Raw genomic sequence first — 56706 nt, 5'->3', positions numbered from 1 at the left:
CCGGAAAATCCGGTGCTTGGCCAGGTGATAGGCCGGCAGACCACTGTAGCGGTCCATGTGGTCTTCGCTGATGTTGAGTACGGTCGCCACTTCGGCGTTGAGTTGATCGGTGGTTTCCAGCTGGAAACTCGACAGTTCCATCACGTACAACTCAACGTCATCGCTGAGTAAATCCAGCGCCGGCGTGCCGAGATTGCCACCAACGGCGACACGCTTGCCCGCCGCTGCCGCCATCTCACCAACCAGGGTGGTAACGGTGCTTTTGGCGTTGGAACCGCTGATGGCGACAATCGGCGCCTTCGCGTTACGCGCGAACAGCTCGATGTCGCCGGACAATTTCACGCCACGGGCGGCGGCAGCCTGCAGGGCCGGGGTCGCCAGCGCCAGGCCGGGGCTCACGTAGAGCTCGTCGGCACGGCACAGGAACTCGACGTCCAGCTCGCCACAACGCACTTCCACGTGCGGATAGTCACGCTTGAGCGTGGCCAGTTCCGGTGGATTTTCCCGCGTATCGGCGACAGCAAACGACACGCCCCGGTTCGCCAGGAAGCGAACCAGGGACATGCCGCTCTTGCCGAGGCCGACAACGATGCGGAAGTGGTCAGAAGCGATCAGAGACACTCGTTCTACCTCAGCTTCAGGGTGGCAAGGCCGATCAACACGAGAATCACGGTGATGATCCAGAAACGGACGATCACGCGTGGCTCGGGCCAGCCCTTGAGTTCAAAGTGGTGGTGAATCGGTGCCATGCGGAACACACGGCGACCGGTCAGCTTAAAGGAGGCAACCTGAATGACCACTGACAGGGTTTCCATCACGAACACGCCGCCCATGATGAACAGGACGATTTCCTGGCGGACGATCACCGCAATGGTGCCCAGGGCCGCGCCCAGCGCCAGTGCGCCGACGTCGCCCATGAAAACCTGTGCCGGATAGGTGTTGAACCAGAGGAAACCCAGGCCCGCGCCGATCAAAGCACCGCAGAACACGATCAACTCACCCGCACCTGGCACGTAAGGAATCAGCAGGTACTCGGCGAATTTCACGTTACCCGACAGGTAGCAGAAGATCCCCAAGCCACCGCCGACCATCACCGTGGGCATGATCGCCAGGCCGTCGAGGCCGTCGGTCAGGTTGACCGCGTTGCTCGAGCCGACAATCACGAAATAGGTCAGGACAATGAAACCTGCGCCCAACGGAATGCTGTAGTCCTTGAGCATTGGCAGGATCAGGGTGGTTTCCACCGGCGTCGCTGCGGTCATATAAAGGAAGATCGCCGCGCCCAGGCCGAACACCGACTGCCAGAAATACTTCCAGCGGCTAGGCAGGCCGCGAGAGTTTTTCTCGATGACTTTACGGTAGTCGTCGACCCAGCCGATGGCACCGAACAGCAGGGTCACCAACAACACGACCCAGACGTAACGATTGGCCAGGTCAGCCCAGAGCAAGGTGCTGACACCGATGGACGAAAGAATCAGCGCGCCGCCCATGGTCGGGGTGCCCGACTTGGACAGGTGCGATTGCGGGCCGTCGTTACGAACGGATTGACCGATCTGACGGTTCTGCAAAGTGCGGATCATCCACGGGCCATAGCACAGCGACAAGACCAGCGCGGTCAGCACACCGAGGATCCCGCGCAGGGTCAGGTACTGAAAGACCGCGAAGCCTTTGTAGAACTGTTGCAGATACTCCGCTAGCAGCAGCAGCATTAATGTTTCTCCAGACTGGTCCCGCACAAAGCGGCAACGATGTTTTCCATCGCAGCGCTGCGCGAGCCCTTGATCAAAATGGTGGTGTTTGTGTCCTGCTCGGCTTCCAGGGCCTTGATCAGTTCAGCCTGTGTGCTGAAGTGAAAGGCCTGCTCGCCGAAAGCGTTCACGGCGTGAGCCATCATTGGCCCGACGGCGTAAAGCGCGGAAACCTTGCCGCGGGCGTACTCGCCCACATCGCGGTGCCCCTGCTCTGCCCACGCGCCCAACTCGCCGATATCTCCGAGCACCAAAACGGTGCGACCAGAAAAGCCGGCGAGTATATCAACGGCGGCGCACATGGAGGTGGGGTTCGCGTTGTATGTGTCATCGATCACGCGCATGCCGTTAGTCGCCAATTGCGCCACGGCACGCCCCTTGACCGGTTGCACCGCATTGAGCCCCGAAGCGATATGCGACAAGGACACGCCCAGGGCGTGAGCGGCAGCGGCGGCGGCGACTGCGTTGGTAACGTTGTGCCCGCCGAGCAGGTTCAACTGAATCCGGGCAATACCTTGCGGCGTGTGCAGTTCGAATGCAGGGCAGCCGCGCGCATCGGAAACGATGAAACTGGCATGGAAATCTGCAGTGGCATCCAGCTGAGAGAAACTCAGCACCCGTCGGGCAGCGGCACGGGCCTTCCAGATCGGGAACGCCTTGTCGTCGAGATTCAGAACGGCGATGCCCGAGGCATCCAGCCCTTCAATGATCTCGCCCTTGGCCTCGACGATTTTTTCCGGGCCGCCGAACTCGCCGACGTGGGCAGTGCCGGCATTGTTCAGCACGGCGACATGCGGTTTGGTCATGGCAACGGTGTAGGCAATCTCGCCGAGCCGTGAAGCCCCCAGCTCGATGACCGCCGCGGTGTGCTCCGGGGCCAGTTCGAGCAGAGTCAGCGGAACACCGAGGTCGTTGTTCAGGTTGCCACGGGTCGCCAGCACCGGACCGCGAGTGCGCAGGATGCTCGCCAGCATTTCCTTGACCGTAGTCTTGCCGCTGGAACCGGTAATGGCCGCGACCGGGTGAGTGAACGCTGCGCGACTCAGCGCACCGAGCTGGCCGAGGGCCTGGCGGGTGTCCTTGACCAGTAGTTGCGGCAGCGCGCTGTCGGCGACTTCGCGCTCGACCAACGCCCCCACGGCCCCTTTGGCGGCAACATCGTTGAGATAGTCATGACCATCGAAACGCGGGCCGGCCAAGGCAATGAACAGCTGGCCGGGCTCGATCGCGCGACTGTCGATGCTGACGCCATCGAAGCTGGCATCGCTGGAGATCAGACGGGCATTCAGTGCGCCGGTCAGCTCGCTCAGTTTCAAGGCTTTAAGCATGGGCCACCTCCCACGCGGTCAGGGCATGATCGGCCTCGACCAGATCGGAGAAAGCGTGGCGCTCGCCGTTGATTTCCTGATAGTCCTCATGACCTTTACCGGCCAGGACAATCACGTCATCGGCCGATGCACTGGCGATCAATTGGGCAATCGCCTGGCCACGGCCGGGGACGAAGGTGACTTTATCCACAGCGGTGAAACCGGCACGGATGTCATCGAAAATCACCGTAGGGTCTTCGGTGCGCGGGTTGTCGTCGGTGACCAGTACGCCATCGGCCAGACGCTCGACCACTTCCGCCATCAGCGGGCGCTTGCCGCGATCGCGATCACCACCGCAACCGAACAGGCACAGCAATCGGCCTTTGGCGTGAGGACGCAGGGCCATCAAGACTTTTTCCAGCGCATCCGGTGTGTGGGCGTAATCGACCACCACCAATGGCTGGGTACCGCCGCCCATACGCTGCATGCGACCCGCCGGACCTTCGAGCTTCGGCAGTACTTTGAGAATTTCGTCCAGCGCATAGTCCAGACCGAGCAAGGCACCGACGGCGGCCAACACGTTGCTCAGGTTGAAACGGCCGAGCAAGGTGCTGCGCAAATGATGCTCGCCTTGCGGTGTGACCAACGTGGCGCGCACGCCTTCGTCGTCAAACTGCGCCTGACGGCAATACAGGTAGGCGCTGGAGTCTTCAAGGCTGTAAGTGATCAGGCGCGACTCGCCTTTATCGGCGGCCAGTTGCCGACCGAAATCGTCGTCGAGGTTGACCACCCGGCACTTCAGATCATTCCAGGCAAACAACTTGGCCTTGGTTTCGCCATAAGCCTGCATGGTGCCGTGGTAATCCAGGTGATCGCGCGACAGGTTGGTCATCACCGCCACATTGAAGGCCAACGCGCTCACGCGACCTTGATCCAGTCCGTGGGAAGAGACTTCCATGGCCACGGCTTTGGCGCCGGCCTTTTTCAGGTCGGCAAGGGTCGCTTGCACCGCAATCGGATTCGGCGTGGTGTGCAGGCCGCTTTCCAGCGCGCCATGGAAACCGGAGCCCAGGGTGCCAACGATGCCGCAGTGCTGACCGAGCAGGTCGAGTGCCTGGGCGACCAACTGGGTCACGCTGGTCTTGCCATTGGTGCCGGTCACGCCGATCAGGTTGAGGTGGCGGCTCGGGTCGCCATAAAAGCGCCCGGCGATGTCCGACAGCTGCGCCGCCAGGCCTTTGACCGGAATCAGTGGTACATCGGTGATCGGCAGAACGGTCGCGCCTTCGACCTCATAAGCCACCGCAGCAGCGCCGCGTTGCAAGGCATCGGCGATGTGCGCACGACCGTCGAACTTGCCACCAGGGACCGCAAGGAACAAATCACCTGCCCGTACGTTACGGCTGTCCAGCGCCAATTCGCGGATCAACAGATCGCGGCCGGCGTGGGCAAAAATCTTGTTCAGGCTCAGCGACATCAGCCGCGCCCTCCATTAGCTTTCAGCGGAACCACCGGTGCGGCGTTCGCTTGTTGAGTGGCTGGCAGGTTGTCCGGGGAGATGTTCATCAGGCGCAGGGTCCCGGACATCACTTTGCTGAACACCGGTGCCGATACCAGACCACCGAAGTAACCGGCCTTGGTCGGTTCATCGATCACCACCACGATCGCGTAACGCGGGTCGCTCATCGGGCCGAAACCGGCGAACAGCGAGCGGTAGGAGTTCTCGGCGTAGCCTTTGGTTCCGACCGACGTTTTACGCGCGGTACCCGACTTGCCGCCCACGTGATACGCCGGTACCTGCGCACGGAATACACCGCGCGGGGCTTCGATCACTTGTTGCAGCATGGTTTGCATGGTTTTCGCGACCGCTTCCGGCAACACCTGGGTGGTTTGCGGCGCCTTGTCGGTTTTGATCAGGGTCAGCGGCGCGAGGCGACCGTTGTTAGCCAGGGCCGAGAAGGCGTGGACCAACTGGATCGCGGTCACGGAAATACCGTAGCCATAGGACAGCGTCGCGGTTTCAGCCTTGCGCCACTCGCGGTAGTTCGGCAGGTTGCCGACGCGTTCGCCCGGGAAACCCAGGCCGGTGTCCTGGCCGAGGCCGACTTTCTGCGCCAGACGGAAAATCGTTTCGCCGCCAATATCGAACGCGACCTTGCTCATGCCGACGTTACTGGAGTTGATCAGAATGCCGGTCAGGTCGAGCACCGGGCCCTCTGTCTTGGATACGTCCTTGATGGTGTATTTACCAATCTGCAAGCTGCCCGGGTACACCTCGACGGTGTCGCTCGGTTTCCAGCGCCCGGTTTCGATCGCGGCGCTCATGGAGATCGCTTTCATGGTCGAACCCGGCTCGAACACGTCGATCATCGCGCGGTTGCGCATCATCGCCGGTTGCAGGTTGCGACGGTTGTTCGGGTTGTAGGTCGGCTGGTTGACCATGGCGAGGATCTCGCCGGTCTTCACGTCCATGATCACCAGGCTGCCGGCCTTGGCGCCGTTCTCGATGATCGCGTTACGCAGCTCGCGGTTGGCCAGGTACTGCAGACGCAGGTCAATGGACAACGCCAAGGGCTTGCCGGCCTTGGCGTTTTTGGTGACTTGGACATCCTTGATCAGGCGGCCCCGCCGGTCCTTGATCACCTGCCGCTTGCCGGGCACCCCGGCCAGCCATTCGTCGTAGGCCAGCTCGACGCCTTCGCGCCCGTGATCGTCGATGTCGGTAAAGCCGACCATGTGGGCGGTGACTTCACCGGCCGGGTAGAAACGCCGGAATTCTTCGATGCCATAAACGCCCGGCACCTTCAGATCGAGCACAGCCTGGCCCTGCTCGGGGGTCAATCCGCGCACCAGATAAATGAATTCTTTGTTGGCCTGGGCTTCGAGACGTTCGGCCAGGGCTTTGGGATCCTGCCCCAGGGCAGCCGCCAGTGCCGGCCATTTCTCTTTGGCCAGCTGCATTTCCTTGGCGTTGGCCCACAGAGTGGTAACCGGGGTACTCACGGCCAACGGCTCGCCGTTGCGGTCGGTGATCAGACCACGGTGAGCCGGAATCGGAATATGACGAACACTGCGCGCATCGCCCTGACCTTTAAGGAAGTCACGGTCGACCACTTGCAGATCAATGATGCGCCAGGAAATCGCCGCCACCATGATGCCGAGCAAGCCCAGCACCAGACGGAACCGCCATGGAAAGAGTGCGCCTTCAAGTTTCATCATGGCGCCACCATCTGCACTTCAGCGGCGCCAGGAATGCGCATCTTCAGCTGCTCGGTCGCCAACACTTCGATACGGCTGTGGGCGGTCCAGGTGCTCTGTTCGAGAATCAACCGGCCCCACTCCGCCTGCGCCTTGTCGCGCACGCTCAACTCGTTGTACAGCGAATTGAGCAACTGACGGTTCCAGTGCGCGCTATAGGACACGCCAATGGCAGACACGAGTACGCCGATAAACAGCAGCAGCATGAAAAAGCTTCCGCCAGGAAGTGGCTTGGCGAAAAGCTTACTCACCGCAGCTTCTCCGCGACGCGCATGATGGCGCTACGGGAACGTGGGTTGGCTTTGAGTTCGGCCTCGGAGGCGGACTGCGCTTTGCCATGGATTTTGATTTTCGGTTCGAAGGCGACGTGACGTACCGGCAAGTTGCGCGGCAGGTTGTCGGACTCGCCTTTCACCAGTTTGCGCATGAACAGTTTGACGATGCGGTCTTCCAGCGAGTGGAAACTGATGACGACCAGACGGCCGCCCACTTCCAGGCATTCCAGCGCCGCTTCGAGGCCGGCTTCCAGATCGCCCAGTTCGTTGTTGACGTGAATACGCAAGCCCTGGAATGCACGGGTGGCCGGGTTCTTGCCCTTTTCCCACGCCGGGTTGGCGACTTTCAGCACTTCAGCCAGATCGGCGGTACGCTCAAACGGCTTGATGTCGCGACGCTCGGCCACGGCACGCGCCATGCGACCGGAGAAACGCTCTTCGCCGTATTCCTTGAACACCCGGGCGATTTCTTCCACCGGCGCAGTGTTGACGAATTCGGCAGCGCTGATCCCGCGGGACGGGTCCATGCGCATGTCCAACGGACCATCGTTGAGGAAGCTGAAGCCGCGCTCCGGGTCGTCGAGCTGCGGTGAAGACACGCCGAGGTCCAGCAGAACACCGCTGACCTTGCCGGCCAGACCGCGTTCGGCGACTTCCGAACCGAGCTCGGCAAAGCTGCGCTGTACAACGACAAAGCGGCCGTCTTCGGCCGCTAGCGTTTGCCCGGTGGCAATCGCTTGAGGATCTTTGTCGAATCCGAGCAACCGACCATCGGGCCCGAGCTGACTGAGGATCAACCGACTGTGCCCGCCGCGTCCGAACGTACCGTCCAGATAGCAGCCATCAGGACGTACGGCAAGAGCCTCGACGGCTTCGTCAAGCAGTACGGTGATGTGGTTAAAGCCGCTATCAATAGTCACAGGATCAAATCACGCAGTTCATCAGGCATGGCGCCCGGTTGTTGAATAGCAGCCAGGTCAGCGGCAGAAACCGCATTCCAGGCATCCTCGTCCCACAATTGGAACTTGTTCAGTTGGCCAACCAACATTGCGCGCTTATCCAACTTGGCATATTCGCGAAGACGCGGCGGAACCAGAAAACGACCACTGCCATCGAGCTCGAGGTCGACGGCATTACCAATCAGTAAGCGTTGCAGGCGGCGGTTTTCTTCGCGAAGCGAAGGCAGTGCGCGCAGTTTGGTTTCGATAATTTCCCACTCATCGAGGGGATACACACACAAACACGGATCAACGGCATCGATGGTGACGATTAATTGACCGGAGCTACGCGAATCGAGCTCGTCACGGTACCGGCTCGGCATAGCGAGACGGCCCTTTGCATCGAGACTGATAGCGTTAGCTCCGCGAAACACGTCTGCGTTTCTCCAAATATTAGCGTTTTGCGTTCAAAAAACCCACTTCATGCCACTTTCCGCCACTTGCGCACACTATAGGAATGCGCCCACCACACCGTCAAGGCGCGGATCAAAGGAAAAGCCTTACAGAACGGAGATTTAGGAGCGTAAAAGGAGGGTTAACGGGAATCTGGCGGATGAATTTGCTCAATAACTTGAATCAGCACAGAAGGCTGCGTTCAGAAGTTAAAGTAGTTTGTTAAGAGTAAGATTTTTTCGGTATTACAAAAGCGCTTCTGCTATTGATTCAGCAGGGAGGGGAATTGCCATTACACATATCGCTGCCAATGATTCAAGCAGAGAAGAAAAAAAGGTGGAGAGTCGATCTGTAAGCCGGGTTCTGTCTTGAACAGTCATTCGTCTACGATGGCCATCACTGGACATCTTTAGCAACCTACCCGGTCCCAGCGCGGGCCACGCCTTGGGACCCTATTTGGTCTTGCTCCAAGTGGGGTTTACCTAGCCACGAACTGTTGCCAGACGTGCGGTGCGCTCTTACCGCACCTTTTCACCCTTACCGGCGCCGAAGCGCTTAGGCGGTTATTTTCTGTGGCACTTTCCGTAGGCTCACGCCTCCCAGGCATTACCTGGCACTTCGCCCTATGGAGCCCGGACTTTCCTCCCCCCCCTAATTTTCATAGAGGGCAGCGACTGTCCGATCGACTCTCCGTCGCGAAGGTTAACGGCAGAGCGGCCGAAGAACAAGCGCTAAAAGCCTTCGGCCGGCTCTGCGCGTCGCTTTTACTCGCCCTTCTGTTTATCCAGCGCGACTTGATAGAGCACATTCTTGCGCTCGCCGGTAATTTGCGCGGCCAATGCCGCGGCACGCTTGAGCGGCATCTCTTCGAGTAACAGGTTGAGAATGCGCATGGCTTCACTGCTGACTGCGTCTTCAGTTTCTGGGGCAGACCAGCCCGCCACCAGCACCACACATTCGCCGCGCTGCTGATTGCTGTCCGATTCGACGAACTCGCGCAACTCGGCCAGCGGCAAGCCTTTAAGGGTTTCGAAGGTCTTGGTCAGTTCGCGCGCCAGTAACGCCGGACGCTCGGCACCGAAGACCAGCTCCATGTCTTGCAGGCATTCAAGGATGCGGTGCGGGGCCTCATAAAAAATCAGCGTGCGCGGCTCTTCTTTTATGAGTTCAAGACGAGCACGTCGACCAACAGCCTTGGCCGGCAGAAAACCTTCGAAGATGAAACGGTCGGACGGCAGCCCTGCCGCCGAGAGTGCCGCGATCAATGCACACGCTCCCGGGACCGGCACCACATTGATTCCCGCAGCGCGGGCCTGACGCACCAGGTGATAACCCGGATCGGATATCAGCGGCGTCCCGGCATCGGAGATCAATGCCACATCGTCGCCCGCCAGCAGACGCGTGATAAAGCGGTTACCTTCCTCGCGCTCGTTGTGTTCGTGACAGGCCGCCAGCGGCGTGGGGATGCCGAAATGCTGCATCAAGCGCTGGGAATGGCGAGTGTCTTCGGCCGCGATCAAGGCGACCTCGCGCAGGATCTTCAGCGCACGCGCACTGATGTCGTCCAGGTTGCCGATGGGCGTCGCCACCACATAAAGCGAGCCAGCAGCGGAATTCAAAGCACCTGGAGCAGTCAAAGCGCACACCTCATGATCGGTAAAAGGCGGCATTGTAGCGCGTAGCGGCGCTTGCGATACGCTTCACCCTCCGCGGGTTTTCCAGCGTTTTGTGCAGTGCTGCAACATTTGTACGAGCTAAATTGATCGATTCACGCCAGTAACATCGCGCCCCGGCCAGCGCTTGGGTACAATTCCACGCTAATTTGATCGAGTATCAGGAACACTTACATGATCGCTTGCCTGCGGCTGTTCACTGCCCTCTGCCTCGCTGCCTTGCTGGCGGCTTGCGCCAGCTCGCCCTCTTCCAGCCTTGGCGAACTTCCACGGACCCCGGACGCCAGTATCGAGCAACTGCTCGAACAGGCCACTCAAAGCAAAGATCCGGAAAAAGCCGCCCTACTGCGTTTGAGCGCGGCAGACCTGGCTTATCGTCAGGGCAATGCCGGCCAGTCCGCGCAAATCCTGCAACAGGTGCCGGTGGAACAACTCAAGCCTGCCCAACAAGTCTTCGCCAGTACCTTGGCGGCTGAACTGGCCATGGTCCGCAATCAGCCTAAAGCAGCGCTGACGGCCCTGAGCCATCCGAGCCTGCAACGCCTGAGCGAATTGCCGGTCGGACAACAGGTTCGAACCGGCACCGTTCATGCCCGCGCCCTTGAGGCCGACGGTCAGACCCTGCCCGCCGCACGGGAGCGCATCTTTATTGCGCCGATGCTTGAAGGTGAAGCAGCCAGTAAAAACCACGAAGCGATCTGGACCCTGATCGCTTCGCTGCCGACCGATCAATTGCAGCCCACTACCGATGATGACCTCGGCGGCTGGATACGCCTGGCGCGGGCAGTGAAAACGGCCGGCACCCTGGAGCAACAGCAAGCCGCGATCGACAACTGGCGCGAGCAGAATCCAAAACACCCGGCCGCCATCCAGCTGCCGCTGCCACTGACCAAACTCAAGGAACTGGCCAGCCAGCCCCTGAGCAAGATTGCCCTGCTGCTGCCGCAAGACGGCCCGCTGGCTTCGGTCGGCAAAGCGCTGCGCGAAGGCTTCATGGCCGCGCACTACCAGGCGCAACAAGCCGGGCAGAAGCCACCAGCCATCGAGTTCTATGACAGCTCGCGCCTGACGTCCCTCGACGAGTTCTATCGCAAGGCCCAGGCCGACGGCGTGCAACTGGTAGTCGGCCCGCTGGAGAAGCCGCTGGTCAAACAGCTCAGCGCCCGCCCGCAACTGCCGATCACCACCCTGGCGCTGAACTACAGCGAAGGCGAGCAAGGTCCGGCCCAGCTGTTCCAGTTCGGCCTTGCCGCTGAAGACGAAGCCCGCGAAGTGTCTCGCCGTGCACGCGCCGATGGCCTGCATCGCGCCGCGATCATGGTGCCGAAAGGCGAATGGGGCGACCGCGTCTACAAGGCGTTCAGCCAGGATTGGCAAGCCAACGGTGGCAGCATTGTCGCTACCGAGCGCGTCGACCAGCCGGTACAACTGGCCCAGCAGATTGCCGACATGTTCCAGCTGCGCCAGAGCGAAGGCCGTGCCAAGAGCCTGCAAAGCACCGTTGGTTCGCAGGTAGCCGCCCAGCCTTCACGTCGCCAGGACATCGAGTTCATCTTCCTGGCCGCGACGCCGCAACAGGCTCAACAGATCAAACCGACCCTGAACTTCCAATACGCGGGTGACGTGCCGGTTTACGCCACCTCCCACGTGTTCAGCGCCAGCGGCGACCAGAACCAGTACAACGACATGAACGGTATTCGCTTCTGCGAAACCCCATGGCTGCTGGATGCCAACGACCCGCTGCGCAAACAAGTCACTGCACAATGGCCACAAGCCGGTGGCAGCCTGGGCCGCCTGTATGCGATGGGTGTTGACGCCTATCGTCTGGCACCGCGCCTGGGGCAACTCAAAGCCTTGCCGGACAGCCGCATCGAAGGTCAATCGGGCAGCCTGGGCATGACTCAGAATCAACGGGTCGTGCGTCAGTTGCCATGGGCAGAATTCATCAACGGCCAGGTTCAACGCCTGCCGGACACCTCGCGCTGATGCCTGACAGGTCACGCCAGCAAAGCGGTAAAGATGCCGAGCGTCATGCGCTCGAGCATCTTCAGCAACAAGGTCTGCACCTGCTGGCGCAGAACTGGCTGTGTAAACGCGGCGAGCTTGATCTGGTCATGCTTGATGGCGATACAGTAGTATTCGTCGAAGTCCGCTACAGAAAAAACACCCAATGGGGTGGTGCGCTCGATAGCATTGATGGGCGAAAACGGCAGAAACTGATTTTCGCCGCGCAGTATTTTCTTCAGCGCGAGTCGCGTTGGGCCAATTCCCCCTGCCGCTTCGACGTGATTGCCATCGACAGCAACCTGGATCAGTTGAACTGGTTGCAGAATGCCTTCGACAGCTGATCGCTTTGACCCCGAACCGGACACCTTCACACTTTTGCTCTTTGCTTTGCGGGCTGCACATTCATGTGCCGAGTAGCCGCGCTAATTAAGGTCACACAGATGGACATGCAATCGCGAATTCGCCAGCTTTTTCAGGCCAGTATCGACACCAAGCAACAGGCGATGGACGTACTTGCACCGCACATCGAGCAAGCCAGCCAGGTCATGGTCAACGCCCTGCTCAACGAGGGCAAAATGCTTTCCTGCGGCAACGGCGGCTCCGCCGGTGACGCACAGCATTTCTCGTCCGAACTGCTCAACCGCTTCGAGCGCGAGCGCCCGAGCCTGCCCGCCATCGCGCTGACCACCGACAGCTCGACGATCACCTCGATCGCCAACGACTACAGTTACAACGAAATATTCTCCAAACAGATCCGCGCCCTCGGCCAGCCGGGTGATGTATTGCTGGCCATTTCCACCAGCGGCAACTCGGCAAACATAATTCAAGCGATCCAGGCCGCACATGATCGCGAAATGATTGTCGTAGCATTGACGGGTCGTGATGGCGGCGGCATGGCGTCACTGCTATTGCCCGAGGACGTTGAGATTCGCGTACCGGCCAACGTCACTGCACGTATTCAGGAAGTCCACCTGCTGACGATCCATTGCCTTTGCGATTTGATCGACAGCCAACTGTTCGGGAGTGAAGAATGACCCCTAATCGCCTAGGCCTTCTGGCCTTGACCCTGTGCCTCGGCATCAGCGGCTGCACCTCGGTGGTTAACGCCAGCCGTGAAGCGCCGATCGACGATGACCGCGGCACCCGCACCTTCGGCAGCAAGATTGACGACTCCCTGATCGAAACCAAAGCCGGTGTAAACATCGCCAAGGCCGATCCGGACCTGGACAACAATTCACACATCGTCGTCACCAGCTTCAACGGTGTCGTGCTGCTCGCCGGGCAAACGCCGCGCGCCGATCTCAAGGCCAAGGCCGAACAGGTTGCCGCCTCCGTTCAGCGCGTGAAGAAGGTGCACAACGAACTGCAAGTGCTGCAACCCTCCTCGCTGCTGGCGCGCCAGAATGACACCTGGCTGACCACCAAGATCAAGACCCAGATGCTCACCGATGCCTCCATTCCCGGCTCGCGCATCAAGGTTGTGACCGAGAACGGCATCGTCTACCTGCTCGGCCTGCTGACCAAGCAGGAAGCGGCGCAGGCGACCAACTTGGTGCAGGGCGTTTCCGGTGTGCAAAAGATTGTGAAGCTGTTTGAGTACATCGACTGACGCACAAACACGCAGTCACAAAAAAGGCGATCCTCTCGGATCGCCTTTTTTATTACTTCACCACTTTCAAACTGGGTCGACCGCTGGGACGCGGAGGCTCGCTGTCGGGTGGCGGAATATCATCATCCGGCTCAATCTCTTCCTCGTCTTCCGTAGGCGACTCAAGATCGAACACCATGCCTTGGCCGTTCTCCCGGGCGTAAATCCCCAGGATCGAGGCGATAGGCACGTACAGCGTGTGTGGCACACCGCCGAAGCGCCCTTCGAAGCTGACCGCCTCGTTGTCCATGTGCAGATGACGCACGGCTTGTGGCGACACGTTCAATACGATTTGACCGTCACTGGCAAAGCCCTGAGGCACCTGCACCGACGGATACTCGGAATTGACCAGCATGTGCGGGGTGCAATCGTTGTCCACAATCCACTCGTAGAGCGCGCGGACCAGATAAGGTCGACTGGAGTTCATAGCGGCTCCTTAAGCCTTAGCGCATATCGCGTTCGACACCAGACAGACTCGCCTGGAAAGCCTCACGCGCAAACTGGCGCTCCATGTAATCAAGCAACGGCTTGGCAGGCCGCGGCAGTTCTATACCCAGAATCGGCAATCGCCAGAGTATTGGTAATAGGCAGCAATCCACCAGACTTTGTTCCTCACTGAGGAAAAACGGCTTGTCGGCAAACAACGGCGACACGCCTGTCAGGCTTTCGCGCAGCTCTTTACGGGCCACGACACGGGCTGCTTCCTTGGTCCGCGAATCCAGAATCAGATCCACCAGGCCACACCAGTCACGCTGAATGCGATGAATCAGCAGACGACTGTTGGCACGCGCCACGGGATAAACCGGCAGCAGTGGCGGGTGCGGGTAACGCTCATCCAGATACTCCATCACCACGGTCGACTCCCACAACGCCAGGTCACGATCGACCAGCGTGGGCAGACTTCCGTAAGGGTTCACCTCAATCAGTTTAGGCGGCTGGCGACCAGCCTCCACGTAAATGATCTCGGCGCTGACACCCTTCTCTGCAAGCACGATACGCACTCGGTGGGAATAGTGGTCGGCGGGGTCGGAGTAACAGGCCAACCGATTGGTCACGCCCATGGCGGTCCTCCTCGCTTGTTGAAATTATCGAAAACGGAAAAACACGCGCGCCCAGAGGGCGCCTCCCGTAACGCCTGGCTCACCAGACTCGTTACACCTTCAGAGACGCCCCTGGGCGCGCGCGATTAACAGCAATGGCTTACCGCTTTATCAATGGACGTCTTTCCAGTATTCACGCTTGAGCAAGTAAGCGAATACGAAGAAGAACGCCAGGTACAGCAACACATAGGTACCGATGCGCTGATGCTGCAGCTTCACCGGGTTGGCCGAGTAGGCCAGGAAGGTCACCAGATTCTTGACCTTCTCGTCGAACTGCCCTTCGTTCAGCGTGCCGGTTTTCGGCAATACAGTCAGTTGATCGCAGGCCTCATGCGTCAAAGCGGTGCCGGTCAACGGATCGTATTGCTTCTTGCCGTCATCGACGACTTGAACTTGTTTGCAGCCTACCACCTGACGACCCTGCAGGCCGACAAGAACGTTAGGCATGCCGACGTTCGGGAACACCTTGTTGTTCACGCCCCAAGGACGCGATGGATCTTCATAGAACGAACGCAGGTAACCGTAGAGCCAGTCTGTGCCACGAACGCGAGCCACCAGCGTCAGGTCGGGTGGCGCGGCACCGAACCAGGTTTTGGCGTCAGCCGGCTGCATACCGATGCTCATGTGATCGCCGATCTTGGCGCCGGTGAACACCAGCTTCTCGAGCATCAACTCGTGAGGAATGCCCAGGTCATCGGCGACACGCTCGTAGCGCTGGAACTTGGCACTGTGGCAGCCCATGCAATAGTTGGCGAACGTACGCGCGCCATCCTGCATGGCAGCCTTGTCGGAAACGTCGATGTCGACTTTTTCCAGCTCTGGGCCACCGTGTTCGGCCGCGAAGGACAGTACAGGCATCGCCGCAAGAATCAGTACAGCAAATAGCTTTTTCATCAGCCAGTCACCCTTTCCGGAACCGGTTTGGTCTTCTCGAGCCTGGTGTAGAACGGCATCAGAATGAAGTAGGCGAAGTACAGGAAGGTACATACCTGCGACAGCAACGTACGTTCCGGGGTAGGCGCCATGACACCCAGCCAGCCAAGAATCACGAAGGAGATGCAGAACACCCAGAGCCAGATCTTGCTCAGCCAGCCCTTGTAGCGCATGGACTTGACCGGGCTACGGTCAAGCCAGGGCAGGACGAACAGCAAGGCAATCGAAGCACCCATGGCAACAACACCCAGGAGCTTGTCCGGAACCGCCCGCAGAATCGCGTAGAACGGTGTGAAGTACCAGACCGGTGCGATGTGTTCAGGGGTCTTGAAGGCGTTCGCCACTTCAAAGTTCGGCTTCTCGAGGAAGTAGCCGCCCATTTCCGGGAAGAAGAACACGATCGAGCAGAAGATGAACAGGAACACCACCACGCCGACGATATCTTTCACGGTGTAGTACGGGTGGAAGGCAATGCCGTCCAGCGGTATGCCGTTTTCGTCTTTGTGCTTCTTGATGTCCACGCCATCGGGGTTGTTCGAACCGACTTCGTGCAGCGCTAGAATGTGCAGCACTACCAGGCCGAGGATTACGATCGGCAAGGCAACCACATGCAAGGCGAAGAAGCGGTTCAGGGTAATACCGGAAATCAGGTAGTCACCACGGATCCACTGGGTCAGGTCGTTACCGATGACCGGGATCGCACCGAACAGCGAGATGATCACCTGGGCGCCCCAGTAGGACATCTGACCCCACGGCAGCAGGTAGCCCATAAAGGCTTCAGCCATCAGCGCCAGGTAGATCAGCATGCCGAACACCCACACCAGCTCACGCGGCTTCTGGTATGAACCGTAGAGCAGACCACGGAACATGTGCAGATAAACCACGATGAAGAACGCCGAAGCGCCGGTGGAGTGCAACAGACGCAGGATCGAGCCGTACTCGACGTCGCGCATGATGTATTCGACGGAAGCAAATGCCTCTTCCGCCGACGGGGTGTAGCTCATGGTCAGCCAGACACCGGTAACGATCTGGTTGACCAGAACGAGCAGCGCCAGGGAGCCAAAGAAATAGAAGAAGTTGAAGTTCTTCGGGGCGTAGTACTTGCTGAGATGGTCTTCCCACATTTTGGTCGCGGGAAAGCGCGCATCCACCCAATCCATGAACTTGCTCATCACGCTTTCTCCGTATCGACGCCGATAACAATGAGGTTATCGGACTCATAGGAATGCGGGGGAACTGGCAGGTTCAAAGGCGCAGGTTGCGACTTGTAGACGCGACCAGCCAGATCGTAGTGGGAACCGTGGCAAGGGCAGAAATAACCACCTACCCAGTCCTTGCCCAGATCCGCAGGTGCCACTTCTGGACGGAAGGTCGGCGAGCAACCCAGGTGCGTGCAGATACCGATCAGCAGCAGGATCTCTGGCTTGATCGAACGCGTCTGCGGGTCGACATAGGTCGGTTGCGTCGAGTTCTTGGAGGCGGGGTCAGACAGCTGGCCCTCAATCTTTTTCAGATTCCCCAGGATTTCCTCGGTACGGCGGACGATGAACACCGGCTGACCGCGCCACTCAGCAATCATCTGCTGACCTGGCTCGATTTTGCTGACATTCACTTTCACCGGTGCACCTGCAGCTTTCGCCTTGGCACTGGGAAACCATGACCCCACGAACGGGACCGCAGCCCCCACCGCTCCTGCAGCACCCACCACGGATGTGGCTGCTACCAAGAAGCGACGCCGGCCTGCATTCACGCCGTCATTGCTCATTCAGTCCTCTCCCATCAGCTTTGTGGCCTGTTAAATCAGGCGTCTACTAAGTAAAAATCTGAACTTATAAAAATTTTGCCGAATGGTAATGAAAAGCCCCAATTCTGACAAGGTAATTACCGAGGGGCTCCACTGCCAAGCCTTGCAGTATAGGGCCTCTGCGGATGTGGCAAGTTGTCACAGCGTAATTCCCTGATAAATCTCGCCCATAAAAAAACGCCCAGCTTCGCGAGGAAACTGGGCGTTCTTTTTGAACGTGAAAGCGAATTAACGCTTCGAGTACTGCGGACGCTTACGCGCTTTACGCAGACCGACTTTCTTACGTTCAACTTCACGTGCATCGCGGGTTACGAAGCCAGCTTTACGCAGAGCGCTGCGCAGAGTTTCGTCGTAGTCCATCAGAGCGCGAGTGATACCGTGGCGGATTGCGCCAGCTTGACCACTTACACCACCGCCGATCACAGTGACGTAGATGTCGAACTTCTCGACAGTCTCAGTCAATTCCAGCGGCTGACGAACTACCATGCGGGCAGTTTCGCGACCGAAGAAATTATCCAGCGAACGGTTGTTGATGGAGATGTTACCAGTACCCGGACGCAGGAAAACGCGTGCGGTTGCGGTCTTGCGACGGCCAGTGCCGTAATTTTGAGTCGCCGACATAATGAACTATTCCGTTAAAACTTCAGTTCTTGGGGCTGCTGAGCAGTATGAGGGTGTACAGCGCCCGCATAGACTTTCAGCTTACGATACATGTCGCGACCCAGCGGGTTCTTAGGCAGCATGCCTTTGACCGCGGTCTCGATCACGCGCTCAGGGGCTTTAGCGATCAGCTTTTCGAAGTTGATCGACTTGATGCCGCCCGGGAAACCGGAGTGGGAGTAGTAGATTTTGTCGGTGGTTTTAGCACCGGTTACACGAATCTGCTCGGCATTGATAACGACGATGTAGTCGCCGGTGTCAACGTGAGGAGTGTACTCAGCTTTATGCTTGCCACGCAGACGGCTCGCGATTTCGGTGGCCAGACGACCCAGGGTCTGACCTGCAGCGTCGACGACAAACCAGTCGCGCTGTACTGTTTCCGGTTTAGCAGTAAAAGTTTTCATTCTTTATAGCCTCAGGGGCCGCCCTGTAAATTAGACGGCGGATCTTACTGAATAGTGCGTACTTTGACAAGTCAAAGGCAGCCGGATACAGACGCTTTCGGGGGCTCGGGTCGGCGCGTCCGTTCAACGGCAAGATTCTTCGGCGGCGGCGCATCACTTCCACTGCAGAAAGAGGTGCGCAATTATGCAGATTGCGAAAAATATTTCAACCTGCTTTTATGATTGTTTTGCCCAAGGAGCACCCGATGGATTATCGCCAGCTAGGCCGTACCGATCTGAACGTGAGTGCAATCTGCCTCGGCACCATGACCTGGGGCGAGCAAAACAGCGAGGCTGAAGCCTTCGCCCAGATCGAACGCGCAAAGGGTGCCGGGATCAATTTCATCGACACCGCCGAAATGTACCCGGTGCCGCCCAAGGCTGAAACCTACGCCACCACCGAGCGCTACATCGGCAATTACTTCAAAAGTCGCGGCGATCGCGCCGACTGGATCCTGGCGAGCAAGATCGCCGGCCCCGGCAACACCATCGACTACATCCGCGACAAAAACCTCAAGCACAATCGCGAACACATCGTCCAGGCCGTGGATGCGAGCCTCAAACGCCTGCAAACCGATTACATCGACCTCTATCAGCTGCACTGGCCGGAACGCAGTACCAATTTCTTCGGACAACTGGGCTACAAGCACAAGAGCGAAGTCAACCTCACGCCGCTGGAGGACACCCTCGAAGCGCTGGACGAGCAGGTCAAGGCCGGCAAGATCCGCCACATCGGCCTGTCCAACGAAACCCCGTGGGGCACCATGCGTTTCCTCGCCCTCGCCGAAGCCCGTGGCTGGCCGCGCGCGGTGTCGATCCAGAACCCTTACAACCTGCTCAACCGCAGCTTCGAAGTGGGCCTGGCGGAAATTGCCATCCGCGAACAATGCGGCTTGCTCGCCTATTCGCCGCTGGCGTTCGGTTTCCTGTCGGGCAAGTACGAAGGTGGAGCGCGTCCGCCCAAAGGTCGCCTGAGCCTCTACAGCCGCTTCAGCCGCTATTTCAATCCGCAGTCGGAAGCAGCCTGCAGCCGTTACGTAGCCCTGGCGCGGGAACACGGCCTGGACCCGGCGCAGATGGCGCTGGCGTTCGTCACGCAACAGCCGTTCGTGACCAGCAACATCATCGGCGCCACCACGCTTGAGCAACTGGACAGCAACATTGCCAGCTTCGAGTTGAAACTTTCCGATGAAGTGTTGGCGGGGATCGAGGCGATTCACCAGGATCAGCCGAATCCGGCTCCTTGATTGATTCGTAAGCCCAATCGCGGGCAAGCCACGCTCCCACAGGAAATCACCTGATTCTGTGGGAGCGTGGCTTGCCCGCGATGGCGTCCGACCAGTCACCGTGACATTTACAGCGACCGCGCAATAATCTCCTTCATGATCTCATTGGTCCCGGCATAGATCCGCTGCACCCGCGCATCCGCCCACGCCCGGGCGATCGGGTATTCCCACATGAACCCGTAACCGCCGTGCAACTGCACGCATTCATCGAGTACCTTGCATTGCAGGTCGGTGCCCCAGTATTTGGCCATCGCCGCGGTCGGCACGTCGAGCTTGCCTTGCAGATGCAACTCCAGACAGCGATCGACGAAGACTCGACCGATCTGGATCTCGGTCGCCATTTCAGCGAGTTTGAAGCGCGTGTTCTGGAAGTCGGCGATGGCCTTGCCGAAAGCCTTGCGCTCGCGGGTGTAATCCAGGGTCCATTGCAACGCCGCCTCGGCTGACGCCAAGCCGCCCACAGCGACCGTCAGACGCTCCTGTGGCAATTCCTGCATCAGGTACGCGAAGCCCATGCCGGCCTGCCCCAGCAGGTTTTCCTTCGGCACCCGCACATCCTGGAAGAACAGTTCCGAGGTGTCCTGAGCCTTCATGCCGACCTTTTCCAGGCGCTTGCCTTTGGCGAAGCCCGGTGTGTTGGCCTCCACCAGAAACAGACTGGTGCCCTTCGCCCCTGCCTTCGGATCGGTCTTGGCCACGACGATCACCAGATCCGCCAGATAGCCGTTGGTGATGAAGGTCTTCGAACCGTTGATCACGTATTCGTCACCCTCCAGCACGGCGGTGGTTTTCACCCCTTGCAGGTCCGAGCCGGCACCCGGCTCGGTCATGGCAATCGCGGTGACCATCTCGCCAGACACCAGTTTGGGCAGGTATTTGTGTTTCAACGCCTCGCTGCCGTAATGCAGGATGTAAGGCGCAACAATGTCCGAATGAAGAGAAAAACCGATGCCGGTCAAACCCAGACGACCGACCTCTTCGATCACCACCGCGCTGTAGAGAAAGTCTGCCCCCAGCCCGCCGTATTCTTCCGGCAGATGCGAACAGAGCATCCCAGCCTCCCCCGCCTTGTTCCAGAGATTGCGGTCGATATAGCCTTGTTTTTCCCATTGCCCATGGAACGGCACGGCCTCTTTTTCGAGGAACGTTCGCACGCTGTCGCGAAAAAGTTCGTGCTCGGGGCTGAACAAGGTTCTGGGGATCATGCGGCACCTGTCGTTATTGTCAGACGGAATTGATCTTCAGAGACTAAGCCTCGCATCCGATACAGGACACTGGACACATCCGACAAAAAATAAGACGATCCAGCCGTCTGGTGACCACTTTCCCCTATAAGAATAAAGTTGAATTATGTCTAACCAAGTCTCCACGCCCTTGCGGCGCGTCAGCATCCTGGCTATCGACCGGGTTTTCGCTTCCACCCTCATGCAGGCCAAGGATTTCTTCCATCTGGCCAGCCTGCGCTATGGCAAACAACTGGGCCACGGCCTGACACCGGCGTTCGAAACCCGGCTGGTCAGCCCCGACGGCAAACCGGTGAACAGCTTCAGCGACGTGATCATGCCGGTGGACGGCGGCCTGGAAAATACCGATGTCATCATCCTCCCCGCCTTCTGGGACGATTTCGACACGCTCTGCAAACGTTATCCACAGATCCTGCCGTGGCTGCGCGAGCAACACGCCCGTGGCGCCGTACTCTGCGGCGAGGCCACGGGAGTGTTCTGGCTCGCCGAAGCCGGGCTGCTCAATGGCAAGGAAGCGACCACGTACTGGCGTTTCTTCAACGCCTTCGCCGAACGCTTTCCACAGGTCCAGCTCAATCAGGACAAACACCTGACTGACGCCGACAACCTGTATTGCGCTGGCGGCACAACCTCGGCCTGTGACCTTTACATCTACCTGATCGAGCGCTTTTGCGGGGCTAACGTGGCCCAGGCCGTGGCCCGCGACATTCTCTACGAAGTGCAGCGCAGCTATGCGCCGGGGCGAATCGGTTTCGGCGGGCAGAAATTGCACCAGGACGTGATCATCCTGCAGATCCAGCATTGGCTCGAAGACCACTTCGCCGACAAATTCCGTTTCGAAGACGTGGCCCGCGAACACGGCATGAGCATCCGCAACTTCATGCGCCGCTTCCAGACTGCCACCGGCGACAAGCCGTTGCATTACCTGCAACGCCTGCGCATCGAGACGGCCAAGGGCTTGTTGTCCGCCAGTCGCAAGAGCATCAAGACCATCAGCTATGAAGTCGGTTACGACGATGCGAGTTTCTTCGCCCGGCTGTTCCGCCAGCACACGGAGTTGTCGCCGAATCAATATCGGCAGCAGTTTCAGCAAGCTGCGTAATCCCGGACTCAACTCAATCAAGTGTGGGAGCGAGCCTGCTCGCTCCCATTGGGATCTTGGTGAGCCAGATAGTTTCTACAGCGCACAAAAAAGGGCCTGCGAATGCAGGCCCTTTTTATTTTCCGAAATATCCTACGGCTTATGCGCCCGGGACAGGAACTCATGCGACTGCATTTCCAGCAGGCGGCTAAGCGTGCGCTGGAACTCGAAGTTCAGGCGACCGCCGGTATACAAGTCTTTGAGTTCGACTTCAGCAGAAATGATCAGCTTTACGTTGCGATCGTAGAACTCGTCGACCATGTTGATAAAGCGTCGGGCAATGTCGTCGGTGGTGACGCTCATCTGCTCGACACTGCTGAGCAGCACGGCGTGGAAAATCTTGCCCAATTCGATGTAGTCGTTCTGACTACGCGGCCCGTCGCACAGTTCCCGGAAGTCAAACCAAGCAACGTCTTCACAGGTGCGCAGTGCACGGATTTCGCGGTTTTCGATCATCAGCACGTCGTTTTCTACGGCCAGCGTGCAGTCCGGTGTCAGGGCGCGGAAACTCTGGCGCAGGCTTTCGTGTGACGCCTCGTCCAGCGGGAAGTGGAACAGCTCCGCTTGCTCAAGGTGACGCAGACGGTAATCGACGCCGCTGTCGACGTTGACGATCTCGGTGTTCTGTTTGATCAGCGCAATGGCCGGCAGGAAGCGCGCACGTTGCAGGCCGTCCTTGTACAGACCATCCGGCACAATGTTCGAGGTTGCGACCAGGGTCACGCCGTTCTTGAACAGCTCTTCCATCAGCGTGCCAAGGATCATGGCATCGGTGATGTCGGAGACGAAAAACTCATCGAAACAGATCACCCGGGACTCATCGGAGAAGCGCTTGGCGATGATGGTCAGCGGGTTTTTTTCGCCGCCGAGGGTCTTCATCTCTTCGTGCACGCGCTTCATGAAGCGGTGGAAGTGAGTGCGGGTCTTTTCCTTGAACGGCAGGGCTTCGAAGAAGGTGTCGACCAAATAGGTCTTGCCACGGCCAACACCGCCCCAGAAATACAGGCCCTTGACCGGTGCCTGGTCTTTCTTGCCAAACAGTTTGCCGAGCAGACCCGGTTTATTTTGCGAGGCCGCGACCAGATCGTCGTACAGGCGCTGCAAATGACGCACCGCCGTTTCCTGGGCTGCATCATGGAAAAATTCCGGGCGTTTCAGATCAGCTTGATATCGTTCTAGGGGCGTCATAATTCGTTAGCAAGGCAACAAAAACGGGCCGTTACTGTAGCGACGGCCCGTGGGAATGGCAATCGGCCCTTGTTCGGACCGAGCCGTTGCTTATTCTTGAACCGGCGTCAGCGCAACCCGCAACGCCTCGATGGCAGCATTGCGAGCAGTGCTGTCAGCGAAGGCCGGGCTGTCGGCAACGCACTCGCCTTCCAGCCAGACACTGAAGCTCAGGTCTTCGCTACGCACGTCCAGCGGCTGGCCGGATTGCAGCTGTTTGGTCACTTGCCCGGCGGTTTTACCGTCGGCGAAGTTGCGCGACAGCAGCAGTTGTTCGCCATCGGCCGCCAACAGACGAAAGCGGAAACTGCCATCGTCTTCACGGAAGCTGACAAAACGCGCGGCTTTTGCGGCTTTCTTCTTGGTGGTGGCAGCGACTTGGGTCTGGGCGACGAAAGAACGCAGGCCGACTGCTTCGCGCAGTTCGTGGAGGAAAGGTGTCGCCACCGAACGGGCCTTTTTGGCACCGATTTGCAGGATATCTTCCAGGTCTGCCGGACGTTCGATCAGCTGATGATAACGCTCGCGAGACTCGCCCAATTCATTGTCCAGCAACTGGAACAGACGATTCTTCGCCTCACCCCAACCCAGGCCCTGGAGCAATTCGCTGCGGAACTCGTCGGATTGTGCCGGCGTGGCGAAGGCCTGGAACAAGGTGAACAGGTGCGAGTTGTCCGGATCCTTGGCTTCGCCTGGTGCACGGGAGTCGGTGACGATCCGCGAAATCGCGTCCTTCATTTCCTTGGCGCTGCTGAACAACGGAATGGTGTTGTCGTAGCTCTTCGACATCTTGCGACCATCGAGGCCTGGCAAGGTGGCGACGCTCTCTTCGATCAGCGCTTCGGGCATGGTGAAGAACTCTTTGCCCTGGCCAAACAAGTGGTTGAAACGCTGGCCGATGTCCCGGGCCATTTCCACGTGCTGGATCTGGTCACGGCCGACTGGCACCTTGTGGGCGTTGAACATCAGGATGTCCGCAGCCATCAGCACCGGGTAGCTATACAGGCCCATGGTGATGCCCGCATCCGGGTCCTCACCGGTTTCGACGTTCTTGTCCACCGACGCCTTGTAGGCGTGTGCGCGGTTGAGCAGGCCCTTGGCGGCGACGCAGGTCAGCAGCCAGGTCAGCTCGGGGATTTCCGGGATGTCGGACTGGCGATAGAACGTCACGCGATCCACATCCAGGCCGCCGGCCAGCCAGGTCGCGGCGATTTCCAGACGCGAGCGCTGGATGCGCAGCGGGTCATCGCATTTGATCAGGGCATGGTAGTCGGCCAGAAAGTAGAACGAATCGGCATTGCTGTCACGGCTGGCGACAATCGCCGGGCGGATGGCGCCGGCGTAGTTGCCCAGGTGCGGCGTGCCGGTAGTGGTGATGCCGGTGAGGATACGGGTACGAGTCGTCATGGGTAATCGCTTGTCAGACTGCAATCAATTCGAAAGACGCGGCAGGATCAGATCCTTGAGATCGGTCAGCTTGCCATGAAAAAAGTGTCCGCATTCTGCCACTTTCAGCAGCTCATGGGGGCGATCGAGTGCGTCGGACCAGTCGTAAACAAGCTGCGGATCGATGACTTCGTCGGTTTCCGGCTGGATCAGGGTCAATGTACCTTGCTGAGGCAACTGATCCTGACTACCCAGACGCATGACGGCAGGCGCGACCATGAACAGATGCTTGAGCTGCTCGCCCTTGGCTTCCAGACGCCCGCCGAGACTTGCTGCAACAAAACCGCCGAAGGAAAAACCGAACAGGGTCAAAGCTATTTCAGGATGCTTGGCCCGCAGCCACTCGGCTGCCGCCTGGGCGTCATCGACTTCACCGGTACCCATATCGTGCGAGCCTTCACTGGCGCCGACGCCACGGTAGTTGAAACGCAAGGTAATAAAACCGGCATCGCGCGCGGTGCGTTGCAAGGTCGAGACGACCTTGTTGAGCATGGTGCCACCTTGCACCGGGTTCGGGTGGCAGATCAGCGCCAGGCCACGGGGTTGCTCGTTGTTACCCAAATACAGGGCTTCCAGTTGGCCGACCGGGCCATCAATCACTACAGGGGTTTCGCGCATAAGCAAGGAAGGAACTCCGTGACCTCGAATCGGGTCGACTCGTCTAGCCAATTGTCTGTGCCAATTCTATTGCGAGTGAATCGCGGTATACAGCGCAGGTTCGAGCCGTTAACGTAAAGCAAAGCCGTTTATAGAGGAAGGACTCGTGGAACACTCGCTCTTAGTTTGGTTGTTGCCGACTCTTGCCCTGGTTGTGGGTGTCGCCATTGGATTCCTGATCGCTCGCCTGGCGCCAAATGCCGCGCCTAGCAGCACGCAACGTCAGCTGGATGACATTCAGGAACGTTTTGACAGTTATCAGAACGAAGTGGTCACCCACTTCAACAGCACTGCAAACCTGGTCAAGAAACTGACTCAGAGCTATCAGGAAGTGCAGGATCACCTCGCCGAGGGCGCCAACCGCCTGGCCCTGGACGAGCAGACTCGCCAACGCTTGCTGGCCGCCCTGCACGCCGACGCGGTGCAGTCTCCACGGGAACGCCTGACGCCACCGCGCGACCAGGAACCGCCTCGCGACTACGCTCCAAAAGCCCCGAACGCGCCGGGCATGCTCGATGAGCATTACGGCCTGAAGAAGTAATCAGGTTTCGCGCGACATGAAAAAGCCCTCGAACGAGTGATTGTTCGAGGGCTTTTTTGTTTCTGATTTGATGGGGCAGCCAACAAAAAGCCCGCCCGATCTGCTGAGGATCGGGCGGGCTTTTTACGCCTGGGGTTCAATCAGACGCGTTACGGATACTGCTGAACCTGGCCCTGCTGCTGATAGTCCTGACCCGGAATCGGCTTCAGGTTGACCTCGACGCGGCGGTTCTGTGCCCGGCCATTGGTATCACCATTGCTGGCAATCGGGTTATCCGGCCCGGCACCACGTGCCGACAGGTTGGCGCCGCTGACACCCTGGGAAGTCAGGTAGGTCGCCACGCTCTGGGCGCGACGCTGGGACAGGTCCATGTTGTGCTGGCGGCTGCCGGTGCTGTCGGTGTAGCCGACGATCTCGATCTGGTTCTGGTTGAACTCCTTGAGCGAGCCCGCCAGATTGTTCAGCGGCTGATAGAAGCTCGAGGCGATATTCGCCGAATCGGTGGCGAACGTGATGTTGCCCGGCATGATCAGCTTGATCTGATCGCCCTGGCGCTGCACTTCAACTCCGGTGTTGGCCATGCTGGCCCGCAGTTTTTTCTCCTGCTGATCGGCGTAGTAACCGTAACCGGCAGCGGAAGCACCCACCACGGCAGCGCCGATCAGCGCGCCCTTGCCACGGTTATCGTGGCTGATAGCAGCACCGGCCAGCGCACCGGCCAAGGCACCAAGGCCACCGTATTTGGCGGTTTTGCTCATGCCCGTGGAGCTGCTGCCATCAGCCTGACCCTGGTTGTCATAAGGGTTCGGCGATGCGCAACCGGACAACAGAGCCACAGCAGTAGCGACAATAATCAAACGACGCGAGGTGAACATGGAGAGCTCCTACTTTTTTTGCATTCTGTGGTGCAACGGACTTAAGCAATCAACCTTTGCGGGCGTTGGATCACTGGCAACGACAAAAATTCCGTCAGAGTCCTTCAAGCTCGCACAAAGGGGTTACCGCGCATTTCATCGCCCAGACAAGTGTCCGGACCATGCCCGGCCACTACGGTTGCCTCTTCATCAAGGGTATACAACCGCTGCTTGATCGATCGCACGAGCGTCGCCTGATCGCCGCCCCACAAATCCGTGCGCCCTACCCCGCGGCGAAACAACGTGTCACCGGCAATCAGCAGCTTAGCCTCTGAAAACCAAAAGCTCATGGAACCCGGTGTATGACCCGGCGTGTGCAACGCCACGCCACACCCGCAAGCCAGTTCTTCATCATCGGCCAACCAGCGATCCGGCGAGGGCACCGGGGTGTAGGGCACGCCAAACATGCTGCACTGCATCTCCAGGTTGTCCCAGAGGAACTGATCTTCTTTATGCAGATGCAAAGTCGCGCCGGTTTTCTCTTTCAACTGACCGGAGGCCAGGAAGTGATCGAGGTGCGCGTGGGTATGGATAATGCTGACTACCTTCAGGCCCAGGGCGTCGAGGCGAGCGAGGATCAATTCGTGATTGCCGCCCGGGTCGACGACGATGGCTTTTTTGGTGATGGGGTCGCCGATGATGGTGCAGTTGCACTGGAGGGGGCCGACGGGGAAGGTTTCGCGGATGAGCACTGGGTTCGGAGCGTTCATGGGAGGCCCTGATAAGTCAATTTCGAACAGGATACCAGCGCGCATTCCTCAAGACTCACTGGCGCACGCCGATACAGATTTGCCACGCCAGTTTTATGACGCCATCAACCTAAAAAATGATGGCTACGTGATATCAATTGACGCTAGCTCTGGTGCAAAATCGCTTTCTTGTAGCGGCTACATACAGGAAAGGCCGCAGCGTATTCAGGAATTTCGCATGCCTCGTCCCACTGGTAACACCGATAGCTTGTCCTCGTCGCTGACCGGCATAAAATCCGTCGACAGCCTTATTTCTGGCGCCCAATGGGAAAGCACCAAGTGGTGGATGCCGGGGAGCGTGACTGATCTGACCTATAGCTTTATTTCGCTGACGACCTCTTTTTTCGCGACCAGCTACAGCGCTGACAATGAGTACACCTCGGCGTATGCCCTGACAAGCGCGCAGCAAAACGCGGTGATCAGTGCGCTGGGCAGCTGGAGCGCGGTTGCCAATATCACGTTCACCCTCACCAGCGACACCATCACTAATGTCGGCGACTTGCGTTTTGGTGGTTACACGCTGATGGACAGCGAGACGGCTGCCTGGGCCTACACTCCCGGCAGTACACCGAAAGCGGGAGATGTCTGGATTGGTCCAGGGACGAACGAGGTCACGCCAGTCAAGGGTTCTTACGATTACCTGACCTTCGTGCATGAAATAGGCCATGCCATCGGCCTCAAGCACCCGTTCTCACCTAACGCATCGAATAACACGGTACTTGACGCATCGCTGGACGATGTCCGCTTCACGGTCATGAGCTACAACGACTCATACTCGTATCTGCCCACCACGCCGATGCTGCTCGACATCCTCGCGATCCAGAGCCTGTACGGGGCCAACACGCTATGGCAGGCCGGCAACAACACCTACAGCTGGGCGAATGACCAGTCAGTATTCGAGACCATCTGGGACGCCGGCGGTATCGACACGATCGACGCCAGCAACCAGTTGAATGCCGTGCGCATTGACCTAAACGAGGGTGCATTCAGCCAGATCGGCAAAGCGTTCCTCGACCTCACGACCCTGTCTGCGTTCAACGAAGGCCTGGCGATTGCTTATGGCGCAAAAATCGAAAACGCCGTGGGCTCCTCCAACAACGACAGCCTGATTGGCAACGGCCTGAATAATATCCTCAATGGCCTGGCGGGCGCCGACACCATGAATGGCGGCGTTGGCAACGACACTTATTTTGTCGACAACGTCGGTGATGTGGTCATTGAAGGCAGCACCTCGCCGACGGAAATCGATACCGCTCTGAGTTGGATCAGTTACACCCTGGGCAGTAATGTCGAGACCCTGACGTTACTGGGCAGCGGCAACCTCAACGGTACCGGCAATGCCCTTAACAACGTCATTACCGGTAATTGGGGTCAAAACATTCTGGACGGTGGTGCCGGTGCCGACACCTTGATCGGAGGAGGTGGCAACGACACCTATGTGGTCGACAATACCGGTGACGTCATTATTGAAAACAGTACGGTGGTCGGCGAAATCGATACCGTGAATGCTTCGGTCAACTACAACCTGAGCGCCAACGTGGAAAATGTCGTGCTGACCGGCACGGCCAACATCAATGCCAACGGCAATACCTTGAACAATGTGTTGACCGGCAACAGCGGCAACAACGTGCTCAACGGTAGCACTGGCCTGGATACCATGATCGGTGGCGCGGGTGACGATACCTACTACCTCGATCAGGCTGGCGAGCAGTCACTGGTGCAGGAAAACACCGGCGAAGGCAGCGACACCCTGCGCATCTACTACGCCTCGAGCGGGATAACCAACACCATCAATCTGGGCCTGAGCAATCTGGCCAACGTCGAAAACGTCTGGCTGATGGGTACCGGCGGTTACACGGTGCAGGGCAACAGTCTCGACAACTCCCTGCTCGGCAGTGCCTCGGCGGACAATCTGCAAGGCGGTGCCGGCAATGACCGTTTGAACGGGGCGGCCGGGGCAGACACCCTGATGGGCGGGATCGGCGACGATACCTACGTGGTCGACAATGCGGGCGACGTCATCGTCGAAGGTAGCAACGAAGGTCATGACCAGGTCATCACTTCGATCAGCTACACCTTGCAGGCCAACCTCGAGGACGCCCAGTTGTTGGGCGCCGGCGATCTGTATCTGATCGGCAACGCGCTGGACAACAGCCTGATCGGCAACGGCGGCAACAACATCATCAACGGTCAGGGCGGTGCTGACACCATGAGCGGTGGTGCCGGCAACGACACCTACTTCGTCGATAACGTCGGCGACACCATCATCGAGCTGGGCACTTCGCTGACCGAAATCGACAGCGTACTGTCCACGCTGGCTGATTACACCCTGAGCGCCAACCTGGAAAACCTGACGCTGCGTTTCAACGACAACCTCAACGGCACCGGCAACGCGCGGAACAACATCATCACCGGGAATACCGGCGACAACACCCTGGACGGCAGTCTCGGTGCCGACACCCTGATCGGCGGCCTCGGCAACGACACTTATGTGGTCGACAATGCCGGTGATGTGATCACCGAGACCAGCACCCTGCCCTCCGAGATCGACACCGTTCGTTCCTCGATCAACTACAACCTGGGCGCCAACGTGGAAAATGTCGTGCTGACCGGCACGGCCAACATCAATGCCAACGGCAATACCTTGAACAATGTGTTGACCGGCAACAGCGGTAACAACGTGCTCAACGGTAGCACTGGCCTGGATACCATGATCGGTGGCGCGGGTGACGATACCTACTACCTCGATCAGGCTGGCGAGCAGTCACTGGTGCAGGAAAACACCGGCGAAGGCAGCGACACCCTGCGCATCTACTACGCCTCGAGCGGGATAACCAACACCATCAATCTGGGCCTGAGCAATCTGGCCAACGTCGAAAACGTCTGGCTGATGGGTACCGGCGGTTACACGGTGCAGGGCAACAGTCTCGACAACTCCCTGCTCGGCAGTGCCTCGGCGGACAATCTGCAAGGCGGTGCCGGCAATGACCGTTTGAACGGGGCGGCCGGGGCAGACACCCTGATGGGCGGGATCGGCGACGATACCTACGTGGTCGACAATGCGGGCGACGTCATCGTCGAAGGTAGCAACGAAGGTCATGACCAGGTCATCACTTCGATCAGCTACACCTTGCAGGCCAACCTCGAGGACGCCCAGTTGTTGGGCGCCGGCGATCTGTATCTGATCGGCAACGCGCTGGACAACAGCCTGATCGGCAACGGCGGCAACAACATCATCAACGGTCAGGGCGGTGCTGACACCATGAGCGGTGGTGCCGGCAACGACACCTACTTCGTCGATAACGTCGGCGACACCATCATCGAGCTGGGCACTTCGCTGACCGAAATCGACAGCGTACTGTCCACGCTGGCTGATTACACCCTGAGCGCCAACCTGGAAAACCTGACGCTGCGTTTCAACGACAACCTCAACGGCACCGGCAACGCGCGGAACAACATCATCACCGGGAATGCCGGCAACAACGTCCTGGACGGCGGCCTTGGTGCCGACACCCTGATCGGCGGCCTCGGCAACGACACTTATGTGGTCGACAATGCCGGTGACGTGATCACCGAGACCAGCACCCTGTCCTCCGAGATCGACACCGTTCGTTCCTCGATCAACTACAACCTGGGCGCCAACGTGGAAAATGTCGTGCTGACCGGCACGGCCAACATCAATGCCAACGGCAATACCTTGAACAACGTGTTGACCGGCAACAGCGGCAACAACGTGCTCAACGGTAGCACTGGCCTGGATACCATGATCGGTGGCGCGGGTGACGACACCTACTACCTCGATCAGGCTGGCGAGCAGTCACTGGTGCAGGAAAACACCGGCGAAGGCAGCGACACCCTGCGCATCTACTACGCCTCGAGCGGGATAACCAACACCATCAATCTGGGCCTGAGCAATCTGGCCAACGTCGAAAACGTCTGGCTGATGGGTACCGGCGGTTACACGGTGCAGGGCAACAGTCTCGACAACTCCCTGCTCGGCAGTGCCTCGGCGGACAATCTGCAAGGCGGTGCCGGCAATGACCGTTTGAACGGGGCGGCCGGGGCAGACACCCTGATGGGCGGGATCGGCGACGATACCTACGTGGTCGACAATGCGGGCGACGTCATCGTCGAAGGTAGCAACGAAGGTCATGACCAGGTCATCACTTCGATCAGCTACACCTTGCAGGCCAACCTCGAGGACGCCCAGTTGTTGGGCGCCGGCGATCTGTATCTGATCGGCAACGCGCTGGACAACAGCCTGATCGGCAACGTCGGCAACAACATCATCAACGGTCAGGGCGGTGCTGACACCATGAGCGGTGGTGCCGGCAACGACACCTACTTCGTCGATAACGTCGGCGACACCATCATCGAGCTGGGCACTTCGCTGACCGAAATCGACAGCGTACTGTCCACGCTGGCTGATTACACCCTGAGCGCCAACCTGGAAAACCTGACGCTGCGTTTCAACGACAACCTCAACGGCACCGGCAACGCGCGGAACAACATCATCACCGGGAATGCCGGCAACAACGTCCTGGACGGCGGCCTTGGTGCCGACACCCTGATCGGCGGCCTCGGCAACGACACTTATGTGGTCGACAATGCCGGTGACGTGATCACCGAGACCAGCACCCTGCCCTCCGAGATCGACACCGTTCGTTCCTCGGTCAACTACAGTCTGGGCGTTAACCTGGAAAACCTGGTCCTCACCGGCAGCACCAACCTCGTCGGTTTCGGCAACGGTTTGAACAACTCCCTGTTCGGTAACGCCGGCAACAACATACTCAACGGCGGTGCGGGCAACGACACGCTGATCGGTGGCCTCGGGGCCGACGCGCTCACGGGCGGTATCGGCGCGGACAGGTTTGTCTTCACCGACTTGAGTGAAGTGGGCAAAGGCGCATTGCGCGACGTCATCAATGATTTCAGCAGCCTGCAGGGCGACAAGATCGACCTGTCCCTGTTTGATGCCGATCTCGCCAACAGCGGAGTCAACGCGTTCAGCTTTATCGGCTCGAATGAGTTCACCGGAGCAGGGCAGTTGCGCTTCGTCGATCAGGTACTTTCGGGCAACGTCAGCGGCAACGCCGGTGCCGACTTCGAAATCCACCTGGTGGGCATCAATACCTTCGGCGCTCAGGACCTGGTGGCCTGACAATATCGATATATGAGCTCAGCCCGGTTTGTGAAAGCAAACCGGGCTGCAACACATTGAACGGCCCGACGGGTTCGGGACGTTTTTTTGTCCGTGGTGAAAGGACCGCAGACACGGCCTTACCCCAACACCCCCAACTCCTTCGCCCTTGCCACCGCCTGGGTCCTGCGTTCTACCCCCAACTTACTGTTGATATGACTGGCATGGGTTTTCACCGTGTGCAGCGAAATAAACAACTGATCACTGATTTCCTGATTGGAACACCCTTGAGCAATCAATCGCAGAACGGCCAGTTCACGCGTACTGAGTTGTTCCGCAGCAGGGGACGACTCCACCATCGGACGGGAAATCATGGCCGGAAGTTTTTCCGAGAGGCTCTGCGAAACGGCCGTCGGCGCGCAGAGCTGGAGTTGCCCACGCAGCCAGTCCGGGTGCTCGGCCAGCAATCGCTCGAACGGTTGCAGGACGCCTCCGGCGGCCGCTTCCAAAGCCTGGGCCAGAGCCTTGCGCGCCTCGGTTTCGCGCCCGCCGGCCAATAACAGCATGACCTTCTGACTCAGCGCCATCACGCTGAGCATCTGCCGACCGCTGCGCTGACCGTGTTCATGCAGCGCGTTCAAGCGTCCTTCGGCGAGCATGGGCTGGCCCTTCATCACATCCAGCACTGCCTGTTGCAGCTCTATGTGCAGCGGCAGTTGCGGATGGAATTCCGGAGGGGCCGCCGGGTGTTCGCCGTTATAGGTCTGACCCAATCGCGCGAGCCAGGCTTCGGCCAGGTCGGTGCGCCCCTGGACCAGCCACAGCTCACATTTGACCAGGGTAATCATCGCCAGATAGTAGATCGGCGGAACGTCCCAGATGTGCATCAGGCGCTCGGCCTCGGCGAGTTCGGCGAAGGCTTTCGCGAATTCGCCGCTGTTGCCATCCAGCCGAGCGATCATACAGTGGCCAATCAGTACGCTGATGTCGCGACAGGCCCGGGCCTCACCCAACCCCGCTTGCAAATGCGCCCGAGCGGCCTGGGGTTGCAAGCGTAGCGCCAGCAAAAAACCCTCGTATAAAGTCAGACGCGCGCGCACCGCATACAACCGTTGCGAGGATAACCCTTGCAGGCGGTGCAGGCCCTGGCGGACTTCGTCCAGTGAGCGAAGAATCTCCCCGCGCGCTTGCAGTACGCGGGCGCGGTCGTAATGGGCCAGCGCCTCGAACAACGGGTTACCGACCCGTTGTGCCAGCTCAAGGGACTCACGATTCAGCCCCCGGGCACGCCAGAGGTCGCTGTCGGCGATGGCCAGATTGGACAATGTCGAGAGGCACATCAGGCGCTGGCCATATCGCTTGGCCGGCAGGCTTTCCAGCGCTTCGGTGCAATAGCGCAGCGTCAGCTCGCGATTACCTCGCCCCCGGGCAATGATCCCGCTCAGTGCCAGCCATTGCGCCAGCATGGACTTTTGCGCGGTGGCCGACGGGGCTGGCAGGAAGCGGCTCAAATGACTGGCCAGCTCTTCGGCGGCGTCCAGCTGACAGGCCAGCCCCAATGCCCAGCTGTAGAGCACGATCAGCCGTGGCGTGCTGATCAGCAGGCTGTCGGGCAAGTCCATTTTCCAGCGCAACAGCATGCCGACGTTCTGCTCGGCCAACAGCTGCTCTTCCGAGAGGTTTTGCACCAGATTAGCTGCAACATCCAGATGCCCGGCGCGCAATGCCTGCTCCACCGCCTCATCGAGTAGCCCCTGGGCGTTGAACCAGCGGCAGGCGCGCAGGTGCAAACTGGCCGTCGGCACCATCGCCTGAGTGGTGGGCCGGCTACGCAGCAGATCGGAAAACAGATGATGATAGCGATACCAGTGACCGTGTTCGTCCAGCGGTACCAGAAACACCTGATGCGCCAGCAGGAAACGCAGGATTTCTGCACTGTCATGGGCTTCGCGCACGGCGTCGCACAACTCGCTGCAAAAGCGCTCCTGAGGCGCGGTGTCGTACAGGAACGACTGCACTTCGGCGGGCAGGCTATCGATGACTTCTTCGAGCAAGTAATCGCGAATCAGCCCTTCCCCACCGTACAGCGATTGGGGCAATGCCCCTTCGCTGCCCGCCTCGGAGGCCGCCAGCAGCCAGAAGCGCAGCCCTGCCACCCAACCTTCGCTGCGCTGAATCAAACTCTCCAGCGCCTCACCACGCAATGAAATGCTGTGTCGTTCAAGCAGGGTCAGGGCTTCATCATGGGTCAGCCGAAGATCCTGCTCATGCAATTCAAGCAGCTGGCGCGACAGTCGCAGACGTGCCAGATGCCAGTCCGGACGCTGCCGGCTGGTAACCATGACCAGCAGGCCATCGGGTAAATGATTAAGGAAAAATTGCAGGCAGCGATCAAGCACCGGGCCCTGGGCCAGATGATAGTCATCAAGCACCAGCAGCAGCGGCGTATTCGGTGAAAGGTGCACAGCCAGTTCATCGAGCAATCCATCCAGCCATTCTTCGAAGGCGAACGGCTGATGACGCTGGCGCATTTTCAGCAGCCCCAGCGCCTGGCTGCCCAGTTGCGGAAAATAGTCCTGAAGACCTTCGAGCAACCGTTCAAGAAAACGGCCGGGATCGCTGTCCCGTGGACTTAACCCCAGCCACAGGCTTTGCCAATGCTCAGGCAATCCCTGACAAAACTCCACCGCCAATGAGCTCTTGCCAAACCCCGCCGGCGCGCTGACCAGTAACAGCCTGCCACCGAGCCCGGTGCTCAGGCGCTCGCACAGACGCGGTCGCAGCACATGGCCGTCGGGCAATGGAGGCCGGAAAAAGCGCCCGTCCAGTGCTGCGACGACAACGCTTGCAGGGCCCGGAAGTGGGGACAGATCAGTCATGGCCGGCTCTTGTTTGAAAGGCTGATGTCGGCATTGCAGATGTCCGCAGCCTAGCGGTAAACGAAGAGCTATTGAAGGTTATTGCTACAAATGGCTACAAAAAGACTACAAGCAGAAGTGTCAGTAAACCGCACAGCCACACCGGCCCCCTGCTGCAACGATCTCTATGGGTAAAAAAACGCCCCGAACCAGTCGGGGCGTTTTTTCGAGGATGCGGCCTCGGGGTTACAACGTTTTAGCGAACGCCTTCCTGACGCAACGCGGCCGGGGTGAAGTCGGCGGTGCCGGCGGTGAAACCGAAGTTATACGCCGACTTCTCTTCGTTCTTCATGCCCAGGGCCAGGTAGCGGCCCGATTGCAGGTCGTACAGGGTTTCGAGGGCGTACCACGGCACTTGCTTGTCGTAGTAGTTCTCGGAGTGAGCCTCGGCGACACGCCACAGCTGCCCGCGACCGTCGTAGTGGTCGACCACAGCCGCCTGCCAGGTGTCTTCGTCGATGTAGAAGTCACGCTTGGCGTAGATGTGACGCTGACCTTCCTTCAGGGTCGCGACCACATGCCAGACCCGACGCAGTTCATAGCGAGCCAGGTCCTGGTTGATGTGACCGGCCTTGATGATGTCGGCGTACTTCAGTTGTGGCGAATCGAGCTTGTAGCTGTCGGAGGCGATGTACATCTCTTTCTTGCCTTCAAGCTTCCAGTCGTAGCGATCCGGCGCACCGTTGTACATGTCCAGGTTGTCGGAGGTACGCAGGCCATCGGCAGCGGTACCCGGCCCGTCATAAGACACTTGCGGCGCACGACGCACACGGCGTTGCCCGGCGTTGTAGACCCACGCCGAACGCGGTTCTTTAACCTGGTCGAGGGTTTCGTGTACCAGCAGCACACCGCCGGCCAGACGCGCCGGCGCGGTCACTTTCTGCTTGAAGTAGAACAGGATGTTGCCCGGATTTTTCGGGTCGTAATCCTTCATCTTGTCGCGGAACACGAACTGGTCCTCGAAGTACACCAGGCTGAACGAGCCGTTCGGCTGCGGTGTGGCCTGGGTTATCAGACGGGTCACACTGCCGCCGCGATAACGGGTGATGTGGTTCCAAATGACTTCAACGCCACTTTTCGGAATCGGGAACGGGATCGCGGTTTCGAAGTTTTCCAGACCGTTGCCGCCGGACACCAGGTTAGTGTTGGTGGCGTTCTTCTTGATCGAGGCAAACACCTCATCCGGCACGGTGGCACCGCGATGGGACGGGTAGACCGGCATCTTGAAGGTTTCCGGGTAGCGCTTGAACATTGCGTACTGGCCCGGCGCGAGCTTGTCCTTGTACTGGTCGACGTTCTGCGCAGTGATGGTGAACAGCGGTTTTTCACTCGCGAACGGATCAGACAGAAAACCCTTGCTGTCCACGCTACCGGCGTTTTTCGGCATGGGTTTCCAGGCCGGGATCGAACCGTCGGCGTTGCCCGCCATCTCGGCGCCCATCGGGGTCAGGCTCTTGCCCAGCTTATCCGCTTCGGCCGCCGGGACCGCCGCCATGACACTGGTCGCCAGCAGCGAAAGCCCCAGAACGCCAACGTGGAATAGACTTTTTGTTATTTTCATAAATGTGTTCGTCCTGAAAATGCAGTGCTTAGAAGTTCACGCCGAAGCTGAGCGCAACGAAGTCGCGGTCATCTACGGTGGTGTACTTGCCGTCGAAGAAGTTGGTGTACGCCAGGCTCGCGGTGTAGGTGTTCTGGTATTCGGCATCGAGACCCAGGCTCACCGCTTTACGGCCTTCCTCGAAGTTGCCGCCAGGGCCAGGCGAGTAACCGCTCACGTCGTGGGACCAGGCTACGTTCGGCTTGAGGTTCACACCGGCGAAAACGTCGTTGTAATCCCAGATGGCACGGGCGCGATAACCCCACGAAGTGGCCGTCGTGAAGCCGTCGTCGTTGCAATTGCGGCTGCGGTTGTTGGTGGCAGCACCTGCGCCGGCACCGTTGATGGTGCTGGTATTGAGGATCGCCGAGCAGGTGTCGAGGCCGCCTGTGGAGGGCAGTTCACCAGGCCCATAGACCGGGTCACGGCCGTAACGCACGTCGGAGGTACTTTCCAGGCCGCCGACATGGGTCACGCCTACTTCACCCACCAGGGTCAGACGACTGGCGCCCATGACCTGATCGAAGAAGTGCGTCAGGGTGGTCTGGAACTGGGTGACTTCCTTGCGGCGATAGCCGTGCAGGTCCTGACCCGGCACGCCGTCGAGCAGCGAAGCGTTGGTCAGGGCGCCGCCCAACGGACGCACGCCGGCGAACAGGATGTCGGTGGAGTTGAGTTGTACCGGCGCGTTCGGACGGTAGCTGATCTCACCGCTCCACGCCGTACCGGTAGGCAGGGTGGTGGAGAAGCTCAGGCCGTAGAGGCGGATGTCTTCCGGGTATTCGACGAAGTATTGGGAATTACCTGCGACCACCAATGGCCCCAGCGCACGGAACGCCGCCGGCAATGCCGCCACTCCGTTATAGATCGATTGCGGAGCACCCGTGGCGCTGAAGATCGGCGCACGGCTGTGGTAATTCATGAAATACGCACCAAACTCGGTATCGAGCGGATCGAACATGTATTTCAAGGACGCGCCCCACTGACCGCTGTCCCGCGCATCACGGTCGGGACCACGACGCACCAGTACACCTTCTTCGTTGACATCGACGCCTGCCGCGGCCAATGGGCCCAGCGCTACGGCCGGGATGGTCGAGCGCTTGTTCAACACGCGCAGGTTGTTGTCGCAACCGTCGGCAATGATGTCGGGCTGGGAGAAAAAGGTGCCGCAGTTATCGACGACCGTCTGGTCCCATTCCAGCTGATAGAAGGCTTCGGCCGACAGATTGTCGGTGAGGCTCTGGGACACATAGAACATGTTGACCGGGATCAGGCCTTCCTTGACCTCGGCACCGGGACGACGGAACGCGGACACGTCGATCGGGTTGATCGAGTTGATGCCGCCGCCGATGAAGGTACTTTCACCCCAGCTCACTACCTGCTTGCCCAGACGTACGGAGCCCGGCTGATCGGCAATGGCGTAGTTGTGGTAGACGAAGGCGTCGAGGATCTGGCCGCCGGAGGACTTGGCGCCTTCCTTGCGGTTGCTGTCGCTGATGTCCTTGAACTCGCGGCTTTCATCCTTGAGTTCGAAGTCGTACCAGTATTTGCCCCGGACGAAGACACCGGTGTCGCCGTATTTCAATTCAAGGTCATGGATGCCCTTGAAGATCTTCGAGAAGGTTTCGCCGCTCTTGAAGTTGGCGTGACCGTCATCGGACGTCTGGGACAGGCCGTGGCCCCCGTTATTGACGCCGATGAGGTTTTTGTTGGGACTCTGAGTAGACCAACTGGCTCCGATCGACAGGGATGAGTCGAATTGGCCTTCGATTTCACCGACGTTGAAACTGACGCCGAATGCAGGCCCGGCGAGCGAAGAAGCAAGACTGACCGCCAGGGGCAGTTTCGCCCGGCGCCAGAACTGGTTTACTGATGTCATCGACGCTACTCCATGTGCATTATTGTTATGGCTTAGTACTTTTAAAAACGCTGTGGGTGACCGGAAGCCAGGCGGTCCGAAGTCACTCCAAAGTTGCATCGCCCCGTTTATTGCGTGAGCTCCGTTCTTAAAAATCCTTGAGCGGACTATAGCCAGCAGGTAGTAGTGCTTGATCCCTCTAAAGTGTGATTTGCAGCTGCCGGCCACTCTGGAACAGTCCTTTCGCCAGTCCGACACATGTCGGCACGGCAAGGATGGCTGAAAATTTGAATTTCACAAGCCAAGCGCTTGCTTGGTGGGGCTGGCGTGCCCTTTCGGGCACGCCAGATGACGCTTAAAGCGTCGAGAGGAAGGTACTGTTGTTGGCCTGCCATTCGGTGATGTCGACACGGATGCGCTTCTTGTCGAGCTTGCCGACGCTGGTCTTGGGAATTTCAGTAACAAGGGCGATCTGGCTCGGAATGGCCCACTTGCTCAGGTGCCCCTGTTCAACGAAGGGCTTGAGGTGCTCCTTGAGTTCTTTGGCCCCGACCTGATGCCCTTCGCGGACCACCAGCAGCGCAAACGGTCGTTCGCCCCACTGCGGATCGGCGATGCCCACCACTGCTACTTCGCGTACCGCAGGGTGGCGGCTGATCAGGTCTTCGAGGTCCAGGGAGGAGATCCACTCGCCACCCGTCTTGATGACGTCCTTGATCCGGTCACGGATGTCGATCACGCCCATGCTGTCCAGCGTCGCCACGTCGCCGGTGTGCAGCCAGCCCCCGGCCCAGAGCTCGGCGCCCTTCTGCGGCTCGTTGAAATAGCCCTCGGTGAGCCACGGTGCACGCAGCACCAGTTCGCCCTGGGTCTCGCCATCGGCGGGCAGGAAGTTGCCGTCGGTGTCGACGATCGCCGCCTCGACCAGCGGCCCCGGCACACCGGCCTTGATCCGGTAAGTGGTGCGTTCGTCTTCGGTGCCGGCCATGAGCTCATCATTGAGGTGAGCGCACGAAACCAATGGCCCGGTTTCCGACATGCCGTAAGCGGCGGTCAATTGAATGCCCTTGGCCTTGGCGGCGTCGTACAGCGCATGGTTAAGGGCACTGCCGCCGATGACGATTTTCCAGCCACCGAAGTCGACGTTTTGTGCCGCCTTGGCATTGAGGACCATTTGCAGGATGGTCGGCACGCAGTGGGAAAAGCTCACCTTCTCCTTGCGCCACAGCTCCACCAGATACTCGGGGTCGTAACGGCCAGGATAGACCTGCTTGAGCCCGAGCATGGTCGCTACATACGGCAAGCCCCAGGCATGCACGTGGAACATCGGCGTGATCGGCATGTACACATCGTTGGTACCCAGCAGGCGCACGCTGTCGATGGCGCCCATGATGGTCGACACGCCCATGGTGTGCAGCACCAGTTGCCGGTGGGTGAAATACACGCCTTTGGGGTTACCGGTGGTGCCGGTGGTGTAGAACGTGGTGGCGACCGAGTTTTCGTCGAAGTCTTCGAAGTCGTACTGCGGGCTCGCGGCGGCCAGCAGTTGCTCGTACTCGCCGATAAGGTTCGGCAAGTCGGCAGTCTTTTCCGGCAAGTCGGTCAGCAGCAGGGTTTTCTCCACCGTGGTCAGGTGCCCGGCAATTGCCTTGTACAACCCGACGAAATCGCTATTGACCAGCACGAAGCGGTCCTCGGCGTGGTTCATGGTGTAGAGAATCTGTTCCGGGGACAGGCGCACGTTGATGGTGTGAATCACTGCGCCGATCATTGGAATCGCGAACATGCATTCCAGGTAGCGATGGCTGTCCCAGTCCATCACCGCCACGGTATCCCCGGCCTTTACGCCGGCGGCCGTCAGCACATTGGCCAGGCGCGCGACCCGCTCGATCAGGGTCGGATAGCTGTAGCGCAACTGATCGCGGTAGATGATCTCGCGAGTTTTTTCATAACGAGCGCCTGACATCAGCAGCCGTTTAATCAACAGCGGATACCGGTAAGCGCCCTCGGCTGGGGGGATAACGCGAGTCTGCAACATAAGAGTCCCTTTTCTGACTGCACGGTCTTGGCTTTTAAAGCTAAGCACTCTAGAGCCCTTGAGCGCCAGCCAAATCAGCCAAAGGGATGATTTGCACAGCTGTACAAATGCTAGCTTTGCGCCAGCATTTGCAGGAATTCGTTAGCCGTTACGCCGTTTTTTCTACGGCAGCCTCGGATGGTGTCCGGGGGAAAACCACTGCAGCCACGAAGGTCAACGCCGCAAAACTTGCCAATATCAGGTAAAGGCCTACAAAACCTTGGCGCGGTTCGACGAACGAAATCAGCGGAATCGCGGTAGCACTGGCACCGAACGATAAACAGTAACGCAGCGCAAAGACTCGGGATTGCCATTGCGGCGCGACAAAGTTGGCGACCATCGCATCATTCACCGTGACCTGGCCAAACACCACGAACATGAACGCTGCGCCCAGCGCTATCACAGCCCATCCGTCGACATAGGCCAACCCGAACAACAGCGGCGCCTGGCACAGCGTCAACACGATGAACGGCCATTTCAGACTGAAACGATGCAAGACCCGGCCGATGCTCAACTGCGCCACGGCGCCGAAGGCATACGCCAGGCTGACCACGACGCCAAGGATTTGCGGTGAAGCGAACAAATCGTGCAGGCGTTCCTGAAACAGTTTCGGGTAGGTCATGGTCGTGGCGTTGAACACCACACCGCCGGTCGCGGTGGCCAAGGCCAGCACGCCGAACACCATGACCATGGAAATCCGCTGGCCAGCCGCACCTTTGAGCGGTGTGTGAGGACGCTTCGGGATGGGTTCTTCACGCACCTGAAGCGCGAAACCAATGCCCAGCACAATCGCCACCACACCCGGCAAAATGAACGCCGAGCGCCAGCCGAGCTGCGTCACCAGCAACCCGGTGATCAGCGCCGAAAACGCCACGCCGAGGTTGCCCCACATGCCGTTGATACCGATTTCCCTGCCCCGGTTCTGCGCGTAAGCCACCAGCATCGCGGTGCCCACCGGGTGATAGATTGCGGCGAAAACCCCGATCAGCGTCAGGCCGAGTACCAGCATCGGTGCGCTATTGCTCACGCCGGTAAAGATCGCCGAGGCGCCAATACCGAAAAAAAACACCAGCATCATTTTCCGTCGGCTCCAGTGATCCCCCAGCCAACCGGCCGGCAATGAACAGGCGCCAAAGGCAATGAAACCGCCGAGGGACAGGCCGATCAGCGCGGCGTAGTCCAGCGCGAAGGCCTGGGTCATGCCGAGAATGGCGGCGGGGAAAATCAGCATGAACATATGATCGATCACATGGGCTGCGTTGATGTAGCGGAGGACATTTCTGGACTGGTTCATCGCGGCACGCTTTACGTTGTAGTGAGCGGCTTATGCTAAGTTGGCGAAAAAGCGTATTCCTGACAATAAAGTCATTGGATCTGACATGTTAATCAGCCATTTCCTGCACGGGCCGGTCAGCGCCTATCCGCGAGATTACGTGGACGGTGCTCACCAGGAATTGCATCAACACCGCGAAGCGCAGTTGCTGTACGCCGTTCGCGGCACCATGCGAGTGGTCACGGCGCAAGGGGCCTGGGTCATTCCGCCGACCCGAGCCGTGTGGATTCCGCCATGGGTGGCACATGAGATTTTCATGTCGGGCGAGGTACACATGCGTTCGCTGTTCATTGCCGCCGAACTGTCGCCGCCAACGCTGCAGCAGTGCTGCGTGCTGGCCGTCACGCCGTTGCTGCGCGAGCTGATCCTGCGCGCGGTGCAAGGTCCGCAACACGCGGAAAATTCATTGATTCAGAGGTTGATGCTGGAAGAGATCGCCAGCCTGGAAAACCTTCCGCTACACATTCCAATGCCCGAGGACCGACGCCTGCTGGGCATCTGCCTGGTGCTGCTGCGCGCACCGGACCATTCCAATACCCTGGAAGACTGGGCACAGCAAGTCGGCGCCAGCTCTCGAACCTTGGCGCGGTTGTTCCAGCAACAACTGAAGATGAATTTCAATGCCTGGCGCCAGCAACTGCGCCTGATGGAAGCCCTGCCGCGCCTGCTCGCCGGAGAAAGCGTGCAGAGCGTGGCGTGTGATCTGGGCTATGGCAGCGCTCGGGCGTTTAGCGCGATGTTTCGCCGCTTACTCGGGGAAAACCCTCGGGAATACCTGAACGCGTTGAACAAATTGAGCGAGCTCAATCCCCCGTAGGCGTTCAGCGCGATCAATGCATCTCGGTAAATGCGAGTTTCACGCCGATGGCGATCAGCACCGCGCCCATGGTCCGGTCGAACCAGTGGCCCATGCGGGCGAAACCGGCGCGCACGCGTTGCTGGCTGAACAGCATCGCCACCAGGCAGAACCAGATCGCCGTCGCCGCTGCCAGATAAATCCCGTAACCGGCCTGTACCGCCAGTGGCGTGTGCGGGTTGATCACCACGGTGAACAGCGACAGGAAAAACAGCGTGGCTTTCGGGTTCAGGCCATTGGTCACGAATCCTGAAGTGAAGGCGCCTCGTGCGGTGCGTTCGCCAGCCTCCTGATGCAGGTTATCAGCCACCGGTTTGGCCGGTTGCGCGCGCAAGGCCTTGAAGCCGATGTACAGCAGATACGCGGCGGCGGCCCATTTCAAGGCGTTGAACAGCACGATCGACTGAGACACGATCAGCCCGATACCCAACAGCGAATAGCCGACGTGCAGGAAAATCGCCGAGCCTACACCCAGCGCCGTCCAGGTCCCGGCGCGGCGACCGTGGGTCACGCTCTCACGCACCACCACGGCGAAGTCCGGGCCGGGGCTGGCGACGGCCAGCAGGTGAATCAGGGCAACGGTCAAGAACTCTGTCCAGTACATGGGGCGCTCCTTTGGGGCAAGTCGATCAATTCAACAATTGTGAAACGAATTCAATCTCTGTGGCGAGGGAGCTTGCTCCCGCTCGGCTGCGTAGCAGTCGTGAAACTGGATGACGCGGTATGCCTGACAAAACACGATCGCCTGAGTTGGGGCCGCTTCGCGACCCAGCGGGAGCAAGCTCCCTCGCCACAGGTTTTGTGCCAGACAACACAGTTTGTTTCATCTGGTAGGCTCGGCAGATTACGCCTTCAGTTAATTGCACAAAAGGTACAGTTGATGACGAACTCTCGCCGCGCCGTTTTCCTCGACCACCCGTCCCTGGACCTCGGCGATCTCGACCTCAGTCCGTTGCGCGACTGCTTCAGCGAATTGGAGTTGTTCGCGCAGACCACGCCTGATCAGGTTATCGAACGCCTCAAAGGCGCCAGCGTCGCCATCAGCAACAAGATTGTGATCGACGCAGCGGCCATGGCGGCCAGCCCCGAGCTGAAGCTGATCCTGATCACCGCTACCGGCACCAACAACGTCGACCTCGCCGCCGCCCGCCCTCACGGGATCACCGTCTGCAATTGCCAGGGTTACGGCACACCGTCGGTGGCCCAGCACACGATCATGTTGTTGCTGAATCTGGCGACACGCCTGGCCGATTATCAAAGAGCCGTCGCCGACGGTCACTGGCAGCAGGCGAAACAGTTCTGCCTGCTCGATTACCCAATCGTTGAACTGGAAGGCAAAACCCTCGGTTTGCTCGGGCACGGTGAGCTGGGCAGTGCCGTGGCACGGTTGGCCGAAGCGTTCGGCATGCGCGTGCTGCTGGGACAGATTCCGGGACGCCCTGCCCGGCCGGATCGCTTGCCGCTGGATGAGCTGCTGCCGCAAATCGACGCACTGACCTTGCACTGCCCGCTCAACGAACATACCCGTCACTTCATCGGCGCCCGCGAACTGGCGTCGATGAAACCCGGTGCTTTCGTGGTCAACACCGCACGCGGTGGCCTGATTGACGAGCAAGCTTTGGCCAACGCCCTGCGCAACGGTCACCTGGGCGGTGCGGCCACCGACGTGTTGAGCGTCGAGCCACCCACCGCTGGCAATCCGCTGTTGGCCCAGGACATTCCACGGCTGATCGTCACCCCGCACAACGCCTGGGGCAGTCGCGAGGCGCGGCAGCGGATCGTTGGCCAATTGACCGAAAACGCCCAAGGCTACTTCAGCGGTCAAGCGCTGCGGGTCGTCAGTTGATAAACTGCGGCACTTTTTTCCAGGAGCAGAGTATGGATCCGCGCAGTGAAGTACTGCTTCGTCAGGCCGAGTTATTCCAGGGTTCGGTGCTGCTGGCCGGTTTGCCCGCCGATGATTTGCTGGGTCGCTTGCCCGAGGCCCACGGCTGGTGCTGGCACGCCGGCGATCAAGCAGCACTGGACGCCCGTTTCGTCGAGCGCAGCCATTTCGGTGTGAACGCACCGGCACGTGAATTCGACAGCGCCGTGGTGTTTCTGCCCAAGTCCAAGGACCTGACCGATTACATCCTCAACGCCCTCGCCTCTCGTCTTGCCGGTCGTGAGTTGTACCTGGTGGGCGAAAAACGCAGCGGCATCGAAGGCGCTGCCAAACAGCTGAACCCCTTTGGCAAACCCCGCAAGCTCGACAGCGCACGGCATTGCCAGCTCTGGCAGGTCACCGTGGCCAATGCACCAGAAGCCAAATCGCTGGAAAGCCTGACTCAGGAATACGAACTGCCACTGGCCGAAGGCCCGTTAAAAGTCATCAGCCTGCCGGGCGTGTTCAGCCACGGTCGACTGGATCGCGGTAGCGCCCTGCTGCTGGAACATCTGGATAAACTACCGAGCGGCCACTTGCTGGACTTCGGTTGTGGCGCGGGGGTGTTGGGAGCGGCGGTCAAGCGGCGTTATCCGCACAATCAGGTCACTCTGCTCGATGTGGATGCGTTTGCCACGGCCAGTAGTCGCCTGACCCTGGCCGCCAATGGCCTGGAAGCTGACGTCATTACCGGCGACGGCATCGACGCAGCCCCCATGGGTTTGAGCGCGATCCTGAGCAACCCTCCGTTCCATGTCGGTGTACACACCGATTACTTCGCCACAGAGAATTTGCTGCGAAAAGCAGCTAAACATCTGAAAAACGGTGGCGAACTGCGACTGGTAGCGAACAGCTTCCTGAAGTATCAACCGCTGATCGAAGAGCATTTGGGCGCGTGTGCGATCAAGGCCGAAGGACAGGGTTTCCGGATCTACCGGGCCAAGCGCGGCTGAAAACGCTTTTGAAAAAGAGGGCTTGCCCAATCGGATTTGCCTAGGCAGAATCCGCTCCGTCCTAGGGGAGTAGTCTCCCACGAGCGCCATGCTCGTCCGGCATACGTCAACATACTTGGTCAATAGACCATGGCGTATGCGACCCAAGCGTCCGCACCAGACGGATCGCAGGGTTTGACAAGACCTATGACACGAACACCTTACCCGGGGCGGGAAGGCTGTACGTGTCATAGCCGTGTCGACCCGCCCCTTAGGAAAACCCTGATGATGCTGGATTCTCTACTCGTTCCCACCGCAATCGTTGCCTTGGCCGAAATCGGCGACAAGACGCAACTGCTCGCGCTCATTCTCGCGGCTCGCTTTCGCAAACCCTGGCCGATCATTGCCGGCATCGTCGCCGCAACCCTGGCCAACCACGCGGCAGCCGGTGCGGTAGGTGCCTGGTTCGGCAGTTTCTTCTCGAATGCGACGCTGCACTGGATCCTCGCCGCGAGCTTCGCCGCCACTGCGCTGTGGACCCTGGTGCCGGACAAGATGGACGAAGACGAAGCCAGCACCGCCCGCAAGTTCGGACCGTTCCTGACTACGCTGATTGCGTTCTTCCTCGCCGAGATGGGCGACAAGACCCAAGTCGCTACCGTGATGCTCGCCGCACAATACCCGGACCTGTGGCTGGTGATCATCGGCACCACCGCCGGGATGTTGATTGCCAACGTGCCGGTGGTACTGGCCGGTAACTTTGCCGCGGAAAAACTGCCTTTGACCCTGATCCGTCGCCTGGCGGCGTCGGCGTTCTTCATCCTGGCGATTGTCGCGGTGTACAAGGCGATGCAGAGCAGTGGGTGGGTTTGACCCTGAATCTGGTAAGAAACAGATTGTGGCGAGGGGGCTTGTCGGAACGCCGCACCGCCCCGCTCGACTGCGCAGCAGTCGCAAAACAGACCGCCGCGTAACTGAAGCATTGTGGTGAGGAACTCAAGAAGGGCTGCTTCGCAGCCCAACGGGGGCAAGCCCCTCGCCACAAGCCTCACCCAATGACTATCAGGATTTCCTGGCTTTCTCGTACAACGGCATGACTTTCGGAATCGCCGCCTGTAACGACGCGATCCGACTGGCCGACGCCGGGTGAGTGCTCAAGAACTCTGGCGGTGCGCCGTTCGAGGCTTTGCTCATTTTGTTCCACAGCGTGATCGCGGCGTTCGGGTTATAACCGGCGCGGGCGGCCAATTCGAGGCCGATCAGGTCTGCCTCATTTTCGTTCTCGCGACTGTTGGGCAAGGTCATGCCGTATTTGGCCACGGTGTCCGCCAGGGCCAGGCTGTCCTGACCCAGACCGAGCAACGCACCGGCGCCCTGCTTGGCCATTTCGATACCGTAAGCCTTGGACATCGCTTCGCGACCGTGCTCGCGCAAGGCGTGAGCGATTTCATGGCCGATGATGGCGGCGATTTCGTCGTCAGTGAGATGCAGGGTGTCGATCAGCCCGGTGTAGAAAATGATCTTGCCGCCAGGCCCGCAGGAGGCATTCAGCTCGTCGCTCTTGATCAGGTTCACTTCCCATTGCCACTGGGCCGAATCCGGACGGAACACCGGCGCCTGGGCAATCAGGCGATTGGAGATCGCCTGGACGCGCTTGGCATCGTTACTGGATTTGTCCAGCACGCCTTTGGTGCTCGCCTCCCCGATAGTCTGTTGATAAGACTGGGCGTACATCTGGTTGACCTCGGCAGTCGACAACATGCTGAACATGTATTGCTTGCGCTCAACGCCCACGGCACCACCGCTGGTGGTGTTGACCGACTGACAACCGGCGAGCAGCAGACCTGCGCTCAGTGCACACAAAACCAATGTCTTATTCATCAAGAAGCTCCCTGGAAACATGCCGCGTATCCTAAGTGGGGATTTGTATCGGCGCCAGATACAACGGACGTGCAGCACGTACATTTCAGACAAGGCCTTTATCACCGTAGGAAAAAATTCACACAACAGCGCCCGCCCCGGCCGATCACAGTCCGCAATGATTCATTTACGACATCCAGCACTCCAAAACAGCCAATTCGTGACACCTCGTTCATGACCCTCCGCCCTTCTGCCGATACAGCACCGCAGACGTCCTCTTGCGTGCGGAGCACCCATGAAATTCAAGTCGATCCAGTTTTCCGTTGCCGCCCTGGCAGGCGCTATCGTTCTTAGCGTCGTCGCCGCCCTGGTGCTGTACGCGCTGTTTTCCGGTGCCCGGACCCAAGACATGGTTCAGCAACGGACCCAGGCGCAGTTCGAGCAGGTCATTGAGCAGCGCCTGACATCACTGGCGCAAACCCAGGTCAGCCAGATCCAGCGCGAACTCGAAGCACCACTGCTGATCGCCGGTGGCCTGGTGCGGGTCAACGCGTTGATCGGCACCCCGGGCGCCGACGGCCAGCCACAACTGAGCCTGAGTCGTGAGCAACTGATCAGCCTGATCAAGGAAAACGTCGCCCAAAACCCGAAAATTCTCGGCACCTACATCGGTTGGGAAAAAAACGCCCTCGACCATAACGATGCGGCCTACGTCGGCACCCAAGTGGTCGGCATCGACGCCAGTAACGGGCGCTTTCTGCCGTGGTGGTTTCGCAACGAAGACGGCAGCCTGGGCCTGGATAAACTGGTGGACGTCGACGACCAGAAAACCCTGTCCACCGGTGTGCGTGCCAGCGAGTACTACCTGTGCTCGAAAGAAACCAGAAAACCCTGCGTGATCGATCCGGCGCCCTACAAGGTCGGCGACAAGATCGTCATGCTCGCCTCCTTTATTGAGCCGATCATGCTCAACGGCACGTTCCAGGGCATCGTCGGCGCCGACCTGTCGGTGAACTTCATCCAGGAAATGCTTCTTGGCGCGAATCAGAAACTGTACAGCGGCGCCGGGGAAATGGCCCTGATCGGCGGTAATGGCCGAATCGTCGCCTACACCAAAGACCCGAGCAAATTCGGCGAAAAGGTCAGCGATATCCTCGACAGCAAACAGATTGCCAACATGGCCAATCTCAAGCGCGGCGAAGTGACCTACTCCGTCGACAAAGCCCAAGGCCGGATCGAGTTGTATTTGCCGTTTGGCATCGGCCAGACCGACGCCCGCTGGACCCTGATGCTGCAATTGCCGCTGAACGCGGTGATGGCCGACCTGCAAAAGCTTCAGGGCGATCTGGATACCCAGCGCAAGTCCGACACCTTTGGCATGGCCATGGTCGGTCTATTGATTGCCGGTATCGGATTGCTGGTGATCTGGCTGGTGGGCCACGGCATTGCCCGGCCGCTGAAGCAAATGGTGACCATGCTCGAAGACATCGCCCAGGGCGAAGGCGACCTGACCCGCCGCCTGACCAGCGACCGCAGCGACGAACTGGGCTCGATCGCCAAGGGTTTCAACACCTTCCTGGCCAAGTTGCAGGCGATGATTACTCAAGTGGTGACATCGGTGCAGAGCGTCAGCGACTCGTCGGAACACACCGCCGACATCGCCATCCGCACCAACATCGGCGTGCATAAACAAATGGCCGAGATCGATCAAGTCGCGACCGCCGTGCACGAAATGACCGCCACCGCCCAGGACGTGGCGCGCAACGCCACCCAGGCCGCGCAAGCTGCCAGTCATGCAGATCAGGCGGCGGCGCAAGGCATGCAAATCGTCCGGGATACGTCGAATTCGATTGGTGTGTTGGCCATCGAAATCGGCAAAGCCGTCGGCGTGGTGCAGACCCTGGCCAAGGACAGCGAAAACATCAATGCGATCCTGACGGCCATTCGCGGCATCGCCGAGCAGACCAATCTGCTGGCCTTGAATGCGGCCATCGAAGCAGCGCGGGCCGGTGAGCAGGGCCGGGGTTTTGCGGTGGTGGCTGATGAAGTACGCAACCTGGCGCAGAAAACCCAGAAGGCCACGGAAGAAATCCAGACCATGATTCAGCAACTGCAACAAGGCACCCGCGATGTGGTGCGGGTCATGGAAGACAGTCAGAACCGCACCGACGAAAGCGTGCAGCACGCGGCGAAAGCGGCCGAAGCACTGGAGACCATTACCCAGGCAGTGTCGGTGATCAACGACATGAACACCCAGATCGCCAGCGCGGCCGAGGAACAGAGCGCGGTGGCCGATGACATCAACCGCAACGTGATCAACATCGGGCAAGTGGCCAATGAAGTAGCCGGTGGCGCGGATGAATCGAGCGCGGCCAGTGCGGATTTGACCAAGTTGGCGGAACAGCAGCGGCGGTTGATCAATCAGTTCAAGGTGTGATCAAAGTGCCCCATCGCGGGCTTGCCCGCGAAGACGTCAGCCCAGACAACTCATCAGCCCGGGGTCAAACACTCCGGCCCATTGAGCTTCGGATCATTCACCATGTTCGCCAGCACCCGCTCACGCAACGCCGCGGGTTCGCTGGCCAGCAGCGCCTGCAATACGTGCAACGGCGTTTCGGGATTGAGCCAGGCTTGCTGCCCCGCCGCATCGAGAATCAACGGCCGACGCTGACTCGAAGCAGGTTGGGTGATCACCGCCGTACTCAGCCATACCTGTTCCTGCACCGGATACGCCTCCCAGATCGCCGCGAAGTACAGCGTCGAGCCCTCCCCCGGCGTCAGCCAATACGGACGTTTGCGTGTGGTGCCGCGCCATTCGTAGAAACCATTGGCCGGCAACAGGCAGCGACGCAGGCGCAAGGCTTCGCGAAACATCGGCTGTTCGGCAACGGTTTCGGCACGGGCATGGGCCGGGGTGCGGGACAGATCGGTCAACCAGGGCGGCGTCAGGCCCCAGCGGGCACGGGCCAACTCACGCTGCCCGTCTGCACCGGCACGCAGCATCAACACCGAATCGTTGGGAGAGATATTCCACTGGGCCTGCTGATCGGCGGGGAATCCGGGCAGGGCCGCGAAAGCGGGGTTCCAGCGAAACAGGGCATAACGTCCACACATGGGGCAATACGACTCTTGATCAAACGAACGTCAGCCTAACAGACCAGCGTGCCGGGAAAACTCTCCGGCTCATCGCCGGACAGCGGCAGCGCGGCATTGTACGCGGTGATCAGCTCCCGGGCGTATTGCGCCTGGTCGTTATCGACCGATAAACCCAGCAGGCCGAATATCGGCAATTCCCCGGTGCCGCCGATCAAATCCCGGCCCACCAGATGTGCCTCGATGCCTTCGCTGGCGAGCATGCCTTGAAGCAGTTCGCCTTCCATCAGGTTTTCCGGTTCGTAGATGCGCTGCATAAATCCTCACTCGTTTTCGCTGTGAACTTCGAGCAACCATTCATGACCGTCTGTCTGCAAGACAAAAGTGATGGGACGGCAACACACAGGACAATCTTCGATATAGGTCTGATCGCCGCCGGACAAGTCCAGAACAGCCTCAGACTCTTCACCGCAATACGGGCATTCATAGCGCTCGGTTTCCAGCATCGCGGTCTCCCAAGTGACTTGTGCGTATAATCGCCGGTCTATTTGCAGGGCTATTTTCGTCTGACTACCTTTTCAGACCGTGCCCCGTTGGTTTTCGATCAAAACCTTTACTTACCCTAGCCGTTTCTAACAAGAGAGCATGATGGGCGAATTCGATGCCATCCGACCTTACGACGACAGCGAAGTCCCAGCGGTGCTGGCACGGCTGCTCGGCGACAAGGCGTTTCTAGATATCCTCACCCACTTCCGCTTCCCGCGTTATGCCGGTGCCTTCGGCTGGATGCTCAAACCTCTTATAGCTCATCGACTGCGCCGTGAGTTCGCCGACGTCAACTCGGTGGCCACTTTGCAAGACAAAGTCGAGTTTTACGTCGACCACACCATCGAGCGTGCCACAGACGGTGTGACGTACACCGGCGTGGAGCAATTCAAGTCCGGCAGCGCCTACCTGTTCATCGCCAACCACCGCGACATCGTGATGGACCCGGCCTTCGTCAACTACGCCGTGTACCACGCCGGCCTGCCGACCCCGCGCATTGCCATTGGCGACAACCTGCTGCAAAAGCCTTTTGTCAGCGATTTGATGCGCCTGAACAAGAGCTTCATCGTGCACCGTTCGATCACCGGTCGCCGGGAAAAAATGGCGGCGTATCAGCTGTTGTCGGCGTACATCAACCACTCGATCCGCAACGATTGCGCCTCGATCTGGATCGCCCAGGCCGAAGGCCGGGCCAAGGACGGCGACGACCGCACCGAGTCAGCGATCCTCAAGATGTTCCACATGAGCCGCAAGGACGAGCCGTTCGGTGAAGTCATCCGCTCACTGAACCTCACCCCGGTGTCGATCAGCTACGAATACGACCCGTGCGACCAGGCCAAGGCGCGCGAGCTGTACATCCGCGCCACCACCGGCAGCTACACCAAGGTGCCGGGCGAGGATGACGTGAGCATCGCCAAGGGCATCACCGGTTACAAAGGCCGGGTCCACGTGAACTTCGCCGCGCCCATCACCGAACTGTTCGAAGACACCAAGCAATTGGCGATCGAAATGGACAAGCAGATCCTCGGCGGTTACCGGTTGTTCCCGGTGCACTACCTGGCTTACGCGCAGTGGAAAGACGCCGACCCGCAATTGCAGGTACCGAAAGCGACCGAGCTGTTTGCGGCAGACGAACTGGCCAAGGCCCAGGAAGAATGGCAGCGTCGGCTGGAGGCTTGCCCTGAAGAACATCGCCCGTTCATGGTGCTGCAATACGCGATGCCGGTGCGCAATCAGTATCGGGTCAAGGCCGGGTTGCCGCTGTAAGCGATTTTGACTGGATATGACAACGGCGCCCTGTGGCGAGGGGGCTTGCCCCCGTTGGGCTGCGAAGCGGCCCCATTTCAGGTTCATGTACGGGGATGGGAGTGCTGCGCACTCCAACGGGGGCAAGCCCCCTCGCCACAGCAAGCTCCCTCGCCACAGGGTCTTGTGTCAGATCTTCAAACGCGAGTACTGATCCACGACACCAGCAACGCCATCCCGAGGCAGGCGAAACCGAAGCGGTAGAAAAAACGGTTCATGCGCAGGGTCGCCCAATCCAGTGTTGGCTCTTCACTGGGACGACTTTGGCGCTGCGCCTCGATACTGGCCATTGCGCGCTGTTCGCGACGACGGGTGGCATGCAGCAACCAACTGCCCGGAAATGCCAACAGCAAAGCCAGCAGGTTGATCAATTTGGCGGGATGAGCAGTAAAGAGCGAAATCAAATGCAGCGACATCACAAACCTCAGGCAAACCGGTGTAGCAGACGCCGGACCGACGACCACGGCGCGGATTCTACCGAAAGCGCCCCGACCTGCCCCGGCTTTCCGACAAATAACGAAACCATTTAACCGATTACTGTCCTGTGTCATGGCGTCGTCATCTGAATCCGCCAGTCTGTCGCCCCTCGAAACCGACACGGATTACGTCATGCTTCACGCCGAAAACCAGGACCGCCTCTACTTCATTGCCCAAAGCGACGAACAACAAACCTTAGTCGGCAGCCTCGCCTTCAACGTACAGGACCGGCATTGGCTGGTGTATTGCGCATTGGGCGGGCATCAACATGCGGACTTGCCAGAGACGGATTTGCTGACGGGGGTGAGTGTGCTGGATTTTTATTCGCAGGCGGCTTGAACGTCCTGCAGACACGGTGATTTCTATTGTAGGAGCCGCAGGCACAAAAAACCCGGTGCCATCACTGACACCGGGTTCTTTAAACAAGCCGCAAACCGTTACTCGGCAAGCACCTGACCAATCGTCGGATCCTTGAACAAGCGGGTCAACGCATCGCTCAACACATCACTGACCAGCTTGGTATTGGTTTCCTGATTCGGAGCCATGCCAAAACGCTGATCCAGCGACGCACCATAACGACCGCTGTAACGACGGTTGGCATTCTGCACATCCGAACGGAACGTCGCGCCAATCGTTGCTTCAGTCACATACAAACCTTCTTTGGGCGACTGATACTTCAGCTCGGCCAGGGTCACCGTCAATTGCGGCGCATTCAGCGCATTGGCCGTCGGCGTGAAGCCCAGCAACCGCACGGCTGCTTCAGCCTGAGCCTGCAGTTTCGGCAGAATCTGCGCGCCCTGCACCGTGATCGCACTGGTCTCCGGGTACAGACCGCCACGGGTTCCCAGCGTTGGCGATGGACGACCATCCACCACACGCACCACCACCGGCTGACCATGGCCGACCGGCGCCAGCTGAGCCGTCAGCTTGGGTTCCGGGTTCAGTTGTTGCGGGCTGTGGGCGCAGCCGACGAGGGTCAAACTGGTCACAGTGATCAAACCGAACAACAGGCGTTGCAACATGCTCTTCTCTCCAGAATCAGGCAACTAACAATGCCAGCAGTATAGCGGTGCGCCACTGCGGCGAACTAGCTTCGCGCAACGATTACTGAAATCTCTGACAAACCCGACACAGCGCGGTTCCTGTCACACATTTGTCACAGCGCAGACACGCGCACGTCATCGCCCGCTGGCAACCTTTATGGCAGTCACCAAAAAAGGTACGTTGCCATGCGTTTTCTCATCTCGTTATTCGCGCCACGCCCGCTGCATCGCAGCTTTGCGCTGCTCGACCGCAATGGCCACTGCCAGGCGTTCAAACAGTGCAGCCTCCAGCCCATGGGCGATGGCTGGGTCGAAATCGAAGAAATCCGCCTCAACTGGCTGCACCATCCCCTGCCCGCCAGTGCCCGTGTCAGCCAGCACCAGCCACGCGCACGCGCGCAACAACTACTGACCACCTGACCAGACGCCTAATAAAAGTCATTAAACACGACCATTTCCCTGCGTTTCTTCGCTACAATCTCCCCCCGATTATAAGGACGTCTCCTGATCGGGCCTCGCAGCATCGTCAATGCCCTGGTATTGACACCCCGCACCGCCCCACAGAGAGCCGCCCACACAGATCGAGTGAAGCTGGCGCGCTTGCTGTTCCTTGAGCAAATTCACCACTTTTCGCGAATCTGCAGAGCTGTCATTACGCTCGGTCACTGAGTTGTTTTGCCCGTTTTTGCCTGCCCATGTACCTCATGGCGGCAATCCATCCGGGCACGGTGCCAGGCTGGGACAGCCCTTTTTTGAGGTTCACGTCTTCAAAAGAGCGTGAAAAAAACGGGTTTTCACAACTTCACAAGAGTGTGGCGAGCAAATGAATAGTTTTGCGTCTGAACATGCACCATTAGCGTCTACAACAGCCCAACGACACAGGACCGAGTATTCCTCGAACACCGGAGCCTGAAGCCTGTCCGCTACGGATTTGGTTGCACAAACGGATGTCTCGACCATAAGTCGAATTGCCAGCCGCGCGCCGAAATGAGTTCATGTGACTCTTGGGCCAGGCCGCATGCATCCGTCGAAGTTGCGAAAAATTGCGAAGATTCGGACATGGCGATCCTGGCCATGGGTACCTGGGGCATCACTGACACGCCCCGTCACTCCTGGCAGCTATGCCGACAATTTGGTGCTGCAGATTTTGGAGACGCGTTAAATGGCGCATAACGAAGCAGTCGACGTAGTACTGGTTGGGGCCGGCATCATGAGTGCCACCCTCGCGGTACTGCTCAAAGAGCTCGACCCCGCGATCAAGCTGGAAGTCGTCGAGCTGATGGATTCCGGTGCTGCGGAGAGTTCCAATCCGTGGAATAACGCCGGTACCGGTCACGCCGGGCTGTGTGAGCTGAACTACACGCCGCAGGCCGCCGACGGCACCGTCGACATCAAGAAGGCCGTGCACATCAACACCCAGTTCGAGGTGTCGAAGCAGTTCTGGTCGTACCTGACCAAGAAAGGCACCTTCGGTTCGTGCAAGTCGTTCATCAGCCCGGTGCCGCACCTGAGCTTCGTGCAGGGCGACGACGGCGTTTCCTTCCTCAAGGAACGCTTCAAGGTGCTGAGCAAGCACCACGCCTTCGCCGACATGGAATACACCGAAGACAAGGCCAAGATGGCCGAGTGGATGCCGCTGATGATGCCGGGCCGTCCGGCCGACGAAGTTATCGCCGCCACCCGCGTGATGAACGGCACCGACGTCAACTTCGGCGCCCTGACCAACCAATTGCTCCAGCACCTGACCAGCGCACCCGATGCCCAGGTCAAGTACTGCAAGCGCGTCACCGGCCTGAAGCGTAACAACGGTGGCTGGACTGTCAGCATCAAGGACGTCAATACCGGCAACAGCCGTGAAGTCGACGCCAAGTTCGTTTTCCTCGGTGCTGGCGGTGCGGCACTGCCGCTGCTGCAAGCCTCGGGCATCGAAGAAAGCAAAGGCTTCGGCGGCTTCCCGATCAGCGGCCAGTGGCTGCGTTGCGACAACCCGGAAGTGGTCAAGCACCACCAGGCCAAGGTCTACAGCCAGGCCGCGGTCGGTTCGCCACCGATGTCCGTGCCGCACCTGGACACCCGTGTGGTCGATGGCAAGAAGTCCCTGCTGTTCGGGCCTTACGCCGGTTTCACCACCAAGTTCCTCAAGCACGGCTCCTTCATGGACCTGCCGATGTCGGTTCGCGCCGGCAACATCGGCCCGATGCTGGCCGTGGCCAAAAACAACATGGACCTGACCAAGTACCTGGTCAGCGAAGTGATGCAGTCGATGGAACAGCGCCTGGAATCCCTGCGTCG

Annotated in this window: 51 protein-coding genes, 1 other RNA gene and 1 riboswitch (2 of these 53 running past the window's edge); of the genes, 17 read left to right on the top strand and 35 right to left on the bottom strand. The window is 59.3% G+C overall.

From position 1 onward, the window contains the following. The 10 genes from murD to rsmI form a co-directional block, all read right to left on the bottom strand. Positions 1-621: the 5' portion of a UDP-N-acetylmuramoyl-L-alanine--D-glutamate ligase gene (gene murD, locus ACZ9BB_RS00545; RefSeq protein WP_476212085.1), read on the bottom strand. It extends 726 nt beyond the left edge of the window; the window shows 621 of its 1347 coding nt (coding positions 1-621); it begins with the start codon at positions 619-621; its stop codon lies beyond the left edge, outside the window. A 5-nt stretch (positions 622-626) separates the two neighbouring features. Then, positions 627-1709, bottom strand: coding sequence for a phospho-N-acetylmuramoyl-pentapeptide-transferase (gene mraY, locus ACZ9BB_RS00540; RefSeq protein WP_007939841.1), 1083 nt, complete (start codon positions 1707-1709; stop codon positions 627-629). Continuing rightward, positions 1709-3076 (bottom strand): UDP-N-acetylmuramoyl-tripeptide--D-alanyl-D-alanine ligase, encoded by a 1368-nt coding sequence (locus ACZ9BB_RS00535; protein WP_476212084.1) that lies wholly within the window; start codon positions 3074-3076, stop codon positions 1709-1711. The genes mraY and ACZ9BB_RS00535 overlap by 1 nt, the downstream gene beginning before the upstream one ends. Further along, positions 3069-4532, bottom strand: a complete 1464-nt coding sequence (locus ACZ9BB_RS00530) for a UDP-N-acetylmuramoyl-L-alanyl-D-glutamate--2,6-diaminopimelate ligase (protein WP_476212083.1) — start codon at positions 4530-4532, stop codon at positions 3069-3071. Before ACZ9BB_RS00530 ends, ACZ9BB_RS00535 begins: the two co-directional genes overlap by 8 nt. Beyond that, positions 4532-6271, bottom strand: a complete 1740-nt coding sequence (locus ACZ9BB_RS00525) for a peptidoglycan D,D-transpeptidase FtsI family protein (protein WP_476218162.1) — start codon at positions 6269-6271, stop codon at positions 4532-4534. Before ACZ9BB_RS00525 ends, ACZ9BB_RS00530 begins: the two co-directional genes overlap by 1 nt. After that, the gene (gene ftsL / locus ACZ9BB_RS00520) at positions 6271-6564 is read right to left on the bottom strand and encodes a cell division protein FtsL (protein ID WP_003205353.1); all 294 of its coding nucleotides are present in this window, start codon (positions 6562-6564) and stop codon (positions 6271-6273) included. Before ftsL ends, ACZ9BB_RS00525 begins: the two co-directional genes overlap by 1 nt. Then, positions 6561-7508, bottom strand: coding sequence for a 16S rRNA (cytosine(1402)-N(4))-methyltransferase RsmH (rsmH, locus tag ACZ9BB_RS00515; protein ID WP_476212082.1), 948 nt, complete (start codon positions 7506-7508; stop codon positions 6561-6563). Before rsmH ends, ftsL begins: the two co-directional genes overlap by 4 nt. Beyond that, positions 7505-7960, bottom strand: coding sequence for a division/cell wall cluster transcriptional repressor MraZ (gene mraZ / locus ACZ9BB_RS00510; RefSeq protein ID WP_007917012.1), 456 nt, complete (start codon positions 7958-7960; stop codon positions 7505-7507). Before mraZ ends, rsmH begins: the two co-directional genes overlap by 4 nt. 355 nt (positions 7961-8315) lie before the next feature. Beyond that, an RNA gene (rnpB, locus tag ACZ9BB_RS00505) (RNase P RNA component class A) lies at positions 8316-8669 on the bottom strand. A gap of 74 nt (positions 8670-8743) precedes the next feature. After that, the gene (rsmI, locus tag ACZ9BB_RS00500) at positions 8744-9649 is read right to left on the bottom strand and encodes a 16S rRNA (cytidine(1402)-2'-O)-methyltransferase (protein WP_476212081.1); all 906 of its coding nucleotides are present in this window, start codon (positions 9647-9649) and stop codon (positions 8744-8746) included. 177 nt (positions 9650-9826) lie between these two features. On the opposite strand from rsmI, the gene ACZ9BB_RS00495 reads away from it, so the two are divergent. From ACZ9BB_RS00495 to ACZ9BB_RS00480, 4 genes are all read left to right on the top strand, one after another. Then, positions 9827-11638 (top strand): penicillin-binding protein activator, encoded by a 1812-nt coding sequence (locus tag ACZ9BB_RS00495; RefSeq protein WP_476212080.1) that lies wholly within the window; start codon positions 9827-9829, stop codon positions 11636-11638. After that, a complete protein-coding gene (locus ACZ9BB_RS00490; protein WP_476212079.1) occupies positions 11638-12000 on the top strand; it encodes a YraN family protein in 363 nt (120 codons plus the stop codon). The genes ACZ9BB_RS00495 and ACZ9BB_RS00490 overlap by 1 nt, the downstream gene beginning before the upstream one ends. A 99-nt stretch (positions 12001-12099) precedes the next feature. Next, positions 12100-12693: a phosphoheptose isomerase gene (locus tag ACZ9BB_RS00485; protein WP_003171862.1), complete on the top strand. Its 594-nt coding sequence runs from the start codon at positions 12100-12102 to the stop codon at positions 12691-12693. Then, entirely contained in the window at positions 12690-13268 is a 579-nt protein-coding gene (locus ACZ9BB_RS00480; protein ID WP_008072118.1) for a BON domain-containing protein, read from the top strand. Before ACZ9BB_RS00485 ends, ACZ9BB_RS00480 begins: the two co-directional genes overlap by 4 nt. Before the next feature lie 52 nt (positions 13269-13320). On the opposite strand, the gene ACZ9BB_RS00475 is transcribed toward ACZ9BB_RS00480, so the two are convergent. The 7 genes from ACZ9BB_RS00475 to rplM all read right to left on the bottom strand — a co-directional run bounded on the left by ACZ9BB_RS00475 (position 13321) and on the right by rplM (position 18208). Continuing rightward, positions 13321-13734, bottom strand: a complete 414-nt coding sequence (locus ACZ9BB_RS00475; protein WP_476212078.1) for a ClpXP protease specificity-enhancing factor — start codon at positions 13732-13734, stop codon at positions 13321-13323. A 16-nt stretch (positions 13735-13750) separates the two neighbouring features. After that, positions 13751-14368 (bottom strand): glutathione S-transferase N-terminal domain-containing protein, encoded by a 618-nt coding sequence (locus tag ACZ9BB_RS00470; RefSeq protein ID WP_007939828.1) that lies wholly within the window; start codon positions 14366-14368, stop codon positions 13751-13753. A 150-nt stretch (positions 14369-14518) separates the two neighbouring features. Next, the gene (locus ACZ9BB_RS00465) at positions 14519-15301 is read right to left on the bottom strand and encodes a cytochrome c1 (protein WP_476212077.1); all 783 of its coding nucleotides are present in this window, start codon (positions 15299-15301) and stop codon (positions 14519-14521) included. Beyond that, positions 15301-16512, bottom strand: a complete 1212-nt coding sequence (locus ACZ9BB_RS00460; RefSeq protein ID WP_476212076.1) for a cytochrome b — start codon at positions 16510-16512, stop codon at positions 15301-15303. Before ACZ9BB_RS00460 ends, ACZ9BB_RS00465 begins: the two co-directional genes overlap by 1 nt. Then, positions 16512-17105 (bottom strand): ubiquinol-cytochrome c reductase iron-sulfur subunit, encoded by a 594-nt coding sequence (gene petA / locus ACZ9BB_RS00455; protein ID WP_476212075.1) that lies wholly within the window; start codon positions 17103-17105, stop codon positions 16512-16514. Before petA ends, ACZ9BB_RS00460 begins: the two co-directional genes overlap by 1 nt. Positions 17106-17372: 267 nt before the next feature. Further along, positions 17373-17765, bottom strand: coding sequence for a 30S ribosomal protein S9 (gene rpsI / locus ACZ9BB_RS00450; RefSeq protein ID WP_003228056.1), 393 nt, complete (start codon positions 17763-17765; stop codon positions 17373-17375). Between the two features lie 14 nt (positions 17766-17779). Further along, positions 17780-18208, bottom strand: coding sequence for a 50S ribosomal protein L13 (rplM, locus tag ACZ9BB_RS00445; RefSeq protein ID WP_007905295.1), 429 nt, complete (start codon positions 18206-18208; stop codon positions 17780-17782). Positions 18209-18453: 245 nt separating this feature from the next. On the opposite strand from rplM, the gene ACZ9BB_RS00440 reads away from it, so the two are divergent. Continuing rightward, entirely contained in the window at positions 18454-19494 is a 1041-nt protein-coding gene (locus ACZ9BB_RS00440; protein ID WP_476212074.1) for an NADP(H)-dependent aldo-keto reductase, read from the top strand. A 107-nt stretch (positions 19495-19601) separates the two neighbouring features. On the opposite strand, the gene ACZ9BB_RS00435 is transcribed toward ACZ9BB_RS00440, so the two are convergent. After that, entirely contained in the window at positions 19602-20738 is a 1137-nt protein-coding gene (locus ACZ9BB_RS00435; RefSeq protein ID WP_476212073.1) for an acyl-CoA dehydrogenase family protein, read from the bottom strand. A 244-nt stretch (positions 20739-20982) separates the two neighbouring features. Here ACZ9BB_RS00435 and ACZ9BB_RS00430 point away from each other — a divergent pair, with 244 nt between their 5' ends. Further along, positions 20983-21879: a GlxA family transcriptional regulator gene (locus ACZ9BB_RS00430; RefSeq protein ID WP_476218160.1), complete on the top strand. Its 897-nt coding sequence runs from the start codon at positions 20983-20985 to the stop codon at positions 21877-21879. A 132-nt stretch (positions 21880-22011) separates the two neighbouring features. Here the strand turns inward: ACZ9BB_RS00430 and zapE are convergent, their stop codons facing one another. The 3 genes from zapE to ACZ9BB_RS00415 all read right to left on the bottom strand — a co-directional run bounded on the left by zapE (position 22012) and on the right by ACZ9BB_RS00415 (position 25209). Beyond that, entirely contained in the window at positions 22012-23106 is a 1095-nt protein-coding gene (gene zapE, locus ACZ9BB_RS00425; RefSeq protein ID WP_476212072.1) for a cell division protein ZapE, read from the bottom strand. Positions 23107-23196: 90 nt separating this feature from the next. After that, positions 23197-24552, bottom strand: a complete 1356-nt coding sequence (locus ACZ9BB_RS00420; protein WP_476212071.1) for a tryptophan--tRNA ligase — start codon at positions 24550-24552, stop codon at positions 23197-23199. Positions 24553-24576: 24 nt separating this feature from the next. Continuing rightward, entirely contained in the window at positions 24577-25209 is a 633-nt protein-coding gene (locus tag ACZ9BB_RS00415) for an alpha/beta hydrolase (protein WP_476212070.1), read from the bottom strand. Between the two features lie 145 nt (positions 25210-25354). Between ACZ9BB_RS00415 and ACZ9BB_RS00410 the strand changes: the two genes are divergently transcribed. Beyond that, positions 25355-25789 (top strand): Z-ring associated ZapG family protein, encoded by a 435-nt coding sequence (locus ACZ9BB_RS00410; RefSeq protein ID WP_476212069.1) that lies wholly within the window; start codon positions 25355-25357, stop codon positions 25787-25789. A 149-nt stretch (positions 25790-25938) separates the two neighbouring features. Here the strand turns inward: ACZ9BB_RS00410 and ACZ9BB_RS00405 are convergent, their stop codons facing one another. Continuing rightward, positions 25939-26664 carry a YiaD family glycine zipper/OmpA-like lipoprotein gene (locus tag ACZ9BB_RS00405; protein ID WP_476212068.1) on the bottom strand — a complete coding sequence of 242 codons (726 nt, stop codon included), beginning with the start codon at positions 26662-26664 and terminating at the stop codon, positions 25939-25941. Between the two features lie 104 nt (positions 26665-26768). Further along, the gene (locus tag ACZ9BB_RS00400) at positions 26769-27413 is read right to left on the bottom strand and encodes an MBL fold metallo-hydrolase (RefSeq protein WP_476212067.1); all 645 of its coding nucleotides are present in this window, start codon (positions 27411-27413) and stop codon (positions 26769-26771) included. 217 nt (positions 27414-27630) lie between these two features. Between ACZ9BB_RS00400 and ACZ9BB_RS00395 the strand changes: the two genes are divergently transcribed. Continuing rightward, on the top strand, positions 27631-32613 hold the full coding sequence (locus ACZ9BB_RS00395; RefSeq protein ID WP_476212066.1) for a M10 family metallopeptidase C-terminal domain-containing protein: 4983 nt from the start codon (positions 27631-27633) through the stop codon (positions 32611-32613). Positions 32614-32732: 119 nt separating this feature from the next. On the opposite strand, the gene ACZ9BB_RS00390 is transcribed toward ACZ9BB_RS00395, so the two are convergent. From ACZ9BB_RS00390 to ACZ9BB_RS00370, 5 genes are all read right to left on the bottom strand, one after another. After that, positions 32733-35471 (bottom strand): winged helix-turn-helix domain-containing protein, encoded by a 2739-nt coding sequence (locus ACZ9BB_RS00390; RefSeq protein WP_476212065.1) that lies wholly within the window; start codon positions 35469-35471, stop codon positions 32733-32735. A 235-nt stretch (positions 35472-35706) separates the two neighbouring features. Beyond that, positions 35707-37071: a DUF1329 domain-containing protein gene (locus ACZ9BB_RS00385; protein ID WP_476212064.1), complete on the bottom strand. Its 1365-nt coding sequence runs from the start codon at positions 37069-37071 to the stop codon at positions 35707-35709. Between the two features lie 28 nt (positions 37072-37099). Then, complete coding sequence (locus ACZ9BB_RS00380) at positions 37100-38989, bottom strand: DUF1302 domain-containing protein (protein ID WP_476212063.1); 1890 nt, start codon at positions 38987-38989, stop codon at positions 37100-37102. A gap of 334 nt (positions 38990-39323) precedes the next feature. Continuing rightward, positions 39324-41006 carry a fatty acid--CoA ligase gene (locus ACZ9BB_RS00375; RefSeq protein WP_476212062.1) on the bottom strand — a complete coding sequence of 561 codons (1683 nt, stop codon included), beginning with the start codon at positions 41004-41006 and terminating at the stop codon, positions 39324-39326. Positions 41007-41154: 148 nt separating this feature from the next. Next, entirely contained in the window at positions 41155-42339 is a 1185-nt protein-coding gene (locus tag ACZ9BB_RS00370) for an MFS transporter (protein ID WP_476212061.1), read from the bottom strand. An 85-nt stretch (positions 42340-42424) separates the two neighbouring features. Here ACZ9BB_RS00370 and ACZ9BB_RS00365 point away from each other — a divergent pair, with 85 nt between their 5' ends. Next, positions 42425-43195, top strand: coding sequence for an AraC family transcriptional regulator (locus ACZ9BB_RS00365; protein ID WP_123359198.1), 771 nt, complete (start codon positions 42425-42427; stop codon positions 43193-43195). A 13-nt stretch (positions 43196-43208) separates the two neighbouring features. Here the strand turns inward: ACZ9BB_RS00365 and ACZ9BB_RS00360 are convergent, their stop codons facing one another. Then, a complete protein-coding gene (locus tag ACZ9BB_RS00360; protein ID WP_476212060.1) occupies positions 43209-43838 on the bottom strand; it encodes a LysE family translocator in 630 nt (209 codons plus the stop codon). A 276-nt stretch (positions 43839-44114) separates the two neighbouring features. Here ACZ9BB_RS00360 and ACZ9BB_RS00355 point away from each other — a divergent pair, with 276 nt between their 5' ends. The 3 genes from ACZ9BB_RS00355 to ACZ9BB_RS00345 all read left to right on the top strand — a co-directional run bounded on the left by ACZ9BB_RS00355 (position 44115) and on the right by ACZ9BB_RS00345 (position 46963). Continuing rightward, positions 44115-45080 (top strand): 2-hydroxyacid dehydrogenase, encoded by a 966-nt coding sequence (locus ACZ9BB_RS00355; protein ID WP_476212059.1) that lies wholly within the window; start codon positions 44115-44117, stop codon positions 45078-45080. Between the two features lie 32 nt (positions 45081-45112). Beyond that, positions 45113-46111, top strand: a complete 999-nt coding sequence (locus tag ACZ9BB_RS00350) for a methyltransferase (RefSeq protein WP_476212058.1) — start codon at positions 45113-45115, stop codon at positions 46109-46111. 51 nt (positions 46112-46162) lie between these two features. After that, a riboswitch (yybP-ykoY riboswitch) is annotated at positions 46163-46287 on the top strand. A 91-nt stretch (positions 46288-46378) separates the two neighbouring features. Further along, a complete protein-coding gene (locus ACZ9BB_RS00345) occupies positions 46379-46963 on the top strand; it encodes a TMEM165/GDT1 family protein (RefSeq protein WP_205889759.1) in 585 nt (194 codons plus the stop codon). 189 nt (positions 46964-47152) lie between these two features. Here ACZ9BB_RS00345 and ACZ9BB_RS00340 read toward each other — a convergent pair whose 3' ends face one another. Further along, the gene (locus tag ACZ9BB_RS00340; protein ID WP_476212057.1) at positions 47153-47971 is read right to left on the bottom strand and encodes a M48 family metallopeptidase; all 819 of its coding nucleotides are present in this window, start codon (positions 47969-47971) and stop codon (positions 47153-47155) included. Positions 47972-48245: 274 nt separating this feature from the next. On the opposite strand from ACZ9BB_RS00340, the gene ACZ9BB_RS00335 reads away from it, so the two are divergent. Continuing rightward, positions 48246-50387, top strand: coding sequence for a methyl-accepting chemotaxis protein (locus tag ACZ9BB_RS00335; protein WP_476212056.1), 2142 nt, complete (start codon positions 48246-48248; stop codon positions 50385-50387). Positions 50388-50440: 53 nt separating this feature from the next. Here ACZ9BB_RS00335 and ACZ9BB_RS00330 read toward each other — a convergent pair whose 3' ends face one another. Genes ACZ9BB_RS00330 through ACZ9BB_RS00320 form a run of 3 tightly spaced genes read right to left on the bottom strand, consistent with a single transcriptional unit; the run spans position 50441 to position 51549 of the window. Beyond that, positions 50441-51064 (bottom strand): SOS response-associated peptidase, encoded by a 624-nt coding sequence (locus ACZ9BB_RS00330; protein WP_476212055.1) that lies wholly within the window; start codon positions 51062-51064, stop codon positions 50441-50443. A gap of 35 nt (positions 51065-51099) precedes the next feature. Further along, positions 51100-51360, bottom strand: coding sequence for a putative signal transducing protein (locus tag ACZ9BB_RS00325; protein ID WP_476212054.1), 261 nt, complete (start codon positions 51358-51360; stop codon positions 51100-51102). Between the two features lie 6 nt (positions 51361-51366). Then, entirely contained in the window at positions 51367-51549 is a 183-nt protein-coding gene (locus ACZ9BB_RS00320; protein ID WP_007905243.1) for a CPXCG motif-containing cysteine-rich protein, read from the bottom strand. A gap of 142 nt (positions 51550-51691) precedes the next feature. On the opposite strand from ACZ9BB_RS00320, the gene ACZ9BB_RS00315 reads away from it, so the two are divergent. Further along, positions 51692-52855, top strand: a complete 1164-nt coding sequence (locus tag ACZ9BB_RS00315) for a 1-acyl-sn-glycerol-3-phosphate acyltransferase (RefSeq protein ID WP_476212053.1) — start codon at positions 51692-51694, stop codon at positions 52853-52855. A 176-nt stretch (positions 52856-53031) separates the two neighbouring features. On the opposite strand, the gene ACZ9BB_RS00310 is transcribed toward ACZ9BB_RS00315, so the two are convergent. Next, positions 53032-53310 (bottom strand): hypothetical protein, encoded by a 279-nt coding sequence (locus ACZ9BB_RS00310; protein WP_476212052.1) that lies wholly within the window; start codon positions 53308-53310, stop codon positions 53032-53034. 193 nt (positions 53311-53503) lie between these two features. Between ACZ9BB_RS00310 and ACZ9BB_RS00305 the strand changes: the two genes are divergently transcribed. After that, positions 53504-53710, top strand: a complete 207-nt coding sequence (locus ACZ9BB_RS00305) for a hypothetical protein (protein ID WP_476218157.1) — start codon at positions 53504-53506, stop codon at positions 53708-53710. Positions 53711-53808: 98 nt separating this feature from the next. Here ACZ9BB_RS00305 and ACZ9BB_RS00300 read toward each other — a convergent pair whose 3' ends face one another. Then, entirely contained in the window at positions 53809-54393 is a 585-nt protein-coding gene (locus ACZ9BB_RS00300) for a YajG family lipoprotein (RefSeq protein ID WP_105347963.1), read from the bottom strand. Positions 54394-54600: 207 nt separating this feature from the next. Between ACZ9BB_RS00300 and ACZ9BB_RS00295 the strand changes: the two genes are divergently transcribed. Both ACZ9BB_RS00295 and mqo read left to right on the top strand, forming a co-directional pair. Further along, complete coding sequence (locus tag ACZ9BB_RS00295) at positions 54601-54834, top strand: hypothetical protein (protein ID WP_476212051.1); 234 nt, start codon at positions 54601-54603, stop codon at positions 54832-54834. Between the two features lie 742 nt (positions 54835-55576). Beyond that, positions 55577-56706, top strand: the 5' portion of a protein-coding gene (gene mqo, locus ACZ9BB_RS00290) for a malate dehydrogenase (quinone) (protein WP_476212050.1). It continues 379 nt past the right edge of the window; only the first 1130 of its 1509 coding nucleotides appear in the window; the start codon lies at positions 55577-55579; its stop codon lies off the right edge, out of view.

This window comes from Pseudomonas sp. TE3552, from assembly GCF_056278945.1.
This window is presented reverse-complemented; position numbering and strand designations above follow the sequence as displayed.

Bases quoted from the DNA above. Each gene is read 5' to 3' on its own strand.
- ACZ9BB_RS00420 (WP_476212071.1), bottom strand. From the start codon at position 24,552: ATGACGACTCGTACCCGTATCCTCACCGGCATCACCACTACCGGCACG.
- ACZ9BB_RS00330 (WP_476212055.1), bottom strand. From the start codon at position 51,064: ATGTGTGGACGTTATGCCCTGTTTCGCTGGAACCCCGCTTTCGCGGCC.
- ACZ9BB_RS00335 (WP_476212056.1), top strand. From the start codon at position 48,246: ATGAAATTCAAGTCGATCCAGTTTTCCGTTGCCGCCCTGGCAGGCGCT.
- ACZ9BB_RS00320 (WP_007905243.1), bottom strand. From the start codon at position 51,549: ATGCTGGAAACCGAGCGCTATGAATGCCCGTATTGCGGTGAAGAGTCT.
- ACZ9BB_RS00480 (WP_008072118.1), top strand. From the start codon at position 12,690: ATGACCCCTAATCGCCTAGGCCTTCTGGCCTTGACCCTGTGCCTCGGC.
- ACZ9BB_RS00400 (WP_476212067.1), bottom strand. From the start codon at position 27,413: ATGAACGCTCCGAACCCAGTGCTCATCCGCGAAACCTTCCCCGTCGGC.
- ACZ9BB_RS00380 (WP_476212063.1), bottom strand. From the start codon at position 38,989: ATGACATCAGTAAACCAGTTCTGGCGCCGGGCGAAACTGCCCCTGGCG.
- rpsI (WP_003228056.1), bottom strand. From the start codon at position 17,765: ATGTCGGCGACTCAAAATTACGGCACTGGCCGTCGCAAGACCGCAACC.
- ACZ9BB_RS00345 (WP_205889759.1), top strand. From the start codon at position 46,379: ATGCTGGATTCTCTACTCGTTCCCACCGCAATCGTTGCCTTGGCCGAA.
- ACZ9BB_RS00315 (WP_476212053.1), top strand. From the start codon at position 51,692: ATGGGCGAATTCGATGCCATCCGACCTTACGACGACAGCGAAGTCCCA.
- ACZ9BB_RS00535 (WP_476212084.1), bottom strand. From the start codon at position 3,076: ATGCTTAAAGCCTTGAAACTGAGCGAGCTGACCGGCGCACTGAATGCC.
- ACZ9BB_RS00385 (WP_476212064.1), bottom strand. From the start codon at position 37,071: ATGAAAATAACAAAAAGTCTATTCCACGTTGGCGTTCTGGGGCTTTCG.
- ACZ9BB_RS00395 (WP_476212066.1), top strand. From the start codon at position 27,631: ATGCCTCGTCCCACTGGTAACACCGATAGCTTGTCCTCGTCGCTGACC.
- ACZ9BB_RS00350 (WP_476212058.1), top strand. From the start codon at position 45,113: ATGGATCCGCGCAGTGAAGTACTGCTTCGTCAGGCCGAGTTATTCCAG.
- ACZ9BB_RS00365 (WP_123359198.1), top strand. From the start codon at position 42,425: ATGTTAATCAGCCATTTCCTGCACGGGCCGGTCAGCGCCTATCCGCGA.
- ACZ9BB_RS00405 (WP_476212068.1), bottom strand. From the start codon at position 26,664: ATGTTCACCTCGCGTCGTTTGATTATTGTCGCTACTGCTGTGGCTCTG.
- rsmI (WP_476212081.1), bottom strand. From the start codon at position 9,649: ATGCCGCCTTTTACCGATCATGAGGTGTGCGCTTTGACTGCTCCAGGT.
- ACZ9BB_RS00475 (WP_476212078.1), bottom strand. From the start codon at position 13,734: ATGAACTCCAGTCGACCTTATCTGGTCCGCGCGCTCTACGAGTGGATT.
- ACZ9BB_RS00325 (WP_476212054.1), bottom strand. From the start codon at position 51,360: ATGCAGCGCATCTACGAACCGGAAAACCTGATGGAAGGCGAACTGCTT.
- ACZ9BB_RS00415 (WP_476212070.1), bottom strand. From the start codon at position 25,209: ATGCGCGAAACCCCTGTAGTGATTGATGGCCCGGTCGGCCAACTGGAA.
- ACZ9BB_RS00470 (WP_007939828.1), bottom strand. From the start codon at position 14,368: ATGGGCGTGACCAATCGGTTGGCCTGTTACTCCGACCCCGCCGACCAC.
- ACZ9BB_RS00360 (WP_476212060.1), bottom strand. From the start codon at position 43,838: ATGTACTGGACAGAGTTCTTGACCGTTGCCCTGATTCACCTGCTGGCC.
- ACZ9BB_RS00305 (WP_476218157.1), top strand. From the start codon at position 53,504: ATGCTTCACGCCGAAAACCAGGACCGCCTCTACTTCATTGCCCAAAGC.
- petA (WP_476212075.1), bottom strand. From the start codon at position 17,105: ATGAGCAATGACGGCGTGAATGCAGGCCGGCGTCGCTTCTTGGTAGCA.
- ACZ9BB_RS00370 (WP_476212061.1), bottom strand. From the start codon at position 42,339: ATGAACCAGTCCAGAAATGTCCTCCGCTACATCAACGCAGCCCATGTG.
- ACZ9BB_RS00460 (WP_476212076.1), bottom strand. From the start codon at position 16,512: ATGAGCAAGTTCATGGATTGGGTGGATGCGCGCTTTCCCGCGACCAAA.
- ACZ9BB_RS00300 (WP_105347963.1), bottom strand. From the start codon at position 54,393: ATGTTGCAACGCCTGTTGTTCGGTTTGATCACTGTGACCAGTTTGACC.
- rplM (WP_007905295.1), bottom strand. From the start codon at position 18,208: ATGAAAACTTTTACTGCTAAACCGGAAACAGTACAGCGCGACTGGTTT.
- ACZ9BB_RS00295 (WP_476212051.1), top strand. From the start codon at position 54,601: ATGCGTTTTCTCATCTCGTTATTCGCGCCACGCCCGCTGCATCGCAGC.
- ACZ9BB_RS00525 (WP_476218162.1), bottom strand. From the start codon at position 6,271: ATGAAACTTGAAGGCGCACTCTTTCCATGGCGGTTCCGTCTGGTGCTG.
- ACZ9BB_RS00435 (WP_476212073.1), bottom strand. From the start codon at position 20,738: ATGATCCCCAGAACCTTGTTCAGCCCCGAGCACGAACTTTTTCGCGAC.
- ACZ9BB_RS00390 (WP_476212065.1), bottom strand. From the start codon at position 35,471: ATGACTGATCTGTCCCCACTTCCGGGCCCTGCAAGCGTTGTCGTCGCA.
- zapE (WP_476212072.1), bottom strand. From the start codon at position 23,106: ATGACGCCCCTAGAACGATATCAAGCTGATCTGAAACGCCCGGAATTT.
- ACZ9BB_RS00495 (WP_476212080.1), top strand. From the start codon at position 9,827: ATGATCGCTTGCCTGCGGCTGTTCACTGCCCTCTGCCTCGCTGCCTTG.
- ACZ9BB_RS00375 (WP_476212062.1), bottom strand. From the start codon at position 41,006: ATGTTGCAGACTCGCGTTATCCCCCCAGCCGAGGGCGCTTACCGGTAT.
- ACZ9BB_RS00355 (WP_476212059.1), top strand. From the start codon at position 44,115: ATGACGAACTCTCGCCGCGCCGTTTTCCTCGACCACCCGTCCCTGGAC.
- ACZ9BB_RS00310 (WP_476212052.1), bottom strand. From the start codon at position 53,310: ATGTCGCTGCATTTGATTTCGCTCTTTACTGCTCATCCCGCCAAATTG.
- ACZ9BB_RS00340 (WP_476212057.1), bottom strand. From the start codon at position 47,971: ATGAATAAGACATTGGTTTTGTGTGCACTGAGCGCAGGTCTGCTGCTC.
- ACZ9BB_RS00485 (WP_003171862.1), top strand. From the start codon at position 12,100: ATGGACATGCAATCGCGAATTCGCCAGCTTTTTCAGGCCAGTATCGAC.
- ACZ9BB_RS00530 (WP_476212083.1), bottom strand. From the start codon at position 4,532: ATGTCGCTGAGCCTGAACAAGATTTTTGCCCACGCCGGCCGCGATCTG.
- ACZ9BB_RS00490 (WP_476212079.1), top strand. From the start codon at position 11,638: ATGCCTGACAGGTCACGCCAGCAAAGCGGTAAAGATGCCGAGCGTCAT.
- ACZ9BB_RS00465 (WP_476212077.1), bottom strand. From the start codon at position 15,301: ATGAAAAAGCTATTTGCTGTACTGATTCTTGCGGCGATGCCTGTACTG.
- ACZ9BB_RS00440 (WP_476212074.1), top strand. From the start codon at position 18,454: ATGGATTATCGCCAGCTAGGCCGTACCGATCTGAACGTGAGTGCAATC.
- mraY (WP_007939841.1), bottom strand. From the start codon at position 1,709: ATGCTGCTGCTGCTAGCGGAGTATCTGCAACAGTTCTACAAAGGCTTC.